Source organism: Streptomyces sp. NPDC087859, from assembly GCF_044742595.1.
Classification (GTDB): domain Bacteria; phylum Actinomycetota; class Actinomycetes; order Streptomycetales; family Streptomycetaceae; genus Streptomyces; species Streptomyces canus_F.
Genome location: NZ_JBIUUU010000021.1, coordinates 172103 through 216553, shown reverse-complemented (window position 1 = coordinate 216553; position 44451 = coordinate 172103). Strand labels below are relative to the sequence as shown.

Below are 44451 nucleotides of genomic sequence, written 5' to 3'. Positions count from 1 at the left end.
CGAGCACGTCCGCGTCTTCCCGCTGTCCAACTGGACCGAACTGGACGTCTGGCAGTACATCGCCCGCGAGGGCATCCAACTGCCGGAGATCTACTACGCCCACCGGCGTGAGGTCTTCCAGCGGGCCGGCATGTGGCTGACCGCCGGTGACTGGGGCGGACCCAGGGCGGACGAGACCGTCGAGAAGCGGCAGGTGCGCTACCGCACGGTCGGCGACATGTCCTGCACCGGCGCGGTGGACTCCGACGCCGACACCATCGAGAAGGTGATCGCCGAGATCGCCGCGTCCCGGCTCACCGAGCGGGGCGCGACCCGCGCCGACGACAAGATGTCCGAGGCCGCGATGGAAGACCGCAAGCGCGAAGGGTACTTCTGACCATGACCGCCACCACCGACACGGCCGGCACCACCGACATGGTCGGCGCCACCATCGACACCCTCCGTTTCGCGACGGCCGGTTCGGTCGACGACGGCAAGTCCACGCTGGTGGGCCGGCTGCTGCACGACTCCAAGTCGGTCCTCGCCGACCAACTGGAGGCCGTGGCGCACGCGTCCCGCAACCGTGGTCAGCAGACCCCGGACCTGGCGCTGCTGACGGACGGCCTGCGCGCCGAGCGCGAGCAGGGCATCACCATCGACGTCGCCTACCGCTACTTCGCCACCGCCAAGCGCCGGTTCATCCTCGCCGACACCCCCGGCCATGTGCAGTACACCCGCAACATGGTCACCGGAGCCTCCACGGCAGAGCTGACGATCATCCTCGTCGACGCCCGCAACGGCGTGGTCGAGCAGACCCGCCGCCATGCCGCCATCGCGGCTCTCCTGCGGGTCCCGCACGTGGTCCTCGCCGTCAACAAGATGGACCTCGTCGGGTACGAGGAGAAGGAGTTCGACCGTATCGTCGAGGACTTCGCCGGGCACGCGGCCGAGCTGGGCCTGCCGTCCTTCACCCCGATCCCGGTGTCGGCCCTCGTCGGCGACAACGTCGTGGACCGCTCGGCGCACATGGACTGGTTCGGGGGCCCGGCGCTCCTGGAGTTCCTGGAGAACGTGCCCGTCGGTGTCGAGGCCACGGACGCGCCGGCCCGCTTCCCGGTGCAGTACGTCATCCGCGACGGCGAAGTCCGCCACTACGCGGGCCAGTTGGTGTCGGGCGCGCTCCGGGTCGGTGACCGGGTCACGGTCCACCCCTCCGGCGAGGGCTCCGAGATCACCGGCATCGACGTGCTCGGCGTTCCGGCCGAGGCGGCGTACGCACCGCAGTCGATCGGTGTGCGACTCGCGGACCAGCGGGACGTCTCGCGCGGCGACATGATCACGGCCGGCGTCGATGTCCCGGCGCTCACGCGGGACGTCCGGGCGTCCGTCTGCCATCTGGCCGACCGTCCGCTGCGAGTCGGCGACCGGGTGCTGGTGCGGCACACGACACGGACGGTCAAGGCCATCGTCAAGGACCTCGACGGCGCTGGGGAGTTGAGCGCGAACGACCTGGGTCGCGTCACCCTGCGCACCGCCGAGCCACTGGCGCTCGACGACTACGCGCTCTCGCGGCGCACGGGCGCGTTCATCCTGATCGACCCGGCGGACGGGGTGACGCTGACGGCGGGCATGGTCGAGCTCTCGTGAGCACCCTCCCGCGCACGCCCTCAAGTCCCGAGTGTCAGGCGGGGCTTGGGGGCGTCGGTGCGTCCGGTCTGGGGGCGTCGGCTGCCCGCCCGGTACGGGGCCGGCCAGCCGACGCCGGGCCCTTCGTACCCTTGCTCGGCGGCGGCGTGCAGCGTCCAGTGCGGGTCGTAGAGGTGCGGGCGGGCGAGGGCGCACAGATCCGTACGCCCGGCCAGGATCAGGGAGTTGACATCGTCCCAGGAGGAGATCGCGCCGACCGCGATCACCGGGACGCCGGTCTCATGGCGGATGCGGTCCGCGAAGGGCGTCTGGTACGACCGCCCGTACGCGGGCCGTTCGTCCGCGACGACCTGCCCGGTCGACACGTCGACCGCATCGACGCCGTGCGCGGCGAAGGCGCGGGCGATCTCGACGGCGTCCTCGGCGGAAGTGCCGCCCTGTGCCCAGTCGGTGGCGGAGATCCGGACCGTCATGGGCCGTTCCTCCGGCCACACGCCTCGTACGGCATCGAAGACCTCGAGGGGGAACCGGAGCCGCTTCGCGAGGGTGCCGCCGTAGGCGTCGGTGCGGCGGTTGGTGAGCGGGGAGAGGAATCCGGACAGCAGGTAGCCGTGCGCGCAGTGCAGTTCGAGCAGGTCGAAGCCGGCCCGGGCGGCTCGCCAGGCGGCGGCGGTGAACTGTTCGCGCAGGTCGGTGAGTTGGGCGCGGGTGAGTTCGTGCGGGGTCTGGTTGGCGGGTCCGTACGGGATCGGGGAGGCGGCCACGACGGGCCAGTTGCCGTCGGGCAGCGGCTCGTCGATGCCCTCCCACATCAGCTTGGTCGAGCCCTTGCGGCCGCTGTGGCCGAGTTGGACGCCGATCGCGGTGCCGGGCGCCTGGGCGTGCACGAAGTCGGTGATCCGTCTCCAGGCCTCGGACTGCTTGCCGGTGTAGAGGCCGGTGCAGCCGGGGGTGATACGGCCCTCCGCGCTGACACACACCATCTCGGTCATGACCAGACCCGCGCCGCCGAGCGCCCTCGCCCCCAGGTGGACGAGGTGGAAGTCGCCGGGGAGGCCGTCGGTCGCCGAGTACATGTCCATGGGCGACACCACGACCCGGTTGCGCAGGGTCAGGCCGCGCAGCCGGAAGGGGGTGAACATCGGGGGCGTACCGGGCGGGCAGCCGAACTCGCGCTCCACGGCTCCGGTGAAGCGGGCGTCCCGCAGTCGCAGGTTGTCGTGGGTGACGCGGCGGCTGCGGGTGAGCAGGTTGAAGGCGAACTGGAGGGGCGGCTGGTCGAGATAGCGGGCGATGTTCTCGAACCACTCCAGGCTGGCGCGGGCGGCGCGCTGTGTGGAGGCGACGACGGGTTTGCGTTCCGTCTCGTAGGCGGCCAACGCCTGCTCCAGTGAGGGCTGTTCCTCCAGGCAGGCGGCCAGGGCGAGGGCGTCCTCCACCGCGAGTTTGGTGCCCGAGCCGATCGAGAAGTGCGCGGTGTGGGCGGCGTCGCCGAGGAGGACGGTGTTGCCGTGGGACCAGTGTTCGTTGACGACGGTACGGAAGGTGGTCCAGGCGGACTTGTTGGAGCGCAGCGACCTGCCGCCGAGCGCGTCCGCGAAGATCTTGGCGCAGCGTTCGACCGACTCCTGCGGGGTGACGTCGTCGAATCCGGCCGCCTGCCAGACCTCCTCCCGCATCTCGATGATCACCGTCGAGGCGGCTGCCGCGTACGGGTAGCCGTGCAGCTGCATCACGCCGTGTTCCGTCTCGGCGATCTCGAAGCGGAAGGCGTCGAAGGCGAAGTCGGCGGCGAGCCAGATGTAGCGGCAGTGGTGGGTGGTCACCTGGGGGCGGAACGCCTGGGCGTGGGTTTCGCGGGTGGTGCTGTTGACTCCGTCGGCGGCGATGACGAGGTCGTGGGTGGTCGCGAGGCCGGGTGGGGCCTCGGTGCGGAAGCGGAGGTCGACGCCGAGGTCGTGGCAGCGGGTGTGCAGGATCTCGAGGAGGCGTCTTCTGCCGAGGGCGGCGAAGCCGTGTCCTCCGGAGGTGTGGCGGGTGCCTCGGTGGACAATGTCGATGTCGTCCCAGCGGGTGAAGTCCTGTTGCAGGGCCTCGTAGACCACGGGGTCGGCGTGTTCGATGCCGCCCAGGGTTTCGTCGGAGAGGACCACGCCGAAGCCGAAGGTGTCGTCGGGGGCGTTGCGTTCCCAGACGGTGATCTCGCGGGTGGGGTCGAGGCGTTTGAGCAACGCCGCCGCGTAGAGGCCGCCGGGGCCGCCGCCGATGATCGCGACGCGTAGGGGGTGGCTGGTCGTAGTCGGCGGCTGCGGGCTCGTGGTGGCTGGTCGCGCAGTTCCCCGCGCCCCTGGGGGTGCCACGGTTACCGTCCCTGCCATTTGGGAGAGCGCTTCTCCGTGAACGCCTTGTGGAACTCCGCGTAGTCCTCGCCGTTCATCAGCAAGGCCTGCGTCGAGGCGTCCAGTTCCACACTCGCCGCCAGCGGCATGTCCAGTTCCGCCGTCAGCAGGGCCTTCGTCTGGGCGTACGCCAGGGCTGGGCCGTCGGCCAGGCGGCGGGCCAGTTTCTGGGCGGCCTCGTCCACCGCTCCCTCGTCCGTCAGTTCGCTGATCAGGCCGATGCGCTCGGCCTCGGGTGCCCGCACCGGTTCGCCGAGCATCAGCAGGCGGGTCGCGTGGCCGAGGCCCACCACCCGGGGCAGCAGGTACGCCGCGCCCATGTCGCCGCCCGACAGACCCACCCGGGTGAAGAGGAAGGCGAACCGGGCCGTGGGGTCCGCCACCCTGAAGTCCGCCGCCAGGGCCAGTACCGCCCCCGCGCCCGCCGCCACGCCGTGCACGGCCGCGATCACCGGGAACGGGCACTCCCGTACCGCCCGCACGACCTGCCCGGTCATCCGGTTGAAGTCCAGGAGCTGGGCCGTGTCCATCGACAGGGTCGCGCCGATGATCTCGTCCACGTCGCCGCCGGAGCAGAAGCCGCGGCCCTCGCCGGCCAGCACCAGGGCGCGTACCGACCGCTCCCGGGAGAGCTCGGCGAGCAGGTCGCGCAGGTCGGCGTAGGCGCCGAAGGTGAGCGCGTTGAGTTTGTCGGGGCGGGCGAGGGTCACGGTGGCGACGCCGGACGTGACCTCCACGCGCAGATGTTCCCAGCGGGTGGTGCGGGCGGCGGAGCCGGTGAAGGGACTCATGCGGTGCGGCCTCCCCAGACGAGGTGCGCTCTACCCTTCGAAGCTATCACCCATCTTTGACTGTCGTCACGAGGGCGCGATAGCACCGTATGGATGTGACCTGGACCGGTCACATCTGTCACGGCTCGTCGACAGAGCCGCTACGGCGGGAGCAGCCGTGCGAGGGAGGGCGTTGTAGGGGGTAAGCCGCCCGGTAACGGGGTCGAAGGTCCCGTACGGTGCCCGTCGGATGCCTCTGCCGGTCGGCGCCGTACCATTCATAAGGTTGAAAGCAGGACAGCCTGCTCATGAACGGAACCGCCTTGCAAGATCGCCCCGCAGCCTCCGCCTCCTGGCGCATCGCGCTGCCGCACTCCGCGGCTGCCGTGCCCGTCGCCCGCGCGCTGGTGCGCACGGCGCTGGCCGAGCTGAAGCACGGGGCCGACAGCGACACCGCTGAGCTGCTGACGGCCGAGCTGGTCGCGAACGCCGTCGAGCACACCGCCGGGGACGCCCCGATAGAGCTCGTCGTGGAACTGCTGCCCAGCGGCTGCCAGGTCGAGGTGCACGACCCGGACCCGGCACCGCCGGGCAACCTCACCCGTCCGGTCGACGTGGAGCCGGACCCCTGGCAGGAACACGGCCGGGGCCTGCTCCTGATCCGAGCCCTGAGCTCGTCCTGCGGCCACCGGCCGACGGAGTCGGGCAAGGCGGTGTGGTTCAGGCTGCCGGTGGTGCCGCCTCAGTGGCGACCCGCGTGACCCTGCTCAGGCCAGCGTCGCCACCAGCACGGCCTTGATCGTGTGCATCCGGTTCTCCGCCTCGTCGAAGACGACCGAGTGTGCCGACTCGAAGACCTCGTCGGTCACCTCGAGGGACTCCAGACCGTGGGAGTCGTATATCTCCTGGCCGACCTTGGTGCCGAGGTCATGGAAGGCCGGCAGGCAGTGCAGGAACTTGACGTCCGCGTTGCCGGTGGCGCGCAGGACGTCCATGGTCACGGCGTACGGGGCGAGGGCGGTGATCCGCTCGTCCCAGACCTCCTTGGGCTCACCCATGGAGACCCAGACGTCGGTGGCGACGAAGTCGGCGCCCACGACACCCTCCTCCAGGGACTCGGTGAGGGTGATCCGGGCCCCGCTGTCGACGGCGAGCTGACGGGCCCGTTCCACGATGTCCTGGGCGGGCCAGTAGGTCTTCGGGGCGACGATCCGGACGTCCATGCCGAGCAGGGCGCCGGTGATCAGGTAGGAGTTGCCCATGTTGAAGCGGGCATCGCCCAGGTAGGCGAAGGTGATCTCCTCGACCGGCTTGCTGCTGTGCTCGGTCATCGTCAGCACGTCGGCGAGCATCTGAGTGGGGTGCCAGTCGTCGGTGAGACCGTTGTAGACGGGCACCCCGGCGAACGCGCCGAGCGTCTCGACGGTGTCCTGAGCGTCCCCGCGGAACTCGATCGCGTCGAAGAGCCGCCCCAGCACCCGCGCGGTGTCCTTCGTGGACTCCTTCTTGCCGATGTGCGAGCCCGAGGGGTCGATGTACGTCGTGGAGGCACCCTGGTCCGCCGCCGCGACCTCGAAGGAGCAGCGCGTGCGCGTCGAGGCCTTCTCGAAGATCAGCGCGATGTTCTTCCCCCGCAGGTACTGCGTCTCGGTCCCCGCCTTCTTGGCCGCCTTCAGCTCGGCGGCCAGCTCGATCAGACCGAGGAACTCCGGCCCGGTGAAGTCGAGCTCCTTGAGGAAGTGGCGCCCGGCGAGGGCGGTCGGGACGGTCGCCATGGGGGCGCTCCAGGGATACGAGTGACACGGACTTATGGAAGTCTATACGACGTCTTACATTTCTATGCGATCCCCTGTACGCCTATACGGCCGCACGTTCGACCGGACAGCTCATGCAGCGCGGCCCGCCCCTCCCCCGCCCCAGCTCGCTGCCCGGGATCTCGATGACCTCGATGCCCTGCTTGCGCAGATGGGTGTTGGTGGTGGCGTTGCGCTCGTAGGCGACGACGACGCCCGGTTCGACGGCGAGGACGTTGCAGCCGTCGTCCCACTGCTCGCGCGCGGCGGCATGCACGTCCTGGGTCGCGGTCAGCACGCGGATCTCGCTGAGCCCGAGGGCGGCCGCGATCGCGCGGTGCATGTGCTCCGGCGGATGGTCGGTGACCTTGAGCTCCTTGTCGCCGACGCCCGGTTCGATGGTGTACGAGCGGAGCATGCCGAGCCCGGCGTACTGAGTGAAGGTGTCGCCGTCGACCATCGTCATCACGGTGTCGAGATGCATGAAGGCCCGCCGCTTGGGCATGTCGAGCGCCACGATCGTCTGCGCGGACCCGGCGTCGAACAGCTTGTGCGCGAGCATCTCCACGGCCTGGGGCGTGGTCCGCTCGCTCATGCCGATGAGGACGGCGCCGTTGCCGATGACGAGGACGTCCCCGCCCTCGATGGTGGACGGGTAGTCGGCCTGGCCCTCGCTCCACACGCGGAACGTCTCGTCGCGGAAGAGGGGGTGGTGCCGGTAGATCGCCTCGAAGTGGACCGTCTCGCGCTGCCGGGCCGGCCAGCGCATGGCGTTGACGGAGACGCCGTCGTAGATCCAGGCGGAGGTGTCGCGGGTGAAGAGGTGGTTGGGCAGCGGGGCGAGGAGGAAGTCGTCGAGGTCCATCACATGGAAGCGGACGGAGACCGGCTCCTCGTGCGCGTCCAGGAACTCCCTCTTGGTCATGCCGCCGACGAGCGCCTCGGCCAGTTCGGCCGCGGGCAGCGACTCGAAGACGGCACGGAGGTGGTCGGTGGCCAGGACGCCGTACTCCTTCTCGTCGAAGACCCGGTCCAGGACGAGGGTACGGGCCGCCGGGATCGCCAGGGCCTCGGTGAGCAGGTCGCCGAAGAGGTGGACGGTGACCCCGCGGTCGCGCAGCACGTCCGCGAAGCCGTCGTGCTCGGCGCGCGCCCGGCGCACCCACAGCACGTCGTCGAAGAGCAGAGCGTCCTTGTTGCCGGGGGTGAGCCTTTTGAGCTCGAGATCCGGCCGGTGCAGGATGACGCGGCACAGCCGCCCGGCCTCGGAGTCGACATGGAATCCCATGAGTCCATCCTGACCACCGGCGACCGTCTTCACCCCCCGCTTGCCCACTTCCCTTTCTCGTCCCCTTGACGACAACTAACACGCACGGTTATCGTCGTACAGACGAAAAGAGGGTCTCGTGGCAGACATCACCCGGCGCCTGGGCTGGCGCCATCTGCGTGGCGCACCGACCGCGCATGTGCGGCACCACCGCGGCGGAAAGCTCCTGCACGACGGTCCGGGCCTGAGCTTCTGGTACCGCGCCCTGACCGCGGCGCTCTCCGAAGTACCGGTCGACGACCGGGAGTTGGCGATGACCTTCCACGCCCGCACCTCCGACTTCCAGGACGTGGCGGTGCAGGCGACCGTGACCTACCGGATCAGCGACCCGACGCTCGCCGCGGCCCGCCTGGACTTCTCGGTCGACCCGGACACGGGCGCGTGGCGCGGCACCCCGCTGGAGCAGCTGGGCACGCTGCTCACGGAGACGGCACAGCAGCACGCGCTGGACGTGCTGGCCCGTACGCCGTTGTCGGCGGCACTGATGGACGGTGTGGCGGCGGTACGGGAGCGGGTGACGGCGGGACTGGCGACGGAACCGCGGCTGCCGGCCACCGGGATCGAGGTGGTGGCCGTCCGGGTGGTCGCGCTGCGACCCGAGCCGGAGGTGGAACGGGCCCTGCGCACCCCGGCCCGCGAGCAGATCCAGCAGGAGGCGGACCGGGCGACGTACGAGCGACGGGCGGTGGCGGTCGAACGGGAGCGGACGATCGCCGAGAACGAGCTGGCCAGCCAGATCGAACTCGCCCGGCGCGAGGAGCAGTTGGTGGAGCAGCGCGGCACGAACGCCCGGCGGGAGGCCGAGGAGCACGCGGCGGCGGACGCGGTACGGGCCGAGGCCGAGGCGGCACGATCGGTCAGGCTGGCCCGCGCCGAGGCCGAGGGAGCGCAGGCGGTGGGCGCGGCACGGGCCCAGGCGCAGGCGGCGTGGCTCCAGGTGCACACGGAGGTGGACGTGGCCGTCCTGCACGCGCTCACCGGGACACGGCTGGCGGAGAACCTCCCCCGCATCGACAGCGTGACGGTGTCGCCGGACGTCCTGACCGGCCTGCTCGCCAAGCTGGGCGCACAGGACCGGGCATGAGCCTCGCCCCGCGGGTCGTCCTCGTCCACCGCACCACGGAGTACGAGGAGCTGGTGGCCCACCACGGCACCCACGGCCAGGCCGCCTTCTTCCTCTCCTCCCGCGGCCGGGACATCGAGGAGGTGGCCGAGCGCCACCGCCGTACGCGACGCGCGCTCGCGGAGGTGACGGCGGCGATCCCCCTGACCTGGCGTCAGTCACGCGTGGAGCGCCGGGACTTGGACCGTTTCCTGTTCGCCCCCGAGGACGTGGTGGTCGTGGTCGGCCAGGACGGACTGGTGGCGAACGCGGCCAAGTACCTCTCCGGGCAACCGGTGGTGGGCATCGACACCGACCCCGGCCGCAACCCGGGCGTGCTGGTCCGCCATCGCCCCCAGGACGCCGCGAAACTCCTGACGGCCGGCACCCCCGCCGTCGACGAACTCACCATGGTCGAGGCGGTCGCCGACGACAGCCAGCGTCTGGTCGCCCTCAACGAGATCTACCTGGGCGCCCCGGGCCACCAGACCGCCCGCTACCGCCTGGGCCTCGGCGGCCACGGGGGTGCCGCCGAGGCCCAGGCTTCCTCCGGGGTGCTGGTGGGCACGGGGACGGGCGCGACGGGGTGGGTGCGGTCGGTGTGGCAGGAGCGGGGCAGCGATCTGCCACTGCCCCGCCCCACCGAGGACCGCCTGCTGTGGTTCGTCCGCGAGGCCTGGCCCTCGCCGGCCACCGGTACCTCACTGGTGGCCGGCGAACTGCCGGCGTCGGCCGCCCTGCACCTCACCGTCGAGTCCGAACGGCTGATCGCGTTCGGGGACGGGATGGAGTCGGACGCCCTGGAGCTGACCTGGGGCCAGAGCGTCCGTGTGGGTGTGTACGCGGAGCGGCTGAGGCTGGTCGGCTGACCGTCACAACCGCGGGTCCACCGGCTCCGACTCCAGCGCCAGCACCCCGAACACCGCCTCGTGCACCCGCCACAGCGGCTCACCCTCGGCCAGGCGGTCCAGGGCCTCCAGGCCGAGCGCGTACTCGCGGATCGCGAGCGAGCGCTTGTGGTTGAGGAAGCGGCCGCGCAGCCGGGTCAGGTTGTCGGGGCGGGTGTACTCCGGGCCGTAGATGATCCGGAGGTACTCGCGGCCACGGCACTTGATGCCGGGCTGCACCAGCCGCCCCTCCTCGCTGCGCACCACGGCGCCGACCGGCTTGACCACCATGCCCTCGCCGCCGCGGCCGGTCATCTCCAGCCACCAGTCGACGCCCGCCTGCACCGACTCGGGGTCGGCCGTGTCGACGTAGAGGCGACGGGTGGTCTGGAGCAGACCCGTGCCGTCGTGCTCCACCATGCGGTCCAGCAGGGCCAGTTGCTCGTCGTGCGGCAGGGACGCCAGGTTGCGGCCCTGCACGGCCAGGATCTGGAACGGGGCCAGACGTACGCCGTCCAGGCCCTGCGTCGGCCAGCAGTATCGCCGGTACGCCTCGGTGAACGCGGCCGCGTTCGAGGCCCGTTCCCGCTGGCGCCCCAGCAGGTCCGTCACGTCGACGCCCCGCTCCGCCGCTCCCTCCAGCGCGGCCAGCGCGCCCGGGAACACCGCCCCGGACGCGGCACCGACGGCCGCGTACTGCGAGCGCAGCAGCCCCGACGCCTTCAATGACCACGGCATCAGCTCGGCGTCCAACAGGAGCCACTCGGTGTCGAGTTCGGCCCACAGACCGGCCTCGGTGACCGCTGCGCGCAGCCGGCCCAGGATCTCCTCCGTCACCGACTCGTCGTCGAAGAACGGGCGACCCGTGCGGGTGTACAGCGAGCCGGTCGGGCCGTCCACGCCGAACCGCTTGCGTGCCGCTTCCGCGTCCCGGCACACCAGCGCCACCGCCCGCGAGCCCATGTGCTTCTCCTCGCACACGACCCGTGCGACCCCGTCCGCCGCGTACTGCGCGAAGGCCTCGACCGGGTGCTCCAGATAGCCCTCGACCTGCGAGGTCGCGGTCGGCGCCATGGTCGGCGGGAGGTACGGCAGCAGCCGCGGGTCCACCGCGAAACGGCTCATGACCTCGAGGGCCGCGGCCGCGTTCTCCTCGCGGATCGCGACACGGCCCTGGTGCCGGGTCTCCACCGCACGGCGGCCGTGCACGTCCGCCAGGTCCAGGGGCCGCCCGTCGTGTCCGCCGGGTGCCTCCGACTTCAGCGGCTTCGTCGGCTCGTACCAGACCTTCTCCGCCGGTACGTCGACCAGCTCCCGCTCCGGCCAGCGCAGCGCGGTGAGCTTGCCGCCGAAGACGGCGCCGGTGTCCAGGCAGATGGTGTTGTTGAGCCAGGTCGCCTCCGGGACGGGGGTGTGGCCGTAGACCACGGCCGCCCGGCCCCGGTAGTCCTCGGCCCACGGGTAGCGCACCGGCAGCCCGAACTCGTCGGTCTCCCCGGTGGTGTCGCCGTACAGCGCGTGCGAGCGGACCCGGCCCGAGGTGCGGCCGTGGTACTTCTCCGGCAGACCGGCGTGACAGACGACCAGCCTGCCGCCGTCGAGGACGTAGTGGCTGACCAGTCCGTCGATGAACTCCCTCACCTCGGCCAGGAACTCCTCGGACGCCCCCTCCATCTGCTCGATCGTCTCGGCGAGCCCATGGGTGTGCTGGACCTTGCGGCCCTTGAGGTGACGGCCGTACTTGTTCTCGTGGTTGCCGGGCACGCACAGGGCGTTGCCGGACTTCACCATCGACATCACGCGGCGCAGCACGCCCGGGCTGTCCGGGCCGCGGTCAACGAGGTCGCCGACGAAGACCGCGGTACGGCCCTCGGGGTGCACCCCGTCGACGTAGCCCAACTTGCCCAGCAGCGACTCCAGTTCGGATCCGCAGCCGTGGATGTCGCCGACGATGTCGAACGGGCCGGTGAGGTGGGTGAGGTCGTTGAAGCGCTTCTCGGTGCGGACGGTGGCGTTCTCGACGTCCTCCACGCCCCGCAGGACGTGCACCTTGCGGAAACCCTCGCGCTCCAGGTGCCGTACGGAGCGGCGGAGTTCGCGGATGTGGCGCTTGATGACCCGGATCGGCATGTCCGCCCGGTCGGAGCGGGACGCGTTGCGCTCGGCGCACACGTTCTCCGGCACGTCGAGCACGATGGCGATGGGCAGGACGTCGTACTGCCTGGCCAGCTCGATCAGCTGGCGCCGCGAGTCCGACTGCACGCTGGTCGCGTCCACGACCGTACGACGGCCGGCGGCGAGGCGTTTGCCCGCGATGTAGTGGAGCACGTCGAAGGCGTCCTTCGTCGCGCCCTGGTCGTTCTCGTCGTCGGAGACCAGGCCGCGGCAGAAGTCCGAGGAGATGATCTCGGTGGACTTGAAGTGCCGCCGGGCGAACGTCGACTTGCCGGAGCCGGAGGCTCCGACGAGGACGACCAGGGAGAGGTCGGTGACGGGCAGCACGCGCCCCTTGGTCTGGTTCTCGGTCATGCCGCCTTCGCCTCCTTCTCGGTCCCGTCGGTCCTGCCGTCGGCTGTGCTCAGTTCGAAGACCGCCATCTGGGTCGGCGGTCCGACCTCGGGGTCGTCCGGCCCGACGGGCACGAACTCCACGCCGTACCCGTGCCGTTCGGCCACCGCCCGGGCCCAGGTCCGGAACTCTTCCCGCGTCCACTCGAAGCGATGGTCGCCGTGCCGGACATGGCCGGCCGGGAGGGTCTCCCAGCGCACGTTGTACTCGACGTTCGGCGTCGTCACGAGGACGGTCCGCGGGCGGGCTGCGCCGAACACCGCGTACTCCAGGGCGGGCAGCCGTGGCAGGTCGAGGTGCTCGACGACCTCGCTGAGCACGGCGGCGTCGTAGCCCTTGAGGCGCTTGTCCGTGTAGGCGAGCGACCCCTGGAAGAGCTTGACGCGCGAGGCCTGCCGCTCCCCCATGCGGTCCAGCTTGAGCCGCCGGGAGGCGATGGTGAGCGCGCGCATCGACACGTCGACGCCCACGATCTCGGTGAACCGCACGTCCTTGAGCAGCGCCTGCACCAACTGGCCCTGCCCGCAGCCGAGGTCGAGCACCCGGGAGGCGCCGGCGGCCTGGAGGGCGGCGAGGATGGCGTCCCGGCGCTGCACGGCGAGCGGGGTCGGCTTCTGTTCGTCCTCGGTCTCCGCCTCGACGGCGTTGTCGATCTCCTCGACCTCGCTGTCGTCGGCCTCGGCGAGCCGTACGAGCTCCAGGCGCTCCATCGCCGCGCGCGTGAGCGACCAGCGGCGCGACAGATAGCGGCTGGTGATCAGCTTCTGCTCGGGGTGGTCGGGCAGCCAGCCCTCACCGGCCCGCAGCAGCTTGTCGACCTCGTCGGAGGCGACCCAGTAGTGCTTGGCGTCGTCGAGGACCGGCAGCAGGACGTAGAGGTGACGCAGGGCCTGGGCGAGGGTCAGGGTCTGCGACTCCAGCACGAGCCGCACATACCGCGAGTCGCCCCACTCCGGGAACTGCGCGTCCAGCGCGACCGGTTCGACGGTGACCGCCCAGCCGAGCGGCTCGAACAGCTTCCGTACGAGGTCGGGGCCGCCCCGGGCGGGCAGCGCGGGTACCTCGACGCGCAGCGGCAGCGGCTGCGCGGCCCGCTCGGGGCGGGCGTTGCACACCCCGCGCATGGCGCTGGAGAACACCGCGCTCAGCGCGACGGCGAGCAGCGAGGACGCGGCGTAGGGCCGGTCGTTGACGTACTGCGCGAGCGCCGCGTCCGGAGCACCACCGCGGCCCTTGCCCTTGCCGCGCCGGACCAGCGCCACCGCGTCGACCTCCAGCAACAGCGCCGCCGTGCAGCGCTCGGCATCGGCCTCGGGGTAGAGGACGTGTGCCGTGCCGTAGGACGTGGAGAACGCCTGCGATTTCTCGGGATGCTTGTGCAGCAGGAAACCGAGGTCGGTCGCGGGGCGTTCGGGTGTGCCGGTGGTACTGATCGTGAGGAACACGGTGGTTACACCTCTGGGATCCTTCTGAGCTGCGGCTTCTCGCCGTCCCGAGCTGCGGGGGGCCCGCTCAACGTACCTCGGGCCACCCCGTACGTACTCTCGATTTATCGCCCGCCGGCACCCACCGCGCCTCAGGCCTCGCGGACCGTCGCGCTCCGGACGGCGGACGGCGATCGGAAATGTTCGCTAGCCTCCGGTCGACCGGGCGTTCGAGGGAGGATCCACGACTGTGAGCACGATCGACACCAGCAAGCCGCATTCGGCCCGCATGTACGACTACTTCCTCGGCGGGAAGGACAACTACCCGGTCGACGTGGCGGCGGCCGAGCAGGTGACCTCGCACTTCCCCGCGGTGAGTCAGATGGCGCGGACCAATCGCGCGTTCATGCACCGGGCCTCCCGGCTGCTGGCCGAGCGGGGCGTGCGGCAGTTCCTCGACATCGGCACCGGCATCCCGACCGAGCCGAACCTCCACCAGATAGTCCAGGGGATCGCCCCCGACGCCCGGGTGGTGTACGCGGACAACGACCCGATCGTCCTCCGGCACGCCGAGGCTCTGCTGCACAGCACGCCGGAGGGGAAGACCTCCTACGTCCAGGCCGACGTACGGGAACCGGGCAAGATCCTCGCGGCGGCCCGCGAGACCCTCGACTTCAGCCGGCCGATCGCACTGTCCCTGGTGGCCCTCCTGCACCTGGTCGCGGACGAGGACGAGCCGGTCCGGATCGTGCGGGAGCTGGTCGAATCCCTCGCCCCCGGCAGCTACTTGACGCTCTCCCACGCCACCGGGGACTTCGACCCTGAGACCTGGGAGCGGGTCGTGGAGGTGTACCGCAAGGGCGGTACGGCGGCGCAGGTCCGCTCGCGCGAGGAGTTCTCCGGGTTCTTCACTGGGCTGGAGCTGGTGGACCCGGGTGTCGTGCTCGCGGCCCAGTGGCATCCCGAGCTCGGCGCACGGCAGGGCGGCGAGGAGATCCCCCTGTACGTGGGGGTCGGGTACAAGTCCTGACGGAGGACGGTCCGGCGGACCGGGCCGTGTGGCGCGGTCCGCCGGTCGGTCGTTTCCCGGGGTTACGACAGCTGCGACTGCACCTGCGCCGAGATGAGCTCCAGGTGTTCCAGGTCGTGGAGGTCGAGCACCTGGAGGTAGATGCGGCGGGAGCCGATCTCGGCGTAGCGGCCGATCTTGTCGACGACCTCGGCCGGGGAGCCGGCGAGGCCGTTGCTCTTCAGCTCGGGCACCTCACGGCCGATCGCGGCGGCGCGCCGGGCGACCTCCTGGTCGTCCTTGCCGACGCAGACCACGAGGGCGTTGGAGTACGTCAGCTCGTCGCCCTTGCGGCCGGCCTCCTCAGCGGCGGCGCGCACCCGGGCGAACTGGCGCTCGCTGTCCTCGACCGAGGCGAAGGGCATGTTGAACTCGTCGGCGTACTTCGCGGCCAGCGCCGGCGTACGGGAGGGACCGTGGCCTCCGACGAGGACGGGGATCTTCGCCTGGGCCGGCTTGGGCAGCGCGGGCGAGTCGGTGAGGTCGTAGTACTTGCCGTGGAAGTCGAAGGTGCTGCCGGCCTCGGTCGCCCAGAGTCCGGTGACGATCTCCAGCTGCTCCTCCAGGCGGCCGAACTTCTCCTTCGGGAAGGGGATGCCGTACGCCTTGTGCTCCTCCTCGAACCAGCCCGCGCCCAGGCCCAGTTCTACGCGGCCGCCGGACATCTGGTCGATCTGCGCGACCTGGATGGCGAGCACGCCGGGCAGCCGGAAGGTACCGGCGGTCATCAGCGTGCCGAGGCGGATGCGCTTGGTCTCGCGGGCGAGGCCGGCGAGGGTGATCCAGGCGTCGGTGGGGCCGGGCAGGCCGTCCGCGGAACCCATCCTCAGATAGTGGTCCGACCGGAAGAAGGCGTCGAAGCCAAGGTCCTCGGTGGCCTTGGCGACCGTGAGAAGTGTGTCGTAGGTGGCCCCCTGCTGGGGCTCGGTGAAGATGCGAAGATCCATACCTCCATCCTGCACGCCGTCCCGCCGGCCAATCCCATCCGCCCCCGCCGTCCCTCCTTTGCCCGGTCGGGTGAAATTCCGTCAACGCGGCGCACGGGGGCTGCCCGGGCCAGTGACCCGGCGAAGGTGATGATCGTTGCTCGGGCGGAGCCGGACCGACCGGCGCCCGCGCCCGGCCGGTCAGCGCCGGGCGTCACCCGTGTCGGCCTCCTGTGGAGGCCTGGGCCGAGGAGGCCGTCATGTCCGAAGAATCCGTCCCGCAGCAGGGGGCCGGGCCGACCGGTCAGCCGAAGGGTTTGCTGCAGCAGATGGAAGAGCTGATGGCGTCGCTCAACGCGGACCTCTCCGCCCTGGACGCGGATCTGCAGTCGGCGGTGCGCGGTGCGGACGAGGCCGAGGGCCGCTGAGGGGAGCGCCGACGTCGCTCACCCCGGGGTCCGGATCCGCTGAGCGCTCACCCCGCCTCCCGCTCCGGTAACGCCTGATCCCGGTCCGCGAGCTTGCTGAGCATCTCCAGGACGCGGTCCCGGGACTCGTCCGCCGCGTCGATCGCCTCCATGCACTGCCAGTACATACCTTCGTCGTCCACGGCGCAGGCGAGGCCGACGAGGGCGATGCCCACCTCGCCGAGCAGGCCGCCGAGGCAGAGCAGAACCTGGCGGGCGTCGCCCAGTTCGGTGAGCTGGGCGGCGCGCAGGTCGGCGGTGTCCAGGTCGGGACGGTCCAGGACACCGCAGCCTCTGCCCGCCAGCTCGGTCAACCCCAGTGCCTCGCCGCGGAGTCGGGGAGGGCCGGAGACCGCCAGCCTGCTGCCGATCGCCTGGGCCAGCGCCTGCGCCTGCCACACCTCCCTCAGCACCTGAGGCGCCGCGCCGCTCCCCGCGAGGGCCCGCCTGCTCGTCACTATGAGCCGCACCGCATCCATGCGCTGCCCCCGTCTGCCGCCCGAACTCTGTTGTCCACTACCCAGAGTGAGGGTCGGCGGGACGAAAAGCCAGAGGAAGGCGGAAATCTGCGGACAACGAATCGATTTCGGACCGGATTTTGACTGCGGAGAGTGAAAACGGACCGCGCTACTCCCTGTGAAGCGGAGTTGCCGCCCCCACTACGGCGCCGGGAACCTCCGCTCGTTCCGGTCGATCTTCGCGTCCAGTGCCGCCAACGGATCGATGCCCAGCACCTCGCACAGTTGCAGCAGATACGCGAGCACGTCGGCGACCTCGTCCGTGACCCGGTGCGCGGTGTCGGCGTCGTCCATGACGCGGGCCGACTCCTCGGGGGTCAACCACTGGAAGATCTCGACCAGTTCGGAGGCCTCCACGCTGAGCGCGGCGACGAGGTTCTTGGGGGTGTGGTACGGCTGCCAGTCGCGCGCCGCCGCGAACTCGGCCAGCCTGCGCTGCAGTTTCGCCACATCGAGAGGGTCTGTCACGGGTCCAGGTGTACCACCGTGAGCCCCTCGGTCTTCGTGGCCCAGGACGCGTCGGTCGCCGTGCCGAGCAGCCGGATGTGCCCGCGGTCGCACATCCGGGCGGCGAGGCCCAGGAGTTCGTCCCGCTGGCGTGGGTCCAGCCGCCGGTCCAACCCGTCGGCGAGCACGGTGAGCGTCTGCATCGCCGCGGGCACCTCACCGGCGGGGTCGACCTCCAGGACGCCGGGTCCGGTGAAGAGCACGAGGGCGAGCGCGAGGTACCGCAACTCGCCGTCGCCGAGCCGTGCGAGTTCCGTACGGGCACCCTCCCCGCGGTCGAGCACGGCCCGCACCGTGCCGTCGCCGAGCAGTTCGGCGAGGACGTCCGCCACCGGGCCCGCGCATCCGGTGTGCACCGCCGCGACGAACTGCGCGTGGCGGCGGCCGCATTCGGAGCGGGTGCGCCACAGCACGTCGGCGAGGTTGTCGCAGCCGCCGAGGAGGCGCCCGGAGCCGGTGGGCACCGGGGCGCGCATCCGGTCGGGGCGGGGGTCGCAGGCGAACACGGACCGCAGGGCGATCACCATCTGTTCGGCGGCGGCGAGCACCCGGCGCTGCCCGTCGGTCTTGCCCGCCACCCTCAGCGGCAGCAGTGCGGTGCCGAGCCGGTCGTCCGGGAGCGGGGCGCGGGTCACCGGCGACGAGCCGGCCGTGTGCCACGCGGCCTGCACGGCCCGTCGCGAGGGGTCGCGCAGCGCCGTCTCCAACAGGACCTGTCCGCCGGCGGCCAGCCGCTCCCCCACGACCCGGAGCTCGGGTTCGGCCTGCACGGCGACGTCGAGCCGGACCGGCCCCTCGGGACCGTCCGTCGTGCACCCGATCCGAAACCCGCGCCGCCGCTGTGCGTCGGGCCGCGCCCACTCCGGCACACACGCGAGCGGATCGGGGAACACCTCCCCCAGCTCCGCCCCGGCGGCAAGCCGCGCCAGTGCCTCGTACGCCCGCAACGCGCTCGACTTGCCGGATCCGCTGGGCCCGACGAGAAGGGTGAGAGGACCCATCGGGAAGCTCGCACGTCTGTGTGAGGCGAAGGCGGAGAGCCGCAGTTCGGTGAGGTGGGGGCGACTGGGGTGGTGACCGGCCGCGACACGGGCACCGGGCGAACCGGACTGCGGCGCCGCCGGGCGGTCGGCGGCGGACACCCCCGGGTGCCCCTCGGCGGACGACTCCGCGTGTCTCGCGCCCGACGACTCGCCGAGCGCCCCTGGACGCCCGCCGTCACCCGCCGGCCGCCCCTGGGGCGGCACCCTCCGGTCGCTGGAAGTCTCCGGAACCGTATGAGCCGCAGAACCCGCCGGCACAGAAGTCACGCACATGTCCGGACCGTAAGCCTCCGGAACCAGGTGAACCGTTCCGCCGGGCGCCGCTTCCTACGATCGGGGGACCGGGCTCAGGCGCTGGGGGCGCCCGCGGTCTCCATCAGGCCGCTGACCTCGGTGCCGGGCGGGGTCAGCAGGAAGACGTTGCGGTCGACGCGGTGCATGCCGCTGGCGAGGCCGAAGACGACTCCCGTGCTGAAGTCGAGGACCCGTTTGGCGACCTCGCCCTCCGCCCCGGTCAGGTCGAGCAGCACCGGGATGCCCGCCATCAGGGTCTCGGCGACCTCACGGGCGTCGCCGAAGACATTCACCCTCAGCACGACGAAGCGGCGGCGCGGTTCCGTCACCGCTTCGGGCGGCACCCGGTGGTCCACCGCGGACGGCCAGGCGTCCCGGCCCCGCAACGGAACGACCTGGGCGAGCCCTTCCCACTGTTCATCGGTGACGTCGTACCTGCTCACCGGTTCCCCCCGGACTCGCTCGCCTTGATTGCCTGCACCGGCCAATTCTTACGCCAAGTCACCCGTTCGGCCCAACAGCGACACGGACCGCGACAGTCCCGCCCCCTCACATCGCGCCACGAACGGCTGTGTGTCCGACGTAACTCCTCATGATCAAGCCATGTGACATCGGCGTAATGGGCGATTCGTACGCTCTGGGGGCAAGAGCCGACCGCCGAAAGGGCCCCGTGTGACCCCCACCACTCCCACGTCCCAGGTGCGCTCGGTCTGCTCCTACTGCGGAGTGGGCTGCGGCATCGTGCTGGACGTCGGCATGGGGCCCGACGGGCGGCGTACGGTCCTGAAGGCCAGCGGTGACAAGGCGCACCCGGCGAACGCGGGGCGGCTGTGCACCAAGGGCGCCACCACGGCCGAGATGCTCTCCGCGCCCGGGAGGCTGACCACCGCGCTGGTCCGGGACGACCGCGGTGCGGAGCCGGTCCCGGCGCCCATGGCCGACGCCATCGCCGAGACCGCGCGGCGGCTGCGCGCGATCATCGACGAGCACGGTCCGGACTCGGTCGCCTTCTATGTGTCCGGGCAGATGAGCCTGGAGGCGCAGTACCTCACCAACAAGCTCGCCAAGGGGTTCGTCCGCACCAATCAGATCGAGTCGAACTCCCGGCTGTGCATGGCCAGCGCCGGGGCCGGATACAAGCTGTCGCTGGGCGCCGACGGGCCGCCCGGGTCGTACGAGGACTTCGACCGGGCCGATGTCTTCCTCGTCATCGGGTCGAACATGGCCGACTGCCATCCGATCCTCTTCCTGCGGATGATGGAGCGGGTCAAGGCGGGCGCGAAGCTGATCGTCGTCGATCCGCGGCGCACCGCGACGGCCGCCAAAGCCGATCTGTTTCTGCAGCTCAAACCGGGTACCGACCTGGCGCTGCTCAATGGCCTGCTGCATCTTCTGGTCGAGGAGGGGCACACCGACCCCGATTTCGTCGCCGCCCACACCGAGGGCTGGGAGGCGATGCCGGAGTTCCTCGCCGACTACGCGCCCGACGTCGTCGCCGAGATCACGGGACTGGACGAGGACGACCTTCGCGAGGCCGCCCGGCTCATGGGGGAGGCCGGTGAGTGGATGAGCCTGTGGACCATGGGCCTCAACCAGTCCACGCACGGCACCTGGAACACCAACGCCCTGGTCAACCTGCACCTCGCGACCGGCGCCATCTGCCGCCCCGGCAGCGGCCCCTTCTCCCTCACCGGCCAGCCGAACGCCATGGGCGGACGCGAGATGGGGTACATGGGGCCCGGTCTCCCCGGTCAGCGGTCCGTCCTCGTCGACTCCGAAAGGGAGTTCGTCGAGGAACTCTGGGAGCTGCCGGCGGGCACCGTCCGCAAGGACGGCGTCGGCAAGGGCACCGTCGAGATGTTCCAGAAGATGGCCGACGGCGAGATCAAGGCCTGCTGGATCATCTGCACCAACCCGGTCGCCTCGGTCGCCAACCGCCGTACCGTCATCGAGGGCCTGGAGGCCGCCGAGTTCGTCGTCACCCAGGACGTGTTCGGGGAGACGGAGACCAATGCCTACGCCGACGTCGTGCTCCCCGGGGCTATGTGGACCGAGGGCGAGGGCGTCTTCGTCAACAGCGAGCGCAACCTCACCCTGACCATGCCGGTCGCCGACCCGCCGGGCGAGGCGATGGCGGACTGGCGGATCATCGCGGCCGTCGCGCGGGAGATGGGGTACGAGAAGGGGTTCTCGTACGACAGCGCCGAGCAGGTCTTCGAGGAGATCCGGCGCGCCTGGAACCCCGTGACGGGGTGGGACCTGCGCGGGGTGACGTACGAGCGGCTGCGGGAGACGCCCGTGCAGTGGCCGGCCGCCGAGGGCGGGCCCGCGCGCAATCCGATCCGGTACGTCAGCGGCGACGAGCTGCGCTTCCCCACCGCGAGCGGCCGGGCCGTCTTCCACGCGCGGCCGCACATACCGGCCGCGGAGATGCCGGACGACGACTTCCCCTTCGTGCTGAACACGGGGCGGGTGCAGCACCAGTGGCACACGCTGACCAAGACCGGAAGGGTCGCCAAGCTCAACAAGCTGAACCCCGGGCCGTTCGTGGAACTGCATCCCGAGGACGCGGGTGCGCTGGGGATCGCCGAGGGCGACCGGGTGGAGGTGGCCTCGCGGCGGGGGCGGGCGGTGCTGCCCGCGGTGGTGACGGACCGGGTGCGGCCGGGATGCTGTTTCGCGCCGTTCCACTGGAACGACCTCTTCGGTGAGTATCTGAGCGTCAACGCCGTGACCAGCGACGCGGTGGACCCGATCTCCTTCCAGCCGGAGTTCAAGGTGTGCGCGGTGTCGCTGACCCGGGTTTCCGCAGCTCCCGCGCCGGCAGCCGCACCCGCGGTCATCGTCCCCACCTCCGTCACCCCCGGCGCCAACCCCTTCGGCCTCGACCCCGCTCCGCCGCCCGTCCTGACCGCCCAGGAGCGCCTGTACCTGACCGGCTTCCTCGCGGGCATCGACTCCGGCGCCCCCGGCGTGCCGGTGCTGCCGCCGGACGCGCCGTTCAGCCCCGAGCACGCGATGTGGGTCAACGGCGTGCTGGCCGGCATGTACTCGCGGTCGGCCCCGGCGCCCCGCACGCAGCCCGGCCGTGAGGTGGTCGTGCTGTGGGCCTCGCAGACCGGGAACGCGGAGGAGTTCGCCGGTGCCGTCGCGGACCGGCTCTCCGCGAGCGGACACCGCCCCCTGCTGGTCGGCATGGACGACACCGACCCGGGCGCGCTGCCCCGGGGCGCCGACCTGCTGCTGGTCACCAGCACCTTCGGTGACGGCGACGCGCCCGACAACGGCTCCGGCTTCTGGGACCGGCTCGCGGCCGAGCAGGCCCCGCGCCTGGACGGGGTCCGCTACTCCGTGCTGGCCTTCGGCGACTCCTCGTACGACGACTTCTGCGGCCACGGGCGACGGCTCGACGCCCGCCTCGACGAACTGGGCGGGGTGCGGCTGGCGCCGCGCACCGACTGCGAGCCGGACTTCGAGCCGTCCGCGGACGCCTGGCTGGACGAGGTGCTCTCCGCGCTGGGAAGCCAGACCGTCACCCCGCCCACCGGCACCACCGAGGCGCCGAGGAAGCCCGCCCGCTCCCCCAGGCCCGCCCCCACCACCGCCCGCCTCGTCGGCAACCGGCTGCTCAGCCTGCCCGGCGCGGGCAAGGAGGTCCGGCGGTTCACCTTCGACACGAGCGGGACCCCGCTGACCTACGAGGCGGGGGACGCGCTCGGCGTGCGGCCGGTCAACTCGGCTGCCCTGGTGGAGGAGTGGCTGGCGGTCACCGGCGTCGACGGATCGACCGCCGTGGACCTGGACGGTGTCGGCGAGGTCCCCTTCGCCGAGGCCCTGCACCGGCACCTCGACATCACCCGTATCACCCCCGACCTCCTCCGCTTCGTCGGTGAACGCGTCCGTGACGGGCGGGAGTTGAAGAAGCTCCTGCGGCCCGACAACAAGGACGGGCTGGCGCAGTGGAGTTGGGGACGGCAGGCGGTGGACGTACTCGCCGAGCATCCGGTGCGGGCGGACGCGCGGGACTGGGCGAACGTTCTCAAGAAGCTCCAGCCGCGCCTGTACTCCATCTCCTCCAGCCCCCTCGTCGACGCGAACCGGGTTTCGCTGACGGTGTCGGTCGTGCGGTACGAGAACCTGCGCGGCACACCGCGCGGCGGGGTCTGCTCGCCGTTCCTCGCGGACGCCGAAGCGGGCACCGAGGTACCGGTCTTCGTCCAGGCCTCCCCGCACTTCAGGCCGCCCGCCGACCCGGCGACGCCGATGGTGATGGTCGGTCCCGGCACGGGGGTCGCGCCCTTCGTGGGCTTCCTCCAGGAGCGGCGCGCGCTCGGTCACCCGGCGCCCAACTGGCTGTTCTTCGGGGAGCAGCACCGGGCCAGCGACTTCTACTACGAGGAGGAGCTGACCGAGCTGCTCGACGAGGGCACCCTCGCCCGTCTCGACACCGCCTTCTCCCGCGACCAGCGCCGGAAGGTCTACGTCCAGGACCGGATGCGCGAGCACGGCCCCGAGCTGTGGCGCTGGCTCCAGGACGGTGCGCACTTCTATGTGTGCGGCGACGCCTCCCGGATGGCCAAGGACGTGGACCGGGCGCTGAAGGACATCGCGGTCGCGCACGGCGGGCTGGGCGAGCAGGAGGCGGCGGCGTATGTGAAGCAGTTGGCCGCGGCGAAAAGGTACGTGCGGGACGTCTACTGACAAACCCAGCTTTCTTACCCCTCTCCTACCGGACTCTTCACCTCCCCCACCACCTCGCTCACCGGCCGCGATTACGGTCCGGTGCCGTGCACTTGGCAGAACTAAAGCCGGTGACACCCGGCCGGCGCACACAGTCGGCGGTGTCCTCCCCCGGTCCGGAAACACCCGCGCAGTGGCATCGCGTCCTGACGCTGCTCGCCGACATCAGCCTCCTCATCGGGACACGCGCGGTGTGGACACAGGCGGCCTCGCACCAGGTCGCCGTGGCCGCGGTCATCTCGGTCTGTTACGCCTCGATCCTGGTGTGCGGGGTGATGGGGCTGGTGGTGCGCCGGACCCGTTCGCTGGCCCGCGTCGACCTGTGCGTCCTGGTGACGGCCGTGGCCCTGACCCTCTGCGCCTGGTCGGTGCTCCACCAGGGCGGCGACGAGGCCCTCCTGACCACGCAGGCCGCCCGGGAGCTGGTCGCGGGGCACCCCGTCTACGGCCGGTCGTGGCCCTGGCTCTTCGGTCACGGCGTCGCCCTGACCCCCACGGTGACCGGCGGCTACGACTTCACGTACGGCTATCCCCCGCTCGCCCCGCTGCTGACCGCGCCGCTGCTGTGGCTGGGCCACGGCGGCGCCCCGGCGACGGCGGTGAGCACGGGTGCGCTGGTCGTCGGCGCGGTCGTGCTGTGGCGGATGCTGCCGGTGCCGTGGCGCCCGGCGGCGACCATGGTGTGCCTGGGCTTCGCGATGCTGCCGCAGTACGGCCGGCTCGGCTATCCGGCGATCCTCGCGCTCGCCCTGCTGGTGCCGGTGGTGGTGCGCTGGCCGCGGATCGGGCGGGGCGGGCGGCTGGGCGCGGCCGGGGTGGCGCGGGCCGTGTGCCTGGGGGCGGCGTGTGCGGCGCAGCAACTGCCGTGGTTCCTCGCACCGTTCCTGCTGGCCGGGATCTACGCGGTGCGCCGCGGGGAGCTGGGCGGCCGGGGTGCGGTGCTGGTGGTGCTGCGGGTCGTCGGGGTCGCCGCCACCGTGTGGCTGCTGATCGACACGTACTTCCTCGTGAGCGAGCCGGGCCCCTGGCTCACCGGTGTCGCCCTGCCGTTGACCCAGGGCGCGGTGCTGCACGGGCAGGGCCTGGTGGACGTGTCCGCGTATCTCACGGGCGGCAGCGACCGGCTGGACTGGTACGGGCACGCGAGCGTGCTGCTGGCGGCGGGTCTGCTGGTGCTGTTCGTGCTGTTCGTAAGGCGGTTGGGGCCTGCCGCGACCGTGCTGCCGTGGTGTGCCTTCTTCCTGGCGACGCGTTCGCAGGACGGCTATTACCTGATGATGACGCCGCTGTGGCTGGCGGCGGCCGTCACCGCGCCCGCGTCGGAGTTCACGGGCGCCTGGCAGCCGGGGCCGCGACTGGGCTCCCGTGCGGCGCGGACCGCGGTGGCCCTGCTCGTGCTGTCGCCGGCGCTGGTGAGCGCGGCCCTGGCGGTGACGGGCACACCGCCGCTGCGGATGCAGGTCACCGGGTTGCAGCGGGCCATGCCTGCCGACGGCTCCCGGCTGACGATCCGGGTCGCCAACACGGCCGACCGCGCCCTCGCGCCCCACTTCATGCTGACCGTGGGACAGGGGATGAGCCGGTACTGGACGGTCGTCCGGGGGCCGGCGACGCTGCCCGCCCACGGCACGGCGCGTTATGAACTCCGGCCGCCCGCCGGGGGGTACGGGCTGCCCCGCGCGGGCGCGCGGATCCGGCTGCGGGCCTTCACCGCCGTACCGCAGACGCTGTCGAGCGTGTACGTCAGGCTGCCGTCCGGATGAAGCGGAGGGTGGTGGTGACCGTGGTGAGGCGGGCGATCATGCCGAGCTGGTTCCAGCCCATCCCGAACTGGTTGCGGTCCACGGAGAATTCGGCGTCCAGGGTGAGGGCGTCGGCGTCCGCGCCGGTGAGGCGGGCGGTGAAGGTCTGGGGGCGGCTGATACCGCGCGCGGTGAGCTGGCCGACGACGTGGACCTGGTCGCCGTCGCGGAGTTCCGCGCTGCGGACCGCGAAGGTGAGCTCGGGGTGGTTGTCGGCGTCGAAGAAGTCGGGGCCCTTCAGGTGGGTGTCGCGCTTGGGGTTCTTGGTGTCCAGGGACGCGACGGTCAGGGTCAGGGTGCCGACGGCGGATCCGTCGGGGCGGACCTCGCCCTGGCCGGTGACGGCAGTGAAGGCGCCCTTCACGGTGATGAGCCCCCAGATCGACTTGTGCTTGATCGCGACGGTCGAGGCGGCGGTGTCGAGCTGCCACAGGCCGGTTTCCACGGCGACGGTCATGACGGGGTCTCCTTCGTGCTGATGTCCATGCGGCGGTCATCCAAATTTGAATGACCTCACGCTAGCGGGTCATCCAAATATGAACAACCCTTTCGAGCCCTCTGATCCAAAATTGGACAACAGGTAGACTGGGCGTCATGGCCGATCACTCCGACTGCCCCTCCACCGCAGGTGACGGGCTCCTGCCCGCAGAGCTGCACGCCTGGATGCTGATGCTGGCCGCGACCGGAGCCGTCGAGCAGGAGCTGCGCTCCGTGGTCAAGGAGCGGCTGGACGTCTCGCACGACGAGTTCCTGGTCCTGTGCCTGTTGGCCGGGAACCCCTCGGAAGGTCTGCGCATGACGCGGATCGCCGAACTCCTGGGCCGCCCCAAGACCCGCCTCACCTACCAGATCGCCTGCCTCCAGCACGCCGGCCTCGTCACCCGCCAATCGGTCTGCGGCGACAAGCGCGGCATCGAGGTCGCCCTCACCGAGAAGGCCCGAGCCCTGCTGAAGGATGCCTCGGGGGTCCTGGCCCAGACGGTCAAGGAGGCGCTGGCCCGGATCATGGGACCCACCCAGCGCCAGGCGATGGGCGCGCTGGTGCCCGACTTCGCCGAGGACGCGGCGCCGGAGTAGTCGCCGGCGCGGGGCCTGTTCGCGATTCTCGCCACGGAACGGGCCGGCGCACGGTGAGATGAGGGGATGAGACGAAGACGGATCGTTCTGGCGGCAGCCGGCGTGGCGGCGCTCGCCGCGGTGTCAGGCTGCACCGTGCCGATCGCCGGCGCCACGGGCATCACGGTCGACGCGGACGGGCGGCCGATGGGGGTGCTGATGGTCTGTCACGACCACATCGACGGCGCCACGTTGTACACCGACAGCAAGCCCGCCGACCCGGACGAGAGCAGGTCGGTGGAGGTCGGGAGATGGAGCGGCGACGCCTCCGTGAAGGGATTCGCGACCTGGCCCCTCGACACGGGCGGCGACGGCTGGAGCGTCGACAAACCCCTTCAGGCCCTGGAGAAGAACCGCAGCTACCACCTGTACGGCTGGACCCGCGACAGCTCCTGGTCGACCGGCAACGTGACCTTCACCCCCGCGGATCTGGCCACCCTCACCCCCGGCCGGGTCCGCTACCGGAGCGGCGAAGGCGACGACTACGAGACGGGGTCCGTCGAGGACTTCCGCTCCCACGCCTGCCAGGACCGATGACCGCCCTCCGCCGATCGCCCCGCACCGCGCCGGTACCCGGTGCGCACCTTGTCGGGGCCGACCTGGATCTCCACGGGACAACTCGGTGTCGCCGAGCGGGTGTTGGGCCGTACCGTGCGCCGACCGGCCGGGCATCTGCGCGACGGCGGCCTCGTGGTCGGCCTGGAACGGAGCTGCACGGCCGTGTTCCGCTCGGACGCGGGCGACCCGTTCCCCGGCGACCCGGACGTACGGCGACTGCGCGCACAGACCGTCACCCTCGCCGGGCTGCTCACCGCGCACTCCCCCGGCTACGAGCCGCCCCAGGTGCCGGACCGCTCCGCGCGGGCGCTCGCCCAGGCGCACTGCCACCAGCACGCGGTCCAGGGCTGGGATGCCGACCGCGAGCTGTTGAGCCGCGCCGGGGGCGACGCCGAGCGGCTGGGCTCCGGCTGCTGCGGACTCGCCGGGAACTTCGGCTTCGAGCCCCGGCATCTCGACGTCAGCGAGGCATGCGCGGAGCGGGTACTGCCCCCGGCTGCGGGAGGCGGACGCGGCCACGGCGGTACTGGCGGAGCTGCCGGCCTGCGGACCGCCCGGGGCGGACGGCAGCGCGCCCTCACGCCGTGAGGGACCGGTCCGGAAGGTGAACGCGCGGCGACACGACATGGCACAGAGTTGGAACGAATCCATTTCTTGAACCATTCGTGTTTGTGGGGGTAGGTTGGCCCCCATGACTTCACCGCAGCCTCCGACCACCGCAGGGGATCTGCGGGGGGCCGGCCTGCGGGTGACGGCCGCCCGCGTCGCGCTTCTGGAGACCGTCCGCGCCGGTGACCACCTCGGGGTCGACGCCCTGACCTCCGGGGTCCGGGACCGGGTCGGCCACATATCAGTGCAAGCCGTCTACGACGCCCTCCACGCGCTCACCGCGGCGGGACTCGTCCGCCGTATCGAGCCACCGGGCAGCCCCGCCCGGTACGAGGGCCGGGTCGGCGACAACCACCACCACCTGGTCTGCCGGGAGTGCGCGGCCGTCGTCGACGTCGACTGCGCGGTCGGGCACGCGCCCTGTCTGACCGCTTCGGACGACCAGGGCTTCGCCATCGACGAGGCCGAGGTCATCTACTGGGGCCTGTGCCCCTCCTGTTCCACCGCCCGCAAGGCTTGAGCACCAAACCCCGGAAGGAATTACCCCTCATGTCCGAGAACAGCGCCGCTGAAGGTAAATGCCCGGTCGCGCACGAGCGCGCCGCACACCCCACCCAGGGCGGCGGAAACCGTCAGTGGTGGCCGGAGCGGCTCAACCTGAAGATCCTCGCGAAGGACCCGGTCGTCGCGAACCCGCTCGGTGAGGAGTTCGACTACGCCGAGGCGTTCGGCAACCTCGACCTGGCGGCCGTCAAGCAGGACATCGCCGAGATCCTGACCACCTCGCAGGACTGGTGGCCGGCGGACTTCGGCAACTACGGCCCGCTGATGATCCGCATGGCCTGGCACAGCGCCGGCACCTACCGCATCAGCGACGGCCGCGGCGGTGGCGGCCGTGGCCAGCAGCGCTTCGCGCCGCTGAACAGCTGGCCGGACAACGGCAACCTGGACAAGGCCCGCCGTCTGCTGTGGCCGGTCAAGAAGAAGTACGGCCAGTCCATCTCCTGGGCCGACCTCATGATCCTCACGGGCAACGTGGCGCTGGAGACGATGGGCTTCGAGACCTTCGGCTTCGCCGGCGGCCGCGCCGACGTCTGGGAGGCCGACGAGGACGTGTACTGGGGTCCCGAGACCACCTGGCTCGACGACCAGCGCTACACCGGCGACCGTGAGCTGGAGAGCCCGCTCGGCGCCGTCCAGATGGGCCTCATCTACGTCAACCCGGAGGGCCCCAACGGCAACCCGGACCCGCTCGCCGCGGCCCGCGACATCCGCGAGACGTTCCGCCGTATGGCGATGAACGACGAGGAGACCGTCGCCCTCATCGCCGGTGGTCACACCTTCGGCAAGACCCACGGCGCCGGCCCGGCGGACAACGTCGGCGCCGACCCCGAGGCCGCCCCGATCGAGGCCCAGGGCCTCGGCTGGGCCAGCACCTACGGCACCGGCAAGGGCGGCGACGCCATCACCTCCGGGCTCGAGGTCACCTGGACCACCAAGCCCACCCAGTGGAGCAACGACTTCTTCGACATCCTCTTCGGCTACGAGTGGGAGCTGACCCAGTCCCCCGCCGGCGCCAACCAGTGGGTGGCCAAGGACGCCGAGGCGATCATCCCCGACGCCCACAGCGACTCCAAGAAGCTGCCGACGATGCTCACCACCGACCTCTCGCTGCGCTTCGACCCGATCTACGGCGAGATCTCGAAGCGCTTCCACGAGAACCCGGACCAGTTCGCGGACGCCTTCGCCCGCGCCTGGTACAAGCTGACCCACCGTGACCTGGGCCCGAAGTCCCTGTACCTCGGCCCGGAGGTCCCGGAGGAGACCCTGCTGTGGCAGGACCCGCTGCCGCAGGCCGAGGGCGAGGCCATCGACGCCGCCGACGTCACGGCCCTCAAGGCCAAGCTCCTCGAGTCGGGTCTGACCGTCTCCCAGCTGGTGTCGACCGCATGGGCGTCCGCGTCCACCTTCCGCAGCAGCGACAAGCGCGGCGGTGCCAACGGCGCCCGCATCCGTCTGCAGCCGCAGGCCGGCTGGGAGGTCAACCAGCCCGACGAGCTGGCCCAGGTCCTGCGGGTCCTGGAGGGCGTCCGGTCCGAGTTCAACGCAGGCTCCGGCCTCAAGAAGGTCTCCCTGGCCGACCTGATCGTCCTCGGCGGTGCCGCCGCGGTCGAGAAGGCCGCCAAGGACGCCGGCCACGCCGTCGAGGTGCCCTTCACCCCGGGCCGCGTCGACGCGACCGAGGAGCACACGGACACCGAGTCGTTCGCCGCCCTCGAGCCGACCGCGGACGGCTTCCGTAACTACCAGGGCAAGGGCAACCGCCTCCCGGCCGAGTACCTGCTGCTCGACAGGGCGAACCTGCTCGGCCTGAGCGCCCCCGAGCTGACCGTCCTCGTCGGCGGTCTGCGCGTCCTGGGCGCCAACCACGGCGGGACGTCCCTCGGTGTCCTCACCGAGACCCCCGGTGTCCTCAGCAACGACTTCTTCGTCAACCTGCTCGACCTGGGCATCGAGTGGAAGTCGACCTCCGAGGACCAGAACCACTTCGAGGCCCGTGACGCCTCGGGCGCGGTCAAGTGGACCGGTACGCGTGCCGACCTCGTCTTCGGCTCGAACTCCGAGCTCCGCGCGCTCGCCGAGGTCTACGCGAGCGACGACGCGAAGGAGAAGTTCGTGAAGGACTTCGTCGCCGCGTGGGTCAAGGTGTCGAACGCGGACCGCTTCGACCTGGTCTGAGTCCGATCCGAGCCTGATCCGCTCACCGGGAACGCCCCGGCCGGCCCTCACGGGCCCGCCGGGGCGTTCCCCGTTTCCCGTGCCGCACGCTGGAGAGGCGCGGGCTGCTCAGGCGGGCCGGTCATCCGTCCGACGGCCGCCTGGTGCTGCTCAGCCTCTCCGCCACCTCACGCCGCCGTGTACCCCAACTGCCGCCGCATATAAGGCGTCATCAGCGTCTTCGCCTTCGCCAGCACCGACGTCCGTCCTCCCAGCACCGCGCTCTCCCCGCCCGGCACCGGCAGCAGGGTCATGCCGTCGGCCGCCCCGAAGGGGACGATGAGGGGGGTGCGGTGGACGGGCCGGTAGAAGCGGGGTTCCTTGCGGTGCTTGCCGGAGCTCTGGAGGTGGGCGCGGATGTTGTGGAACGCCAGGTCGGCCTGGGCCAGCGCGGCGGGGGTGATCTTCAGCTCCGTGGCGTCGTTGACGTCGCCGACCGCGAAGACGTCCGGACGCCCGTCGACCCGGAGCGTGCGGTCGACCTTGACGTGTCCGGAGGGGTTCAGCCAGTCGCCGTGGCCGGCCAGTCGCAGCCAGAGCGTGTTGGGGGTGGTGCCGGTGGCCCAGAAGGAGAGGTCGGCCTCCATGACGTTGCCGTGCGCGTCGCGATAGGTGCCGAAGTCGAAGCCGGGCGACATGAAGGAGTTCAGCCGCACGTCCACGTCGTGCGCCTCCAGCCAGGCCAGCGCCTTGCGCCCGGCGCGCTCACTGCCCGTGCCGTGCAGCAGCGCCGCCCCGGAGTGGGCCAGCGTGACGCGGGCGTCCGGCCGGGCCAGCCGTATCTCCGCGCTCAGCTCCACGCCGGAGGGCCCGCCGCCGACCACGAGGACGTGACCGGCACGGGCGACCGCCTGCTGATGCCCGGCGAAGGCCTTCAGCGCCTCGTCGGGGGTGGTCCCGTTGAAGCGGGCCGGTTCGGGATAGTCGGCGCCGGTGGCGATCACCACCACGTCGTACGGCAGCCGCTCCCCCGTCGCCAGGACGACCTGCCGGGCCTCCGTGTCGATGCGCAGCGCCTTGCCCAGCACCACGCGGCCGCCGTTCAGCAGCCGGTCGTACGGGATGAACGGCGTCACCGACCACTCCGGCCGGATCCCGGCGCGCAGTGAGGCGATGCGGTGGAAGAAGACCTCCTTGCGGTCCACCAGCGTGACCCGCGCCGTCCCGTCCAGCTTTTTCGCCAGGCGGACTCCCGCGTAGCCGCCGCCGATCACCACTACGTCGCCGTCGCTCACACGACTCTCCTGTATCCGTGGGGGGAAGTGAGCAGCGCGGCGCGTGGGCTCCGTCGCCCCCACTCGACTGGCGAAGAGCCTATCGCTTGAACTTTAAAGCTCACGGGTGAGGTGTGTGTGCGTTCCGTGAAGCGACGCGCTACCGCAGTGCCGCGACGAACTTCGCCAGGCGGGCGATCCCTTCGCGCAGTTCCCCGGCGGAGGCCGCGTACGACAGGCGTACGTGCGTCTCGGCCGTGCCCACCCCGAAGTCCCGGCCCGGGGTGAGCGCGACATGCGCCTCCTGGAGGGCCCGGGCGCAGAACTCCCACGAGGTGAGTCCGGTGCCGCTGACGTCGAAGTAGACGTAGAACGCCCCGTCGGGCGGCACGGGCACCGGCAGTCCGAGCTGTGCCAGGCCGTCGAGGACGAGCGCGCGCCGGCGCCCGAACTCGGCGCGCCGCTCCTCGCAGACGGCGAGGGAGTCGGGGGTGAAACAGGCCAGGGCGGCGTGCTGGGCGGGGGTCGAGGCGCACAGGAAGTAGTTCTGGGCCAGGCGTTCCAGCGCCGGTACGAGGATCTCCGGGACGACGCACCAGCCGAGCCGCCAGCCGGTCATGCCGAAGTACTTCGAGAAGCTGTTGATGACGACGGCGTCCGGGTCGAGCGAGAGCGCGCTGCGCGGCGGCCGGTCCTGGTCGTCGTGGTCGCCGAGGTCGAGGTAGATCTCGTCGACGATCCGCCACGCGTCCCGCTCCCGGGCGAGGTCGCACAGGGCGGCCAGTTCGCCCTCCGGGACCGAGGTGCCGGTCGGGTTGGACGGGGTGGCGACCATGATCCCGCGCGTGCCGTCCGTCCAGTGCGCCCGCACGGAGTCCGCGTCCAGCTGGAAGCGGGAGGCCGCGCTGGTCGGGACGAGCGTGACCCGGGCGCCGAAGCTCTCCATGATCTGCCGGTTGCAGGGGTAGGACGGGTCGCCGATGAGCACCTCGTCCCCGGCGTCGACGAGGGCTGCCGCGCCCAGCACCAGGGCGGCCGAGGCCCCGGCGGTCACGACGACACGGCCCGGGTCGACGTCGACGCCGTGCCGCTCGCCGTAGAACCCCGCGATCGCCTGCCGCAGGGACGGCATCCCGAGGGCCTCGGTGTAGCTCATGGGCCGCCCGTCCATGGCCGTCCGCATCGCCTCGACGACGGCCGGGGGCGCGCCGAAGTCGGGCTCCCCGAGGCTGAGTTTGACGACGTGGTGGCCCTGGGCCTCCAGGGCGGCGGCATGCTTGCCGAACTCCATGGCGTAGAACGGGGCGACGGACTGGGCCCGCTGCGAGATCCGCATGCGGCGACCTCCGGCTCGACGAGGGACGGAACGCCCTCGACCCTAAGCGGTCACGAAAGGGGCGGGCCCGCGGGCCCGCCCCTTCACTGCCGTGCGCCCTTCGGGCCCGGTGGTGCTCAGGCCTTGGCGTACTCCCAGCCACCGCAGCTGTACGGGGTGCCGTCGGAGCCTTCCTGGAGACAGGCGCGGATCTGGAGGGTGGTGCCCTCGGCGAAGGACAGGTTCCAGTCGTGGGCGACGGCGTAGCCATAGCCGTTGTAGTACGAGTGGGTGGCGGAGCTGGAGTTGTAGCGCCACTGGGCGGCGGTGCCGTGGCCGTCCTTCGCCATGTCGAGGGCGGTGAGGATCTCGCCGTCGGCGGCGAAGTACGTCTTCGCGGTGACGTTCGCCGAGATGATGGAGTTGGAGGCCTCGTAGACCTCGCCGGCGGCCTGGGCCGGGGCGATGCCCAGGGCGAACGCCGCAGCGGAGGCCGCGGCGATCCCGAGAACGGTCGTCAGTCGGCGATGGGGCTTGCGCAAGACAGCGTTCCTCTCTTCGAACAACTGGTCGCGCCCGAACCTACCTGAGTGCAAAGGAAGTTGATCCTGAATTTCCGTGCGACCGGGCTATGCGCCGGGCAGCGACGCCGCGAGGTGCTCCCACGCCGCGTGCACCTGCTCCCCCACGATCCCGAACTGTGTGAAGACCGCGGCGCAGCGGCCGTCCGCGTCGTCGAGTTCGAGGGCCGAGGTCGGGCCGTGGGCCGCCGCGGAGCGGACGAGCCGGCCGGCCCGGACGCCCGCGAGGTCGATCTCCACCGAGCTCCGCGCGATCGCCGCGAACACCCGCCCGCCGGTGGTCCGGTCGGTGACGTGGACCCGGCCGGCGCATGCCTGCATGGCCGAGGGGGCGAACACCGCGACGCCGATCGGCAGCCCGACGGAGCAGACGTGGTCGAGCACCGCGGGCACGACATCGACGTCGATGTCCCGGTGCTCGCCCCGGTAGCGGTCGAACGCCGCGCGCCGGGCGAGCCCGCCGTCCGCGAGGATCGCGTCGAGCTGGGCGAGCTGGTCGCCGTTCTCCCACGCCGGTACGCCGGGGACCCGAGAAGGTGTCGCGGCCGTCGCCCCGGCGTGGACCGTGGGGGCGAGCCCGGCCAGCAGCCGGTCCCCATCGGAGAGCAGCCGCCCCTCGTGCACGATCCGGCCCTCCGCGTCGAGCAGGCGCACGGCGACCGAGCCCTCGTCCCGCGCGACGACGGCCGTGTCCACCCCGTCCGCGTCGAGACGCAGCGCGATCTCGCCCGGGTGCACGGCGAACGCGTCGCCGCGCAGGCTCGGGACGGCGTAGCTGCCGGCCTGGTCGATGCGCGCGACCGGTCCCCCGGTGACGGCCTGGACGTACTGGAAGAGCGTCAGGCAGCGCGCCAGTTCCGGCATGCGCGGGTCGATCAGCCGTGCGCCGGTGTTCCGCCGGGGGCAGCAGCCCTCGAACGCGCAACCGTGCTGGTCCGTCATGCTCAGTACACGTCCCGTACGTAGCGCTTGGCCCGGCGCAGATCCGCGAGGTACTCCGCGGCGTCGTCGTCCCCGCGTCCGCGCTGCTCGGCGATGACGCCCAGCAGGGCCGTCTCCACGTCCTTCGCCATGCGGGAGGCGTCTCCGCAGACGTAGAGGTGCGCGCCCTCCTCCAGCCACGCGTAGAGCTCCCGTGACCGCTCCCGCATCCGCGTCTGTACGTAGATCTTCTCGGCCTGGTCGCGCGAGAAGGCGAGGTCCAGCTCGGTGAGCACACCGCGCTTTTGGAGCTCGGTCAGCTCGTCCTCGTAGACGAAGTCGGTCTCGCGGTGCTGGTCTCCGAAGAACAGCCAGTTCCGTCCGGAGGCGCCGCGCGCGGCCCGCTCGTGGAGGAAGCCGCGGAAGGGGGCGATGCCGGTGCCGGGGCCGATCATGATCACGGGCGAGTCGTCGTCCGCCGGCACGCTGAAGGCGGCGTTCGGCTGGAGGTAGATGCCTACGGTCGAGTCCGCACCGACCCGATCCGCCAAGTACGTCGATGCCACGCCCTCGTACCTGTCGTACCGCACGGACGCGACGGTGAGGTGGATGCTGCCCGGGTGGGCGAGCGGGCTCGACGAGATCGAGTACTGGCGGGCCTGCAACGGCCGCAGGAACGGCAGCAGTTCGGCGAGCCCTGGTGCGGTCGGACCGGCGTCCCGGAGCAGGTCGAGCACGTCCCGGCCCCAGAGCCAGGAGTCGAGGTCGGACCGGTCGCCGTGGGCGACGACCGAGGCCAACTCGCTCGCGGGCGCCCGCTCGACGAGGTCGGCGATCAACTCCTTGGAGGGGGTGCGGATTTCGCGTTCGGTGCGCAGGAGTTCGGCGGTCTCCCGATCGCCGCTCGCGCCCAGGTGCTCCAGCAGCGCTCCGACCAGTGCGTCGTCGTTCACCGGTACGACGGCCAGCGCGTCGCCCGCCTCGTAGGTGATGCCGCTGTCGCCGAGGTCGAACTCGTAGTGGCGGATCTCCTTCGCGCTGTGCGGGGCGGACAGGAGCCGGTTGGTGGCGAGCCGGGACGGGTAGGGGGTGCGCTTGTTCCACTGGGAGCGGGGCTTCTTCGGTGCCTCCGCGGCGCCCGTGCCCTTCGCGCCGGTCTCGGCGGCGACCAGGTCCAGGACCGCGGCCGTCCACTCTGCCGCCGGCTCCTCGAAGTCCACGTCGCAGTCCACGCGTTCGTGCAGCCGGGTCGCCCCGAGCTGCTCCAGACGGGTGTCGATGAGCTTGGCGGCCTGGCAGAAGTCGTCGTAGCCGCGGTCGCCGAGCCCGAGGACCGAGTAGCGCACGCCTTCGAGGCGCGGGGCCGTGTCGGACTGGAGCGCCTCCCAGAACAGCCCGGCGTTGTCGGGCATCTCGCCCTCGCCGTACGTCGAGGTGACGACGATGACGTGGGACATCGCGGCGAGCGCCTCGGGGGTGACGTCGTCGAGGGCGGTGGCCCGGCCGCCGAGTCCGCGGGCGCGGGCACCGGCGACGATGTCGTCGGCCACGAGTTCGGCGTTGCCGGTCTGGGTGCCGATCAGGACGTCGACGGTGGCCGCGGGCGCGTCGGCGCCGGCACTGTCCCGGCGTCCGGCGGCCGCGATGCCGGCGATGAACCCGGCGAGCCAGGACTCCTGCTGGGCGGAGAAGGGCGCGTCGGCCGGGATGAGGGATCCGGTCGGGGGCATGACGGTCATGCGGTCACCGCCTCGGTCGGGGCCTGCGGGGCGCGGCGGGAGGCGATGTCCTCCAGCGCGGCGTTCGCGAGCAGTTCGTCGAACCGGGCGGCGCGGACGCGACCGGCGTTCTTGGTGGTCTGGTGGATGATCCAGCCATAGGTGCCGGGGGCGTCCACGCTGAGGTTGTTGCGCTGCTTGAGCGCGCGCTTGTAGTCGTCCAGGCGCTTGATCGCGATGAGGGTGGCGAGTTCGCCGTCGTCGAAGCGGTCGAGCGTGCCGCGCAGGTACTTCACCACGCGCTGCTTGACGAAGAAGTCCTCGGTGAGCACGAGGTTGCGCACGGCTTCGGCGATGCGCGGGTCCTCCGGGCCACTCGCGCCCGGCACCCGCTGGAGCGCGAGGTCCTGCGCGACGCCGAGCACCGTGTACGACGACAGCAGCGAGAACATGTCGTCGCTGCCCTGGTCGCCGAAGGCCGGGGCCCGGCCGTCGAGCACGGTGCGGCGGTCCCGGTAGTCGACCTTGAACGCGCGGAGCTTGTCGGTCGCGATGGAGGTCGCCAGCTCGTCGAGGAGCTGGGACCGGGTCGCCGCGGCGAGGATCTCCGTGGAGTCCTGGTAGAGCAGCAGCGCGCGGGGCATCCCGCAGTACACGTGCTGCCGCTCGGTGTCCCAGTCGTGCAGGAGCCGGGTCGCCAGCTCGGAGCCGGTGGCCTCGGCATGCCAGGCCAGCAGCAGTCGTACGGCCTCCTCGTGGAAGGCACCGCGCGCGGTGTCCGTCACCGGGAACACCAGCAGCGAGTCGGCGCTCACCCGTCCGGCGAGCTCGCCCGAGGGGTCGTACTGGTACAGGAACCCGCCGCTCATGCCGTTGCCGAGGCCCTTGCCGAAGCCGCCGAGGTTGAGCACGGTGCCGCCGGTCATGTACTCGCAGCCGAAGTCGCCGACACCCTCGACGACCGCGGTCGCCCCGGAGTTGCGCACGGCGAACCGGTCACCGGCCTCGCCCTGCACGAACGTCCGCCCGCCGGTCGCGCCGAACAGCGCGAAGTTGCCGATGAGCACGTTGCCGCCGCGTTCGGCGCTGCCGCCGCCGGGAGCCCGGACGATGATCCGGCCGCCGCTCTGGCTCTTGCCGACGCCGTCGTTGGCGGTGCCGGTGTGTTCGAGGGTGATGCCGTCGTTGCAGAACACGCCGTACGACTGGCCGGCGGACCCCGTGGTGCGGATGCGGACCGCGTCGTCGACGAGGCGGCGGCGGCCGCGGTCGTCGGTGGTGACGGCGGGTCCGTCGCAGGCGCTCTCGTGGTTGAGCAGCCGCTCGATGTCGATGCTCAGCTGTCCGCCCACCGACTTGTCGCTGTTGCCGAGGCGGATGCCCTCGACGAGCAGGGACGGCTCGCGCCGGTCGAGGAGCGCCGCCCGGACGCGCTCGATGAGGGCGTCGTCGGTGGTGAAGTCCTTCTCCAGGTACTCCGGGTCCGCCACGATCTTCTCGGGCACGCTCGCCAGCAGCCGGCGCACGTCGAGGCGGCCGACGCTCGCGGGGTGGTCCAGCAGCTGGAGCAGGTCCGTGCGGCCCCGGGCCTCGCGGAGGGACCGCAGACCGAGGCGGGCGAGGATCTGGCGTACGTCGTGGGCGATGTTGAGCAGGTACTGGGCCAGCGCGCGCGGGTCGCCCTCGAAGACCTCGGGGTTCGTGGTGAGTCCGGCGGGACACTTCACGTTGCAGTTCTTCGCCATGACGCAGCCGAGCATCATCAGCGCGGTCGTACCGAACTCGAAGCTGTCGGCGCCGAGGAGGGCCGAGGTGACGACGTCGCCGCCGGTCTGGTGCGCTCCGGAGCAGCGCAGGACGACCTTCTGCCGGAGCCCGTTCGCGACGAGCGCCTGGTGCACCTCGGCGACGCCGATCTCCGCCGAACGGCCCGCGTACTTGAGGCTGGTGACGGCCGCGGCGCCGGTACCGCCGGTGTTCCCGGCGACGTTGATGACGTCCGCGCCGGCCTTGGCGACACCGACCGCGATGGTGCCGATGCCCTCCGAGGACACCAGCTTGACGATGACCCGGACCCGGGCCGCCTTGCAGTCGTGGATGAGCTGCGCGAGGTCCTCGATGGAGTACGTGTCGTGGTGCGGGGGCGGGGAGATCAGCTCGATGCCGGGGGTGCCGCCGCGCGCCGCCGCGATGTCGACGGTGACCTTCGGCGCGGGCAGCTGGCCGCCCTCGCCGGGCTTCGCGCCCTGTCCGATCTTGATCTCCAGCTCTTCGAGCATCGGGTCGGCGAGATAGCCCGCCCAGATGCCGAACCGGCCGGAGGCGAACTGCTTGATCCGTGAGCCGCGGATGGTGCCGTACCGGGTGTGGTGCTCGCCGCCCTCACCGCTGTTCGACATGCCGCCGACCATGTTCGTGCCGTGCGCGACGGCTTCGTGCGCGGTGGCCACGAGCGCGCCGTGGCTCATGGCGCCGGAGGCGAGGGACCGGGTGATCTCGTGCGCGGGCTGGACCTCGTCGAGCGGGACGCCGGCGGGGGCGCTGTCGCTGTCGAGGAGAGCCAGGAGGCGGGCTTCGGTACCGGCGGGGGCGACGTCGACGCCGTCGGCGCCCACGGCGAGGATCTCGGCCTCGCCCAGGTGCGCGAGCGCTTCGGCGAGGGCGGTGTGGCGGTCGAGGTCCGGTGCGGCAAGGCGCAGTCGGAAGGTGCCCTGTTCCGTGCGGGAGACGGCGACACCCCGAACCGTGACGCTCGCGTTCCCGTCCGTCGAGAACCGGCCCAACTCCCGGGCGAAGTCCTCGACCGTACGCAGTCCGGTGACGTCGGCGGGCAGTGCGAGCACGTCCCGCAGCGCGGCCGGGCGGCGCGAGCGCTCCTCGTGCGTGGTCCGCAGGAAGGCGCGGTACCCGGGGGTGATCCGGAACGCGTCGATCTCGGCGTCGCTGAGCGCGTCGTACCCGGTGTTGCGGTAGGCGGTGTCGGTGATGCCGAACGCGTCGTCGAGCTGGCCGAGGGTGAGCAGCCGGAGCGCGTCGGAGTCCTCGGGCTTCCCGAACTCCGGCCGCTCCTCGACCATGTCGCCGAAGCCGCGCACGGCCGTGACCCCGAAGGAGTGCCCGGCGCCGTCCGACCGCTCCTTGAACAGCCCGAGCAGCGGGATCTGCTGCTCGCCCTGGACCGTTCGGGCGCGCTCGTGCCAGTCCGTGGCGGCCTGCGCGATCCGGGCGAACCCGACACCGCCGACCGGGGCGTCCATGTGCGGGAAGGTCCGGGCGAAGACGTCGTCGCGGGTGTCGAGGTAGTTCGGTTCGAAGAACTCGCCGCCGATGTAGCTCTCGGCGGTGCACAGGCCGACCCGGCCCATGGTCTTGGCGAGGGACTTCTCGGCGGCCTTGCGGAACTTCGCCAGCGCCCGGTCGGTCGCGGTGATCTCACCGGCGGGGGCGGCCGCGCTCGGGAACTTCTCCTCGGCGCGCAGCCGTGCGCTGAGGCTGTAGACGGCGGAGGCGCCGAAGCCGAGGGCGGTCGCCACGTGGTGCGAGGAGGCCAGCTGTCCGCTCTCCGCGACGAGCGAGACGCGCAGCCGCAGCCCGGTCTCGATGAGCCGCTGGTTGACGGCGGCGACGGCGAGGATGACCGGCAGCGGCGCGCGCGTCGAGGAGACCGCCCGGTCGGTGAGGAGCGCGATGCCGCCCTGGTCGGACGCGAACCGTTCGACGTCGTCGCAGAGTTGCCCAAGCGCGGCGCGCAGGGCGTCGGCGTTGGCGGTCTCGTCCCCGGCGACCGGCTCGTAGAGCATGGCGAACCGCTTCAGCGGCACGATCCGCTGATCCCGCAGCCGGACCATGTCGAGGTGCCCGAGCACGGGCGAGGACACGACGAGTTGGCGGCCGCCGCTGTGCGCGGTCCCGTCGGGCTTGGGGCCGAGCGCGACCCGCATGCTCATGCCGTCGGCCTCGCGGATGCTGTCCAGCGGCGGGTTGGTCACCTGGGCGAAGCGTTGCGAGAAGTACTTCGCCATGCCGCCCTCGGTGTCGCTGAGCGCGTTGATGGCGTTGCCGTAGCCCATCGCCGAGATCCGCTCCGACCCGTCGGCGAGCATCGGGTCGAGCATGAACCGGAAGCTCTCCTGGTTCAGCGAGTACGCCACGTACCGCCCGGCGAGGGTCAGGTCGCCGTCGTAGCCGAGCGTCGTGGTGCCGCGGTAGTAGTCGGGGGCGGGCAGGTCGTCGAGATTCACCCGGGCGGAGGTGAGCAGTTCGCTGTACGGGCGGCGGGCGGCGAGGGCGTCCAGCACCTCGCGGGTGCGCAGCCGGCGTCCGGTGCGGTGGTCGACGACGAGCATGCCGCCGGCCTCGATACGGCCCCGGTGCACGACCTCGTCGTCGGGGAAGGCGACCTGACCGGCCTCCGAGGCCACCATCAGGTACTCGGCGGTCTCGACGGTGCGCAGCGGGCGCAGGCCGAGCCGGTCGAGGCGGGCGCCGACGACGTCGCCGTCGCTGAAGATGAGGGCGGCGGGGCCGTCGTTCTTCTCCTCGTACAGGGAGAAGTACTCCAGCATGTCCCTGGTGGCCGCGGGCAGCGTGCGGTCGTTCTCCCAGGCGGGCGGCATGAGCGACACGACCGCCTCGACGAGGTCCAGGCCGTCGTCGAACACGCGGCTCTGGAGGGTCTGGTCGAGCCGGCTGGAGTCGGACTGGCCCGGCGGGCGGACGATGCTCCGGGTCCGGGCCCGCGCGAGGGCCTCGTCGCTGAGGCGGTTCTTGCGGTCGGTGTTGAGTTCGCCGTTGTGCGCCATGAGCCGGAACGGCTGGGCCATGGTCGGGTGCGGCTCGGTGTTGGTGGAGAACCGGGTGTGGAAGTAGAGCGAGCGCACGGAGTGCCGGGGGTCGACGAGGTCGCGGAAGTACCCGATGACCTCTCCGGAGTTGAGCCGTCCCTTGAGCACCTGGGTGCGGGCGCTGAGCGACAGCACGTACAGCCCCGCGTACGTCGTACCGTCGGCGTAGGCCACGGCCTCCACGGCGAGCAGGGCACGGTTGGCGGCCGAGTCGACGCCTTCGCGCCCCCAGCTCTCGGGCGCCCGGAACACCCACTGCACGATGGGCAGTTGGTACTGCTCGGCGGCGGGGCAGGCGACGGTGTGGTCGACGGGTACATCGCGGACGAGGAGAACGTCGAAGCCCTGCTCGGCGATGCTCCGGCCCACGAGGTCGATCGCCGCGGCCCGGCGTTCGCCGTCGACCGGCACGAAGCAGTTGGCGACGCCGAAGTGCCCGGCGCGCAGTTCCTCGCCGGTGATCGCGCCGAAGAACTCCGCCGACAGGTCCACGTTCACGCCCGCGCCGTCCCCGACGCCCTCGGCGGACTTGCCGCCGCGGTGCGGGATGGTGCGGAGCGCCTCGTCGCCCTTGCGGATGACGTCGTGGCTCGGTGTTCCGTCGAGCCGGGTGATGAAGCCGACGCCGCAGTCGCTGTGGTCGAGGGCAGGGTCGTACAGACCGAAGGTGCTGTGATTCAAGGGGGCGTCCTGGGAGCAGCGAGTTCCGGCATCGGACGGCCAGGCTGCGTCGGTGAAGCGCTCGCCGCGGGCGGGGCCGGTGTTCCGGCCAGGGCCCTGAGTGGTGCGATTGTGAACGGTAAGGCTTACCTAACTTCTGCGCAAGTGTGCATCCTGCACTTATGTCGGAGCCTCGTCCCCGATCGTATGCGAAACGCGCCCGAACCCGCCGAGGCGTCCGCAGGCTGGTCCTCGGGCGCCGTTCGCGCACTTCACGGGGCGGACATGCCCTGCCCTGCCGGCGGCATTCCGCCGGCAGGGCAGGCACCTCATGCGTCCCTGGATCCGGCGGACCGCGTCCGCACGACGGCGAACGCGGCCGCGGCCAGCCCGAGCACGCCCATGATCAGCCCGGCGACGCCGAGCCCACGTGCCGTCGAGTCGCTGCTGTCGGCGGCCGCCTCCCGGGCTTTCGCCGGGGTGGCAGCGGTACCGGCCTGTTCGGCGGTGAGCTTCACGACCGGCGCCGGGTTCTCCGGCTCCTCGTCGCCCTGCGCGGCCTCCTCGATCCAGCGGACGGTCTTGCCGTCGGAGTAGGTCTGCAGGGCCTTGAAGGCCAGCCGGCCGGTGTCGTCGGGCAGCCGGCCGAAGGCGACGTCGAAGTCCTCGTACTGCCCGGCTCCGATCTTCCCTCCGGTCCAGGTGATCTCGGAGACGGCGTCGGTGATGGTGCCGTCGTCCGTCTTGACCGGCGTCTTGAGCCTGGTGTCGGTGACCTTCGCGGTCCAGCCGTCCCGCGGCGCGACGAGCACGCCGAGGAGGGGGTGGTCGGTGGGCAGGAAGATCTGGACCTCGGTGGTGGAGGCGGAGTCCTCCTCGTCGGGGACGCGGAAGGTCAGGGTGCCGTCGGTGGCTCCCCTGGCGTAGCTCTGCGGGTGGACGGTGACATGCGCGGAGGCGGCACCGGCGGCGGTGAGGACTCCGACCGCGGCGAGGGCGGTGACGGCGCCGACGCGGCGCGGGGTGGTGGACATGGCTGAGTGGATCTCCGTACTGCGGAAGGGATGTCGGGGTCAGACGGCGTACGACATCCCGGCGGGCGGCCCGCGCCGGTGCACGGCATAGCGCAGCCACGCCTGCCGCGGCGACCAGGTCCGGCCGCCGGCCCGGCGCACGGGCTCCGGTCCGCTCGGCACGCCCCGGAAGCCGCCGGCCGCCCGCCACCAGGCGGCGAGCCCCGGCACGAAGGCGACCGCCCATCGCAGCAGCGACCACAGCGCGGCCTCACCGCGCCGCAGCCACCAGGTCAGCAGGAGAGCCGCCCCGGCATGGGCGGCGGTGGCGTGGGGTGCCGACGCATGGAGGTGCGGAGCCATCCGCATGCCGTGCATGACGGTCCCGGCGTGCGGCCGGGCGGCGTCGAACGCGAGGTGCAGCCCGCCCTGGGCGGCCGACGTCCCGCCACCGATACCGACCAGCGACCGCTCACGCCCGCCCAGCAGCAGACCGGCCACGAAGACCGCCAGTCCCCCGGCGCCCTGCACCGACACCGGCGGGGTCACCCCCACGGCCAGCACATGTCCTCCGGTGGCCAGCAGCACGCACAGCACGGCGAACACCGCCGCGCGCAGGCTCCGCACCCCCAGGGACGCACTCATGCCACCCGATGCTGCCATGCGGCCGAAGCCTCCCCCGCACCGCCCGTACCCGCGCGCCACCGCGGAGACCGGCCTACCGAGGGTTCGCCCCGCGCGTCACCGCGCCGCCGCCTCGGGTTCGTCCGTCGCGGACGGGTGGACGTACCTGCCCTCGTCGAACGGGGTGAACCACGAACCGAACGCGATGGGCGCCCCGTCGAGCCCGACCCCCACGGCGGACGCGTCGATCCCGTCCGTCGCACCGTCGTAGAGCCACTCGTGGTCCATGTCCTCGTACACGTTCCCGGCGAACGCGTCGAGAGCGGCCGACACCTCGTCGTCGAGCAGCCCGTGCAGCTCCAGGGTCACGATGGCCTGGCTCAGGAGGAACCGCAGGGCGAGTTCCTCGGCGACACAGCTGAGCCGCTCGAAGCTCCCGTCGGTGAAGCGGGTGGTCATGGCGATCACCGTCACCAGGAAGCGGCGGGCGAAGCGGGCGTCGTACCGGAGCGCGTACCGGTCGGGCAGACGTTCCAAGTGCCACAGGGGGCCCTCGCATTCCGCGACGGTGGCGTCCTCCTGCGTCAGGACCTGCACGTCCTCGAACAGCTCGTCCACCAGGATGTCGATCGCGTGGACCAACGCGCCCGCGGCGAGTGCGGCGCTCGCCGCCGGAACGGCGAACTCGCCGTCACCGCCCACCCTCCCGTCGCCCTCCTCGCCGGGCACACCGAACACGGCCGGTGGAAAGGACCGCAGTTCAGCCGCCACCCCCAGCATCCGGCTCCGCACCGCCGCGGCCTTCGCCTCGCCGTCGTACGCCTCCTCGGCGCCTTCCGGCGCGGGACCCCCGGCGTGCCGCGCCTTGCGGGTGGCGGGATCGTCGGGCGGGGCATCGGGGCCTTCGGCCGCGTCGAGGCTCTTCCTCGCCAGGTCCTGGTGCAGCTCCACCTCGCATCGCTCGATCGTCCAGTCCGCCAACAGTTCGGAGCGCTCCAGCAGTTCGTCCACGAGCGCCCGCACCGAGTCCTCGGCCAACTCCAGCGCCGGAGCGTCCACGATCACCTTCAGCAGCGCGCCACCGGGGTGGACGGCCACGATGGTGTCCAGCAATTCGACCGCCACGCCGTCGGGCCCTTCGACCGCCCGGACGGAATCGAATCCGTCCTCGACGAGCGCCACGGCTCCGGCACGCTGAAGCGGGTCCATCTCCGGAGTGCCCTCCGGGATGCAGGTGT

The 44451-nt window shown here is 71.7% G+C and carries 35 protein-coding genes and 1 pseudogene (1 of these 36 running past the window's edge); 15 read left to right on the top strand and 21 right to left on the bottom strand.

The window, feature by feature from the left end:
* Both ACIOHP_RS40585 and ACIOHP_RS40580 read left to right on the top strand, forming a co-directional pair.
* Positions 1 to 376: phosphoadenosine phosphosulfate reductase family protein (locus ACIOHP_RS40585; protein ID WP_401895324.1), on the top strand; the 376-nt coding region annotated here is incomplete at its 5' end.
* Between the two features lie 2 nt (positions 377 to 378).
* The gene (locus ACIOHP_RS40580; RefSeq protein ID WP_401895322.1) at positions 379 to 1626 is read left to right on the top strand and encodes a sulfate adenylyltransferase subunit 1; all 1248 of its coding nucleotides are present in this window, start codon (positions 379 to 381) and stop codon (positions 1624 to 1626) included.
* Between the two features lie 20 nt (positions 1627 to 1646).
* Here the strand turns inward: ACIOHP_RS40580 and ACIOHP_RS40575 are convergent, their stop codons facing one another.
* Positions 1647 to 4004 (bottom strand): bifunctional salicylyl-CoA 5-hydroxylase/oxidoreductase, encoded by a 2358-nt coding sequence (locus tag ACIOHP_RS40575; protein ID WP_401895321.1) that lies wholly within the window; start codon positions 4002 to 4004, stop codon positions 1647 to 1649.
* The gene (locus ACIOHP_RS40570) at positions 3989 to 4816 is read right to left on the bottom strand and encodes an enoyl-CoA hydratase family protein (protein ID WP_361549121.1); all 828 of its coding nucleotides are present in this window, start codon (positions 4814 to 4816) and stop codon (positions 3989 to 3991) included. The genes ACIOHP_RS40575 and ACIOHP_RS40570 overlap by 16 nt, the downstream gene beginning before the upstream one ends.
* Positions 4817 to 5103: 287 nt before the next feature.
* On the opposite strand from ACIOHP_RS40570, the gene ACIOHP_RS40565 reads away from it, so the two are divergent.
* The gene (locus tag ACIOHP_RS40565; RefSeq protein ID WP_361549123.1) at positions 5104 to 5556 is read left to right on the top strand and encodes an ATP-binding protein; all 453 of its coding nucleotides are present in this window, start codon (positions 5104 to 5106) and stop codon (positions 5554 to 5556) included.
* Positions 5557 to 5562: 6 nt separating this feature from the next.
* On the opposite strand, the gene argF is transcribed toward ACIOHP_RS40565, so the two are convergent.
* Together argF and ACIOHP_RS40555 are read right to left on the bottom strand one after the other, a co-directional pair.
* Positions 5563 to 6570, bottom strand: a complete 1008-nt coding sequence (gene argF / locus ACIOHP_RS40560; RefSeq protein ID WP_401895318.1) for an ornithine carbamoyltransferase — start codon at positions 6568 to 6570, stop codon at positions 5563 to 5565.
* Between the two features lie 82 nt (positions 6571 to 6652).
* A complete protein-coding gene (locus ACIOHP_RS40555) occupies positions 6653 to 7876 on the bottom strand; it encodes an arginine deiminase (protein ID WP_401895317.1) in 1224 nt (407 codons plus the stop codon).
* Between the two features lie 118 nt (positions 7877 to 7994).
* On the opposite strand from ACIOHP_RS40555, the gene ACIOHP_RS40550 reads away from it, so the two are divergent.
* Both ACIOHP_RS40550 and ACIOHP_RS40545 read left to right on the top strand, forming a co-directional pair.
* Entirely contained in the window at positions 7995 to 8999 is a 1005-nt protein-coding gene (locus ACIOHP_RS40550) for an SPFH domain-containing protein (RefSeq protein ID WP_401895315.1), read from the top strand.
* Positions 8996 to 9886 (top strand): hypothetical protein, encoded by an 891-nt coding sequence (locus tag ACIOHP_RS40545; RefSeq protein ID WP_361549129.1) that lies wholly within the window; start codon positions 8996 to 8998, stop codon positions 9884 to 9886. The genes ACIOHP_RS40550 and ACIOHP_RS40545 overlap by 4 nt, the downstream gene beginning before the upstream one ends.
* A gap of 3 nt (positions 9887 to 9889) precedes the next feature.
* Here ACIOHP_RS40545 and ACIOHP_RS40540 read toward each other — a convergent pair whose 3' ends face one another.
* Together ACIOHP_RS40540 and ACIOHP_RS40535 are read right to left on the bottom strand one after the other, a co-directional pair.
* Positions 9890 to 12433, bottom strand: a complete 2544-nt coding sequence (locus tag ACIOHP_RS40540; protein WP_401895313.1) for a polynucleotide kinase-phosphatase — start codon at positions 12431 to 12433, stop codon at positions 9890 to 9892.
* The gene (locus ACIOHP_RS40535) at positions 12430 to 13917 is read right to left on the bottom strand and encodes a 3' terminal RNA ribose 2'-O-methyltransferase Hen1 (protein ID WP_401895311.1); all 1488 of its coding nucleotides are present in this window, start codon (positions 13915 to 13917) and stop codon (positions 12430 to 12432) included. Before ACIOHP_RS40535 ends, ACIOHP_RS40540 begins: the two co-directional genes overlap by 4 nt.
* A gap of 229 nt (positions 13918 to 14146) precedes the next feature.
* Between ACIOHP_RS40535 and ACIOHP_RS40530 the strand changes: the two genes are divergently transcribed.
* A complete protein-coding gene (locus ACIOHP_RS40530; protein WP_361549135.1) occupies positions 14147 to 14926 on the top strand; it encodes an SAM-dependent methyltransferase in 780 nt (259 codons plus the stop codon).
* 62 nt (positions 14927 to 14988) lie between these two features.
* Here the strand turns inward: ACIOHP_RS40530 and ACIOHP_RS40525 are convergent, their stop codons facing one another.
* Positions 14989 to 15912 carry an LLM class F420-dependent oxidoreductase gene (locus ACIOHP_RS40525; RefSeq protein WP_401895310.1) on the bottom strand — a complete coding sequence of 308 codons (924 nt, stop codon included), beginning with the start codon at positions 15910 to 15912 and terminating at the stop codon, positions 14989 to 14991.
* 239 nt (positions 15913 to 16151) lie between these two features.
* Between ACIOHP_RS40525 and ACIOHP_RS40520 the strand changes: the two genes are divergently transcribed.
* Positions 16152 to 16319, top strand: coding sequence for a hypothetical protein (locus tag ACIOHP_RS40520; RefSeq protein WP_361549139.1), 168 nt, complete (start codon positions 16152 to 16154; stop codon positions 16317 to 16319).
* 47 nt (positions 16320 to 16366) lie between these two features.
* Here the strand turns inward: ACIOHP_RS40520 and ACIOHP_RS40515 are convergent, their stop codons facing one another.
* From ACIOHP_RS40515 to ACIOHP_RS40500, 4 genes are all read right to left on the bottom strand, one after another.
* Complete coding sequence (locus tag ACIOHP_RS40515) at positions 16367 to 16837, bottom strand: DUF6099 family protein (protein ID WP_361549141.1); 471 nt, start codon at positions 16835 to 16837, stop codon at positions 16367 to 16369.
* Positions 16838 to 17017: 180 nt separating this feature from the next.
* Positions 17018 to 17344, bottom strand: a complete 327-nt coding sequence (locus ACIOHP_RS40510; RefSeq protein WP_046263092.1) for a nucleotide pyrophosphohydrolase — start codon at positions 17342 to 17344, stop codon at positions 17018 to 17020.
* A complete protein-coding gene (locus tag ACIOHP_RS40505) occupies positions 17341 to 18525 on the bottom strand; it encodes an AAA family ATPase (protein ID WP_401895306.1) in 1185 nt (394 codons plus the stop codon). The genes ACIOHP_RS40510 and ACIOHP_RS40505 overlap by 4 nt, the downstream gene beginning before the upstream one ends.
* Positions 18526 to 18773: 248 nt before the next feature.
* Positions 18774 to 19163: a cell division protein SepF gene (locus ACIOHP_RS40500; RefSeq protein WP_046263090.1), complete on the bottom strand. Its 390-nt coding sequence runs from the start codon at positions 19161 to 19163 to the stop codon at positions 18774 to 18776.
* A 229-nt stretch (positions 19164 to 19392) separates the two neighbouring features.
* Between ACIOHP_RS40500 and ACIOHP_RS40495 the strand changes: the two genes are divergently transcribed.
* Complete coding sequence (locus ACIOHP_RS40495; protein WP_401895303.1) at positions 19393 to 23421, top strand: molybdopterin-dependent oxidoreductase; 4029 nt, start codon at positions 19393 to 19395, stop codon at positions 23419 to 23421.
* Between the two features lie 140 nt (positions 23422 to 23561).
* The gene (locus ACIOHP_RS40490) at positions 23562 to 25223 is read left to right on the top strand and encodes a hypothetical protein (protein ID WP_401895301.1); all 1662 of its coding nucleotides are present in this window, start codon (positions 23562 to 23564) and stop codon (positions 25221 to 25223) included.
* Here the strand turns inward: ACIOHP_RS40490 and ACIOHP_RS40485 are convergent.
* Positions 25204 to 25719, bottom strand: a complete 516-nt coding sequence (locus ACIOHP_RS40485; protein ID WP_361549149.1) for a YceI family protein — start codon at positions 25717 to 25719, stop codon at positions 25204 to 25206. The two genes, ACIOHP_RS40490 and ACIOHP_RS40485, sit on opposite strands and share 20 nt — an antisense overlap.
* Positions 25720 to 25856: 137 nt before the next feature.
* Between ACIOHP_RS40485 and ACIOHP_RS40480 the strand changes: the two genes are divergently transcribed.
* From ACIOHP_RS40480 to ACIOHP_RS40455, 6 genes and pseudogenes are all read left to right on the top strand, one after another.
* On the top strand, positions 25857 to 26339 hold the full coding sequence (locus ACIOHP_RS40480) for a MarR family transcriptional regulator (protein ID WP_361549151.1): 483 nt from the start codon (positions 25857 to 25859) through the stop codon (positions 26337 to 26339).
* Between the two features lie 66 nt (positions 26340 to 26405).
* On the top strand, positions 26406 to 26915 hold the full coding sequence (locus tag ACIOHP_RS40475; protein WP_401895298.1) for a hypothetical protein: 510 nt from the start codon (positions 26406 to 26408) through the stop codon (positions 26913 to 26915).
* Positions 26916 to 26963: 48 nt separating this feature from the next.
* Positions 26964 to 27524: a hypothetical protein gene (locus ACIOHP_RS40470; RefSeq protein WP_401895296.1), complete on the top strand. Its 561-nt coding sequence runs from the start codon at positions 26964 to 26966 to the stop codon at positions 27522 to 27524.
* A gap of 103 nt (positions 27525 to 27627) precedes the next feature.
* Positions 27628 to 28065 carry a Fur family transcriptional regulator gene (locus ACIOHP_RS40465; RefSeq protein ID WP_351678360.1) on the top strand — a complete coding sequence of 146 codons (438 nt, stop codon included), beginning with the start codon at positions 27628 to 27630 and terminating at the stop codon, positions 28063 to 28065.
* A 29-nt stretch (positions 28066 to 28094) separates the two neighbouring features.
* Positions 28095 to 30284, top strand: coding sequence for a catalase/peroxidase HPI (gene katG / locus ACIOHP_RS40460; protein WP_361549155.1), 2190 nt, complete (start codon positions 28095 to 28097; stop codon positions 30282 to 30284).
* Positions 30285 to 30367: 83 nt separating this feature from the next.
* Positions 30368 to 30445, top strand: a pseudogene (locus ACIOHP_RS40455) (MarR family transcriptional regulator); the annotation flags it as partial.
* A 6-nt stretch (positions 30446 to 30451) separates the two neighbouring features.
* Here ACIOHP_RS40455 and ACIOHP_RS40450 read toward each other — a convergent pair.
* The 9 genes from ACIOHP_RS40450 to ACIOHP_RS40410 all read right to left on the bottom strand — a co-directional run.
* On the bottom strand, positions 30452 to 31558 hold the full coding sequence (locus tag ACIOHP_RS40450; RefSeq protein WP_401895294.1) for an NAD(P)/FAD-dependent oxidoreductase: 1107 nt from the start codon (positions 31556 to 31558) through the stop codon (positions 30452 to 30454).
* Between the two features lie 139 nt (positions 31559 to 31697).
* Positions 31698 to 32873, bottom strand: coding sequence for a pyridoxal phosphate-dependent aminotransferase (locus ACIOHP_RS40445; protein WP_361549159.1), 1176 nt, complete (start codon positions 32871 to 32873; stop codon positions 31698 to 31700).
* A gap of 116 nt (positions 32874 to 32989) precedes the next feature.
* Positions 32990 to 33394 (bottom strand): hypothetical protein, encoded by a 405-nt coding sequence (locus tag ACIOHP_RS40440; protein WP_361549161.1) that lies wholly within the window; start codon positions 33392 to 33394, stop codon positions 32990 to 32992.
* A gap of 87 nt (positions 33395 to 33481) precedes the next feature.
* Complete coding sequence (locus ACIOHP_RS40435; RefSeq protein ID WP_401895291.1) at positions 33482 to 34375, bottom strand: hypothetical protein; 894 nt, start codon at positions 34373 to 34375, stop codon at positions 33482 to 33484.
* 2 nt (positions 34376 to 34377) lie between these two features.
* Positions 34378 to 36093: a sulfite reductase flavoprotein subunit alpha gene (locus ACIOHP_RS40430; protein ID WP_401895288.1), complete on the bottom strand. Its 1716-nt coding sequence runs from the start codon at positions 36091 to 36093 to the stop codon at positions 34378 to 34380.
* A complete protein-coding gene (locus tag ACIOHP_RS40425) occupies positions 36090 to 41597 on the bottom strand; it encodes a glutamate synthase-related protein (RefSeq protein WP_401895286.1) in 5508 nt (1835 codons plus the stop codon). Before ACIOHP_RS40425 ends, ACIOHP_RS40430 begins: the two co-directional genes overlap by 4 nt.
* Before the next feature lie 308 nt (positions 41598 to 41905).
* The gene (locus ACIOHP_RS40420; RefSeq protein WP_401895283.1) at positions 41906 to 42610 is read right to left on the bottom strand and encodes a YcnI family protein; all 705 of its coding nucleotides are present in this window, start codon (positions 42608 to 42610) and stop codon (positions 41906 to 41908) included.
* Positions 42611 to 42649: 39 nt separating this feature from the next.
* Positions 42650 to 43234 (bottom strand): hypothetical protein, encoded by a 585-nt coding sequence (locus ACIOHP_RS40415; protein WP_401895281.1) that lies wholly within the window; start codon positions 43232 to 43234, stop codon positions 42650 to 42652.
* 96 nt (positions 43235 to 43330) lie between these two features.
* Positions 43331 to 44451: the 3' portion of a hypothetical protein gene (locus ACIOHP_RS40410; protein WP_401895279.1), read on the bottom strand. It continues 22 nt past the right edge of the window; the window shows 1121 of its 1143 coding nt (coding positions 23-1143); its start codon lies off the right edge, out of view — the gene reads right to left on this strand; its stop codon occupies positions 43331 to 43333.

What these genes read in the sequence shown, in the direction of transcription:
- ACIOHP_RS40580 (WP_401895322.1), top strand. Translation starts at nt 379, where the DNA reads ATGACCGCCACCACCGACACGGCCGGCACCACCGACATGGTCGGCGCC.
- ACIOHP_RS40575 (WP_401895321.1), bottom strand. Translation starts at nt 4,004, where the DNA reads ATGGCAGGGACGGTAACCGTGGCACCCCCAGGGGCGCGGGGAACTGCG.
- ACIOHP_RS40570 (WP_361549121.1), bottom strand. Translation starts at nt 4,816, where the DNA reads ATGAGTCCCTTCACCGGCTCCGCCGCCCGCACCACCCGCTGGGAACAT.
- ACIOHP_RS40565 (WP_361549123.1), top strand. Translation starts at nt 5,104, where the DNA reads ATGAACGGAACCGCCTTGCAAGATCGCCCCGCAGCCTCCGCCTCCTGG.
- argF (WP_401895318.1), bottom strand. Translation starts at nt 6,570, where the DNA reads ATGGCGACCGTCCCGACCGCCCTCGCCGGGCGCCACTTCCTCAAGGAG.
- ACIOHP_RS40555 (WP_401895317.1), bottom strand. Translation starts at nt 7,876, where the DNA reads ATGGGATTCCATGTCGACTCCGAGGCCGGGCGGCTGTGCCGCGTCATC.
- ACIOHP_RS40545 (WP_361549129.1), top strand. Translation starts at nt 8,996, where the DNA reads ATGAGCCTCGCCCCGCGGGTCGTCCTCGTCCACCGCACCACGGAGTAC.
- ACIOHP_RS40540 (WP_401895313.1), bottom strand. Translation starts at nt 12,433, where the DNA reads ATGACCGAGAACCAGACCAAGGGGCGCGTGCTGCCCGTCACCGACCTC.
- ACIOHP_RS40525 (WP_401895310.1), bottom strand. Translation starts at nt 15,912, where the DNA reads ATGGATCTTCGCATCTTCACCGAGCCCCAGCAGGGGGCCACCTACGAC.
- ACIOHP_RS40520 (WP_361549139.1), top strand. Translation starts at nt 16,152, where the DNA reads ATGTCCGAAGAATCCGTCCCGCAGCAGGGGGCCGGGCCGACCGGTCAG.
- ACIOHP_RS40515 (WP_361549141.1), bottom strand. Translation starts at nt 16,837, where the DNA reads ATGGATGCGGTGCGGCTCATAGTGACGAGCAGGCGGGCCCTCGCGGGG.
- ACIOHP_RS40485 (WP_361549149.1), bottom strand. Translation starts at nt 25,719, where the DNA reads ATGACCGTCGCCGTGGAAACCGGCCTGTGGCAGCTCGACACCGCCGCC.
- ACIOHP_RS40480 (WP_361549151.1), top strand. Translation starts at nt 25,857, where the DNA reads ATGGCCGATCACTCCGACTGCCCCTCCACCGCAGGTGACGGGCTCCTG.
- ACIOHP_RS40475 (WP_401895298.1), top strand. Translation starts at nt 26,406, where the DNA reads ATGAGACGAAGACGGATCGTTCTGGCGGCAGCCGGCGTGGCGGCGCTC.
- ACIOHP_RS40465 (WP_351678360.1), top strand. Translation starts at nt 27,628, where the DNA reads ATGACTTCACCGCAGCCTCCGACCACCGCAGGGGATCTGCGGGGGGCC.
- katG (WP_361549155.1), top strand. Translation starts at nt 28,095, where the DNA reads ATGTCCGAGAACAGCGCCGCTGAAGGTAAATGCCCGGTCGCGCACGAG.
- ACIOHP_RS40445 (WP_361549159.1), bottom strand. Translation starts at nt 32,873, where the DNA reads ATGCGGATCTCGCAGCGGGCCCAGTCCGTCGCCCCGTTCTACGCCATG.
- ACIOHP_RS40435 (WP_401895291.1), bottom strand. Translation starts at nt 34,375, where the DNA reads ATGACGGACCAGCACGGTTGCGCGTTCGAGGGCTGCTGCCCCCGGCGG.
- ACIOHP_RS40430 (WP_401895288.1), bottom strand. Translation starts at nt 36,093, where the DNA reads ATGACCGTCATGCCCCCGACCGGATCCCTCATCCCGGCCGACGCGCCC.
- ACIOHP_RS40420 (WP_401895283.1), bottom strand. Translation starts at nt 42,610, where the DNA reads ATGTCCACCACCCCGCGCCGCGTCGGCGCCGTCACCGCCCTCGCCGCG.
- ACIOHP_RS40415 (WP_401895281.1), bottom strand. Translation starts at nt 43,234, where the DNA reads ATGAGTGCGTCCCTGGGGGTGCGGAGCCTGCGCGCGGCGGTGTTCGCC.